The 46,990-nt window shown below is 68.6% G+C and carries 39 protein-coding genes and 1 pseudogene; 23 read left to right on the top strand and 17 right to left on the bottom strand.

The features are described 5' to 3' along the window. The coding region (locus tag K343_RS24220) for a transposase (protein WP_154662644.1) at positions 1 to 272 on the bottom strand (272 nt) is incomplete at its 3' end. A gap of 35 nt (positions 273 to 307) precedes the next feature. Beyond that, entirely contained in the window at positions 308 to 784 is a 477-nt protein-coding gene (locus K343_RS24215) for a DUF4279 domain-containing protein (protein WP_084615979.1), read from the bottom strand. Positions 785 to 932: 148 nt separating this feature from the next. On the opposite strand from K343_RS24215, the pseudogene K343_RS22770 reads away from it, so the two are divergent. After that, a pseudogene (locus K343_RS22770) lies at positions 933 to 1,976 on the top strand (IS110 family RNA-guided transposase). Between the two features lie 304 nt (positions 1,977 to 2,280). On the opposite strand, the gene K343_RS24210 reads toward K343_RS22770, so the two are convergent. Then, complete coding sequence (locus tag K343_RS24210) at positions 2,281 to 4,731, bottom strand: SIR2 family protein (protein ID WP_084615978.1); 2,451 nt, start codon at positions 4,729 to 4,731, stop codon at positions 2,281 to 2,283. Between the two features lie 196 nt (positions 4,732 to 4,927). Between K343_RS24210 and K343_RS0117755 the strand changes: the two genes are divergently transcribed. After that, positions 4,928 to 5,929 carry an integron integrase gene (locus K343_RS0117755; protein WP_028009211.1) on the top strand — a complete coding sequence of 334 codons (1,002 nt, stop codon included), beginning with the start codon at positions 4,928 to 4,930 and terminating at the stop codon, positions 5,927 to 5,929. A 9-nt stretch (positions 5,930 to 5,938) separates the two neighbouring features. Here K343_RS0117755 and K343_RS0117750 read toward each other — a convergent pair whose 3' ends face one another. Both K343_RS0117750 and K343_RS0117745 read right to left on the bottom strand, forming a co-directional pair. Continuing rightward, positions 5,939 to 7,255 carry an MFS transporter gene (locus K343_RS0117750; RefSeq protein ID WP_245585234.1) on the bottom strand — a complete coding sequence of 439 codons (1,317 nt, stop codon included), beginning with the start codon at positions 7,253 to 7,255 and terminating at the stop codon, positions 5,939 to 5,941. Between the two features lie 120 nt (positions 7,256 to 7,375). Continuing rightward, positions 7,376 to 8,668: an MFS transporter gene (locus tag K343_RS0117745; protein ID WP_028009209.1), complete on the bottom strand. Its 1,293-nt coding sequence runs from the start codon at positions 8,666 to 8,668 to the stop codon at positions 7,376 to 7,378. 144 nt (positions 8,669 to 8,812) lie between these two features. Here K343_RS0117745 and K343_RS0117740 point away from each other — a divergent pair, with 144 nt between their 5' ends. Then, entirely contained in the window at positions 8,813 to 9,058 is a 246-nt protein-coding gene (locus K343_RS0117740) for a hypothetical protein (protein WP_028009208.1), read from the top strand. 184 nt (positions 9,059 to 9,242) lie between these two features. Beyond that, positions 9,243 to 10,277 (top strand): fatty acid desaturase, encoded by a 1,035-nt coding sequence (locus K343_RS0117735; RefSeq protein ID WP_028009207.1) that lies wholly within the window; start codon positions 9,243 to 9,245, stop codon positions 10,275 to 10,277. A gap of 59 nt (positions 10,278 to 10,336) precedes the next feature. On the opposite strand, the gene K343_RS0117730 is transcribed toward K343_RS0117735, so the two are convergent. Beyond that, positions 10,337 to 11,278: a homoserine kinase gene (locus tag K343_RS0117730; RefSeq protein ID WP_028009206.1), complete on the bottom strand. Its 942-nt coding sequence runs from the start codon at positions 11,276 to 11,278 to the stop codon at positions 10,337 to 10,339. A gap of 164 nt (positions 11,279 to 11,442) precedes the next feature. On the opposite strand from K343_RS0117730, the gene K343_RS0117725 reads away from it, so the two are divergent. Together K343_RS0117725 and K343_RS0117720 are read left to right on the top strand one after the other, a co-directional pair. After that, positions 11,443 to 11,724, top strand: coding sequence for a hypothetical protein (locus K343_RS0117725; RefSeq protein WP_028009205.1), 282 nt, complete (start codon positions 11,443 to 11,445; stop codon positions 11,722 to 11,724). Between the two features lie 90 nt (positions 11,725 to 11,814). Further along, positions 11,815 to 12,708, top strand: coding sequence for a MipA/OmpV family protein (locus tag K343_RS0117720; RefSeq protein WP_028009204.1), 894 nt, complete (start codon positions 11,815 to 11,817; stop codon positions 12,706 to 12,708). A gap of 12 nt (positions 12,709 to 12,720) precedes the next feature. Here K343_RS0117720 and K343_RS0117715 read toward each other — a convergent pair whose 3' ends face one another. From K343_RS0117715 to def, 9 genes are all read right to left on the bottom strand, one after another. Next, a complete protein-coding gene (locus K343_RS0117715) occupies positions 12,721 to 14,220 on the bottom strand; it encodes a TrkH family potassium uptake protein (protein ID WP_051278692.1) in 1,500 nt (499 codons plus the stop codon). Positions 14,221 to 14,227: 7 nt separating this feature from the next. Beyond that, complete coding sequence (trkA, locus tag K343_RS0117710; protein WP_028009202.1) at positions 14,228 to 15,604, bottom strand: Trk system potassium transporter TrkA; 1,377 nt, start codon at positions 15,602 to 15,604, stop codon at positions 14,228 to 14,230. Between the two features lie 305 nt (positions 15,605 to 15,909). Beyond that, positions 15,910 to 16,413, bottom strand: a complete 504-nt coding sequence (locus K343_RS0117705) for a hypothetical protein (protein WP_028009201.1) — start codon at positions 16,411 to 16,413, stop codon at positions 15,910 to 15,912. Between the two features lie 31 nt (positions 16,414 to 16,444). Next, on the bottom strand, positions 16,445 to 17,761 hold the full coding sequence (gene rsmB, locus K343_RS0117700; RefSeq protein ID WP_051278694.1) for a 16S rRNA (cytosine(967)-C(5))-methyltransferase RsmB: 1,317 nt from the start codon (positions 17,759 to 17,761) through the stop codon (positions 16,445 to 16,447). 83 nt (positions 17,762 to 17,844) lie between these two features. After that, positions 17,845 to 18,294: a hypothetical protein gene (locus tag K343_RS0117695; protein WP_028009199.1), complete on the bottom strand. Its 450-nt coding sequence runs from the start codon at positions 18,292 to 18,294 to the stop codon at positions 17,845 to 17,847. 251 nt (positions 18,295 to 18,545) lie between these two features. Continuing rightward, positions 18,546 to 18,734 carry an oxidoreductase-like domain-containing protein gene (locus K343_RS0117690; protein WP_028009198.1) on the bottom strand — a complete coding sequence of 63 codons (189 nt, stop codon included), beginning with the start codon at positions 18,732 to 18,734 and terminating at the stop codon, positions 18,546 to 18,548. After that, on the bottom strand, positions 18,731 to 19,660 hold the full coding sequence (gene fmt, locus K343_RS0117685) for a methionyl-tRNA formyltransferase (RefSeq protein WP_028009197.1): 930 nt from the start codon (positions 19,658 to 19,660) through the stop codon (positions 18,731 to 18,733). The genes K343_RS0117690 and fmt overlap by 4 nt, the downstream gene beginning before the upstream one ends. Continuing rightward, positions 19,657 to 20,154 (bottom strand): hypothetical protein, encoded by a 498-nt coding sequence (locus tag K343_RS0117680; protein WP_028009196.1) that lies wholly within the window; start codon positions 20,152 to 20,154, stop codon positions 19,657 to 19,659. Before K343_RS0117680 ends, fmt begins: the two co-directional genes overlap by 4 nt. Then, on the bottom strand, positions 20,151 to 20,654 hold the full coding sequence (gene def / locus K343_RS22765) for a peptide deformylase (RefSeq protein ID WP_043113107.1): 504 nt from the start codon (positions 20,652 to 20,654) through the stop codon (positions 20,151 to 20,153). Before def ends, K343_RS0117680 begins: the two co-directional genes overlap by 4 nt. Positions 20,655 to 20,760: 106 nt before the next feature. Between def and K343_RS0117670 the strand changes: the two genes are divergently transcribed. The 7 genes from K343_RS0117670 to K343_RS0117640 all read left to right on the top strand — a co-directional run bounded on the left by K343_RS0117670 (position 20,761) and on the right by K343_RS0117640 (position 28,848). Further along, on the top strand, positions 20,761 to 21,906 hold the full coding sequence (locus K343_RS0117670; RefSeq protein WP_051278691.1) for a LysM peptidoglycan-binding domain-containing protein: 1,146 nt from the start codon (positions 20,761 to 20,763) through the stop codon (positions 21,904 to 21,906). 35 nt (positions 21,907 to 21,941) lie between these two features. Continuing rightward, positions 21,942 to 23,066 (top strand): DNA-processing protein DprA, encoded by a 1,125-nt coding sequence (gene dprA / locus K343_RS0117665; protein WP_028009194.1) that lies wholly within the window; start codon positions 21,942 to 21,944, stop codon positions 23,064 to 23,066. A gap of 80 nt (positions 23,067 to 23,146) precedes the next feature. After that, on the top strand, positions 23,147 to 23,614 hold the full coding sequence (locus K343_RS0117660) for a Smg family protein (RefSeq protein WP_028009193.1): 468 nt from the start codon (positions 23,147 to 23,149) through the stop codon (positions 23,612 to 23,614). A gap of 366 nt (positions 23,615 to 23,980) precedes the next feature. Then, complete coding sequence (locus K343_RS0117655) at positions 23,981 to 26,443, top strand: DNA topoisomerase I (RefSeq protein ID WP_028009192.1); 2,463 nt, start codon at positions 23,981 to 23,983, stop codon at positions 26,441 to 26,443. Then, complete coding sequence (gene tsaC, locus K343_RS0117650) at positions 26,443 to 27,003, top strand: L-threonylcarbamoyladenylate synthase type 1 TsaC (protein WP_028009191.1); 561 nt, start codon at positions 26,443 to 26,445, stop codon at positions 27,001 to 27,003. Before K343_RS0117655 ends, tsaC begins: the two co-directional genes overlap by 1 nt. Positions 27,004 to 27,005: 2 nt before the next feature. Beyond that, the gene (gene hemF / locus K343_RS0117645; RefSeq protein ID WP_020651000.1) at positions 27,006 to 27,929 is read left to right on the top strand and encodes an oxygen-dependent coproporphyrinogen oxidase; all 924 of its coding nucleotides are present in this window, start codon (positions 27,006 to 27,008) and stop codon (positions 27,927 to 27,929) included. 142 nt (positions 27,930 to 28,071) lie between these two features. Next, on the top strand, positions 28,072 to 28,848 hold the full coding sequence (locus K343_RS0117640) for a GntR family transcriptional regulator (protein ID WP_028009190.1): 777 nt from the start codon (positions 28,072 to 28,074) through the stop codon (positions 28,846 to 28,848). A gap of 42 nt (positions 28,849 to 28,890) precedes the next feature. Here the strand turns inward: K343_RS0117640 and K343_RS0117635 are convergent, their stop codons facing one another. After that, positions 28,891 to 29,880 carry a hypothetical protein gene (locus K343_RS0117635; RefSeq protein WP_051278690.1) on the bottom strand — a complete coding sequence of 330 codons (990 nt, stop codon included), beginning with the start codon at positions 29,878 to 29,880 and terminating at the stop codon, positions 28,891 to 28,893. 75 nt (positions 29,881 to 29,955) lie between these two features. Beyond that, the gene (locus tag K343_RS0117630; RefSeq protein WP_028009188.1) at positions 29,956 to 32,136 is read right to left on the bottom strand and encodes a TonB-dependent receptor; all 2,181 of its coding nucleotides are present in this window, start codon (positions 32,134 to 32,136) and stop codon (positions 29,956 to 29,958) included. 269 nt (positions 32,137 to 32,405) lie between these two features. On the opposite strand from K343_RS0117630, the gene K343_RS0117625 reads away from it, so the two are divergent. From K343_RS0117625 to K343_RS0117580, 10 genes are all read left to right on the top strand, one after another. Next, on the top strand, positions 32,406 to 33,608 hold the full coding sequence (locus tag K343_RS0117625; protein WP_051278689.1) for a serine hydrolase domain-containing protein: 1,203 nt from the start codon (positions 32,406 to 32,408) through the stop codon (positions 33,606 to 33,608). Between the two features lie 42 nt (positions 33,609 to 33,650). Continuing rightward, on the top strand, positions 33,651 to 34,325 hold the full coding sequence (locus tag K343_RS23680) for a GntR family transcriptional regulator (RefSeq protein ID WP_051278688.1): 675 nt from the start codon (positions 33,651 to 33,653) through the stop codon (positions 34,323 to 34,325). Positions 34,326 to 34,574: 249 nt separating this feature from the next. Then, on the top strand, positions 34,575 to 36,137 hold the full coding sequence (locus K343_RS22755) for a carboxylesterase/lipase family protein (protein WP_084615974.1): 1,563 nt from the start codon (positions 34,575 to 34,577) through the stop codon (positions 36,135 to 36,137). Further along, positions 36,134 to 36,724, top strand: a complete 591-nt coding sequence (locus K343_RS0117610; protein WP_043113106.1) for a DUF1214 domain-containing protein — start codon at positions 36,134 to 36,136, stop codon at positions 36,722 to 36,724. Before K343_RS22755 ends, K343_RS0117610 begins: the two co-directional genes overlap by 4 nt. After that, positions 36,721 to 37,242 carry a DUF1254 domain-containing protein gene (locus K343_RS0117605; protein ID WP_028009185.1) on the top strand — a complete coding sequence of 174 codons (522 nt, stop codon included), beginning with the start codon at positions 36,721 to 36,723 and terminating at the stop codon, positions 37,240 to 37,242. The genes K343_RS0117610 and K343_RS0117605 overlap by 4 nt, the downstream gene beginning before the upstream one ends. Before the next feature lie 121 nt (positions 37,243 to 37,363). After that, positions 37,364 to 39,868, top strand: coding sequence for a TonB-dependent receptor (locus K343_RS0117600; protein ID WP_028009184.1), 2,505 nt, complete (start codon positions 37,364 to 37,366; stop codon positions 39,866 to 39,868). Between the two features lie 128 nt (positions 39,869 to 39,996). Beyond that, positions 39,997 to 41,700, top strand: a complete 1,704-nt coding sequence (locus K343_RS0117595) for an AMP-binding protein (RefSeq protein ID WP_051278686.1) — start codon at positions 39,997 to 39,999, stop codon at positions 41,698 to 41,700. A 33-nt stretch (positions 41,701 to 41,733) separates the two neighbouring features. Next, complete coding sequence (locus K343_RS0117590; RefSeq protein WP_051278685.1) at positions 41,734 to 43,872, top strand: 3-hydroxyacyl-CoA dehydrogenase NAD-binding domain-containing protein; 2,139 nt, start codon at positions 41,734 to 41,736, stop codon at positions 43,870 to 43,872. Then, positions 43,869 to 45,050: an acetyl-CoA C-acyltransferase gene (locus tag K343_RS0117585; protein WP_028009181.1), complete on the top strand. Its 1,182-nt coding sequence runs from the start codon at positions 43,869 to 43,871 to the stop codon at positions 45,048 to 45,050. The genes K343_RS0117590 and K343_RS0117585 overlap by 4 nt, the downstream gene beginning before the upstream one ends. Continuing rightward, positions 45,047 to 46,849, top strand: coding sequence for an acyl-CoA dehydrogenase (locus K343_RS0117580; protein WP_028009180.1), 1,803 nt, complete (start codon positions 45,047 to 45,049; stop codon positions 46,847 to 46,849). Before K343_RS0117585 ends, K343_RS0117580 begins: the two co-directional genes overlap by 4 nt. The last annotated feature ends 141 nt before the right edge of the window (positions 46,850 to 46,990 follow it).

The following is a 46,990-nucleotide window of genomic DNA, read 5'->3' as shown; positions in this document are numbered from 1 at the left end:
AGGTCATGCTCAACCTTGAGTTGCTCATAGGCCTTTTTCACCTTGCGCAGCTCCTTGAGCTCTGCCGCCACATCCCGGTCCACCGATACGCCCTTGGTCACAATCAGGCCCTCTCGTGCTTGCTTGCGCCAACGAGACAGCATGAACGGATGAATGTAAAGCGATTCGGCAACATCCTTGATAGCTACGCCCGGTAGCGAACTCAACCTGACGGCGGTGGCTTTGAATTCCGGACTAAAACGATACGTCGTTCTTGGGCCTGGCATCGGCATCTGAGGACTCCTGAAGGGTTAGTTCAGGGTGTCCACTAAACCGTAGGAACCGTCACGTCGGCTGGAAGCGATGGTTGGGCCGATGCAGGCTCACACTCTCCCTTTTCATCGGGACCGTAAATGTCTAGAGACAGCTCAATACCGCGCTCTCCAAGGGCCAGCATTGTTGCGGTTGAAACAGAGACGCCTTCATTTGAGCATTCCATAAACCACCCACAGAAAAGATCTATTTCGAAGCGCTGCGCCAGCTCGGCCCATATGCCCAGATCGCTTGTGAGCTTTGCGAGCAACTCCGAGACCTGACCGTCTAGGTTCTCGGGTTCAGTGTCGCTGGCGTGCAGAAGCCAGCCACCAGACTTTTTTACGAACTCACGGCCGGACTTACTTACTTGGACGTGGCCCTTAGGCCATGCCTTTGTCGGCGCACACCCAAGCAGCCTAGTAATCTCTTCAGGTTGGAGATCGTCGCCAAAGATTCGCAGAGAGGCTACAGAGCGCGCGAGATGTGCCATTTGGTTAGGCCAAACGCCTGAATTAAGCCGCGCCGCGAGGCGGCGTCGGCTTGAATGATGGAATGGACTCCTCCCGCTGTTTTGAGCGGCATCGAAGTGCCAAGCTGGAGATGCGAATCATCAGCTATCCAACAGGAGGAGTCCGGACATGGAATCTACGCTCATCGCGGTGGATACCGCAAAGCCGGTTTTCGAGGTGGCGGAGGCCGATGGTGCAGGCAAGGTGCGGCGGCGTGTGCGCCTGAATCGCCCACAGTTCTCCGAATACCTGGCGACGCGCGAGCGAGCCTCGTTCGTGCTGGAAGCCTGTGGCGGTGCGCATCACTGGGCACGGATGATGCAGCGGCTGGGCCACTCGGTGCGGCTGCTGCCGGTGCCGCATGTTTGTGCGTATCGACGCCGCAACAAGACCGATCGCGCCGACTGTCTGGCGATGCTCGAAGCGGCGAGGAATCCCGAGATTTTGCCGGTGCCGGTGAAAACGACCGAGCATCAGGCGATTCAGGGTTTGCACCGCTGCCGCAGCGCATGGATGGAAACGCGCACAGCGCGCATCAACACGCTGCGCGGTTTGCTGCGCGAATTCGGCTTGATCCTGCCGGTCGGCGCCGCTGCGGTAATGAAGCTGATTCCGGAGGCGCTCGATGATGAAGCCCTGCCACCGATGCTGCGGCCGGCGCTGCAGACGCTGCTCGACGAGATTCACGATCTGGAGCATCGCATCGTCGCCGTGGAGCGCCAGCTCGAAGCGATCAGCCGGCAGAACCCCGTCATCGAACATCTGCGCGACATCTCCGGCATCGGTCTTCTCACTGCCACCGCGCTGTATGCAAGCGCCAACGACGCCAAGCACTATCGCGACGGCCGACACCTCGCCTAATGGCTGGGGCTGACGCCGCGCGAACACTCCAGCGGCCACATCCGAAAACTCGGCGGCATCAGCAAGCGCGGCGATCGCTACGTGCGCATGCTGCTCACGCACGGCGCCAGAGCCGTACTGCTCAGGGCCGGGCAGATGCAACGTGCCGGGCAGCCACTCAACGCGCTACAGCGATGGGCGCTCGCGCTGAAAGAGCGAACGAATCACAACAAGGCGACCTGCGCACTGGCCAACAAACTGGCGCGCATCGCCTGGGCGACTTGGCGGCACGGCACCGTGTTTGATCCGAATCAAGCTGCTGCCGCCGCCTGATCGGGAGCAGAACCAAAACCTTTCCAGCGGTTGCGCAGGAGAAGACAGCGGATCATGGCGTAGACGGTCGGACCGTCCGGGAAACAAAGCCGATAACAAGCGTGAGCGCGTAAAAGCTCGTTGCGAGCGTGTGGCTCTCCCGGCGCGGATTTCCATGAAGGCTCGGCCTGCAGCGCAGGCCCTCGACGAAGCCGAATGTACGACTGCAACCACCTTCGCACGCCGCGATCAGCGATTCACTTCACCTGCGCGCTTGCGGGAGGAGTCCATGTACCTGTTGTTGGGCCTTTGTACCCCCCAAAGGCTAAGACAGTTCAGCAATTACGTTGTTGAGCCGCTGAAGGCCGCCCACGACTGCAACTGACCGTGCAACGTGATCATCAAGCCGCTTCGCTGCATCGATTAGATATCTTGCAGCACTTGCGACGGACTGCCGTTGGCTTTCCGTCCATGATTTGCCATGCCTTTTGGCAACACCTTCGAGATTCCAGGCTGATCTATACGGATAGTGGCGATTCTCGCGAAGGACTTGCTTCTTCAGCGTCTGCAAGGCTTCGTCCACCGCTTTGAATGCTTCGTCGCTGTCGGTAGTGTTCTCTGCTTCTCGCAAGAGAAGTCTGCAGTAATGATTATCGATTTGAAATGTATCGTATCCCCGCATTTTCTCCGCTAGGGAGTAGCTTTGCTCAAAGTATTTGCGTGCTACTGACAGCTCGCCAAGGCTCATGCGCGCCATGGCGTATTGAAGCCAATAGTGTGGATTTGAGCGGATTGATGGAACAGTTTTTATGTCTTCATAGAAGTTCTGAAGCGCGACGCGCCGTCCCTTGTCTGGAAGAATTCTCTCCAAGTTGGCGAACCGCATTAACTCCTTCGATATGGTTCCTAGATATGAATCGGCACGACGGGACTGCTCCCCGCGTTTGACGCACTCGGCAACAACCTCAGTGACGCTAGTGGCTGTTGGTAGTCCGTTTAGAACAGCACTCGCCATCACAGGAGATCGGAAGGCCGCCACTCCGGACTGGACTGCTAGAATCTGCCGTGCAACTTCATCTCTCGTCAGCCTCTGAAAGCTATCGTAGGACAGTTGTAGAAGTTCAGCCGCAACGTCGGTACGTGGTTGCTCGCCGATTGCCTGAAGTAAACACAGAGTTATCAGGACACTAAGTCCTCCTTCTAGCGAGGTGAAATGACGCACTATGTCGGCGAGACGCGTCCGTATCTGTGGAGAGTTGGCAACATCGATGAGAACGGCTTGCAGTTGCCGGCCGCAGTCCTGTTTTAGATAGGCAAGCCGTTGTGCTTCGCTTAAGCCAGCACGTTCACCCCACAAGCCACGCAGGTTCAAGAGCGCTGACAGACGGGCAACTTCGTTATTTTCGAGTAGGTCTACCTCGTAGACCTTTACGTTCCTGCTCTTTGCTCTGTCGTTCAACACGGCAGACCGAAGCTCGTGCACCTCAGTACGCTCCGATAGCAGCAGTGCGCAGTCCGGCCGAGCATATCGACAGAAACACTCGACAAGTTCCAGATTTCGTGAATAGTTTTCGAGAACCAGGACAAACGCTGAATCACGCTTGCAGAGGCGTTGTAGCTCTAGAGATGCCACCTCCATCGGAGCGCCAAACTCAAATACATCTCGACCTTGAGCTGCAAGCTGCAACGCGATAGAGCGGAGAGCGACAGTCTTGCCGTTCGCAAATGAACCAACGACCGTTGCCACTGCATTCTGCTGTCCAAGATGACTAATGCACGCCGCCTCGAAATCTCTAACAACCGTGTAGGTGGCCTTTGTCGGCTCTTCGAGCTGTGACATGATCAGTTCGTCGTGGGATACGCCGCGCAAGATCAACTCGTAGAAGTCGTCGTCGGTAGCCGTCCGCAGGGGCTTCTTTGGCTCGATCGGGAACCAGCACCGATACTCCTCGATGAGCCGTGGCGGAACCCACTGAGCCCGTTCTTCCGCAACGATGTTGCGCAATGCTTCTAGCCCAATTGAGTGCACCGTTCCGAATTTCGAAAGCTTTGTCCTCAAGACCGGATCTACGCCCACTCGATCCACGAAATGCACTTTTGCGCGAAACAAGTCAGGGTTAAAGACAAGCCTGGAGATATCAATATCAGCCAATGAGTAGCCAACAAATACAATCGCCTTGGCGCGCTGCAGATCGTTGCGAAAGACCGTTGACCACTCGGTATCCATAAAGGTCTGCGTTGAGTACCCCAGTGCAGTAAGGACGAAATCTGGGGTGAGCGCCTGCGTGAGGCGCGCAAGCGCACCGTTGATGTGCAGAAGGATCAGCCTGTTCCCTTGAGCGTTTTCTACGCCCGCAGCTGTTGTCAGGGAGTAATGCGTCATTTTGCCGAGAGTCAATGCGCGCTCAAAGGCGTCGTCGTAGTTGGTCGTCCAGACTCTCGACCAAGGAACCTTAGCAAGCTCTATGAGCACGTCTCCCACGGAGGCAACGTTCAAATGTCGTCGGAGCGCGTTGATCAACGCTGTTTCGCTGCGAACTTCAAGGAAGTGCTGGGCGATGCTATCAAGTGAGTAGCCGGAACCAAGTCCGCATTCAGAGGCAAGCGCGTTTGAGAGCTCCGCTCCGGTCGGGAGAGAGTTGCCATCCTTGGTTCTTGCGTCTTTGGCTGCACCAGCGCCCAAGAAAAGAACGGCGTCGCTGTTTAATGCCTGGCGCACTGCGACGCGTAGCAGTTCGTCTTCATCTCCACCATTTGTTGACGTCGGTGCGCTCATGTCTTTCCCTCAACTTATTCCGTTATGTCGCAGCGCCAGAATACGCAAACCAAGGCAGCGGGATTCAAGAGAAAGGCCCAACGCCAATTAGGCGGACGAGGCTGTCCGCCTAATCCGTGATGCAGTCCGTATAACTCGCCCTGCTCGCTCGCAAGGCCTTGATTACGCGGCGGTCGCTTTTTTAGGGGCGGACACGATGGCGGACGCGACGGCATCGTCGGCTTCTCCTCGTCTGGTGGATCAGTTCCGAAGCAAGATGCGCACGCTGCATTACAGCCTGCGCACCGAAGAGACCTATTGGCACTGGATTAAACGCTTCATCCTGTTCAGCGGCAAGCGGCATCCGCGCGAGCTCGGGGCGGCGGAAGTGGAGGCGTTTCTGTCCGGCCTCGCCCTGGACCGCAAGGTATCGGCGAGCACGCAGAATCTCGCGCTCGCTGCCGTGCTGTTCCTCAATCGGCAGGTGTTGGAGATCGATCTGCCGCGGCTCCAGGACGTGAGCAGAGCCAAGAAGTCTGCGCGCCTTCCTACGGTGCTGTCGTCGTCCGAGGTCTTTGCCCTGCTGGATGCGGTGAGCGGGCCGGAGCCGGCGGTGCTGCTGGTGAAGCTCCTGTACGGCACCGGCATGCGCCTCATGGAAGGCCTGCGGTTGCGCGTGAAGGATGTGGATTTCGACCAGCGGCAGATCGTGGTTCGTGACGGCAAGGGCGGCAAGGACCGCGTGACGGTTCTGCCGGATTCGCTGCGCGAGCCGCTGCAGCTTCTCGTCGCGCAGCGGCGCAGCTGCTACGAGCGCGATCTCGCGGCGGGGCGCGCCACGGTCTGGCTACCCGACGCGCTGGCGACGAAGTATCCGAACGCGGCGACGGAATGGGGCTGGCAGTACGTCTTCGTGTCGGACGTCTTCTCGCGTGATCCGAGATCGGGCCGCATGCAGCGGCATCATCTCGATCCGTCCGGCATTCAGAAGCTCGTGCGCAACGCCGCGCGCCGCGCCGGCATCGCCAAGCCGGTTACGCCGCACACTTTGCGGCACTCGTTCGCGACGCATCTGCTGGAGGGCGGCGCCGATATCCGTACCGTGCAGGAGCTTCTGGGCCATGCCGACGTGGGCACGACGATGATCTACACGCATGTGCTGCATCGCGGCGGCCGCGGCACGCTGAGTCCGCTCGATCGCGCGCCGCCGCGGCGTTGAGGGGCGCCCTCAATCCGCCAGCGCGCGGCCCTTGGTCTCGACGACCAGCGGCATCAGCAGCAGGCCGGCGAGCGGCACGACGCCGATCCAGAACAGCACGCCGACCGCGCCGCTGGCGACCTTGGAGGCGTACAGGCCGACGATGAACGGCCCGCCGGCGGCGATGACGCGGCCGATGTTGTAGCAGAAGCCGGCGCCGGTCGCGCGCAGGCGCGTCGGGAACAGTTCCGGCAGGTAGTAGGTGAAGCTGCCGAAGATGCCGAACACCGACAGGCCGATCAGGAAGTAGCAGTAGAGCCGCGCCTGCGGGGTGAGGTCGGCGCCGAAGGTGAGGAAGATCGCGGCGGCGGATGCGGCGAAGTAGATGCCGAACATCGGCCGGCGGCCGAGCAGCTTGGCGGCCGGGATCGTCAGCAGCGTGCCGATCAGGCCGCCGACGTTGAAAGCCATCGTCGCCGTGAACTTCCAGTCTTCGACCAGCTTGAGCGTCATCGTGCGGTCGAGGCCACGGGCCGCGGCTTCCACCTGGGCGAGGCCGGTCGCGAAGGTCGGCAGGAAGGCGTTGCAGCTCCACCAGGTGATCAGCGCGATCAGCGCCATCAGAAAGCCGCTGAGCGTGAGGCGGCGCATTTGCGGCGAGAACAGCTCGCCGATGCGCGGCGGCGCGGCGTGCCGGGCCGCGTGCATCCAGCGTTCCGGCTCGCGCACGAACAGGCGCACGCCGAAGGCGACGGCGGCGGGAATCAGGCCGCACAGGAAGACGTAGCGCCAGGAGACTTCCGGCTGGTCGGCGAACCAGTGTCCGGCGATCTGCAGATTGAGCAGCGTGGCGAGCGTGGTGCCGAACGCCGCGGAGGTGTAGAGCAGCGCGCCGGCCTCGACGCGTTTGTTCTCGGGCATGACCTCGGCCACCATCGAGGCGCCGGCGGCCCATTCGCCGCCGATGCCGAGGCTGGCGACGAGGCGGAACACGAGCAGCACCCAGATGTTCGGCGCGAACGCGCAGGCGGCGGTGCCGAGCGCGTACATGAGGATGGTCAGCAGCATCGTGCGCGTGCGGCCGATGCGGTCGCCGATGTAGCCGAACAGCACGCCGCCGGCGGCCCAGCCGATCAGCAGCAGCGAGGTCAGGATGCCGGTCCAGTACAGCGTCGCCTGCTTGGCTTCCGGCGAGCCGATCGGCAGGCCGAGCAGCGTCGGCACGCAGTTCGGCGCGACGAAGTTGAAGAGGATGCTGTCGAAAAGGTCGAAACCCCAGCCGAGCCAGGCGGCGAACAGCACGATCCACTGGTAACGCGTCAGGCTGAGCATCTTCCACTCCTCCATGTTTTTGTTTTCCCTCTGCCCGCATGCGGGCAGAGGTTTTGGATGAGGGGTCGTGCGGCGGCGTCGACGCGGCGCGAGGATCCCTCTCCGGTCCTTCTCCCGTGCCCGGGGAAGGGAACTTCAAATCGTGAGGTTCTCTTCCTTCGTCTCGTGCGTCAGCCACAGCGCGACGAAGGTCAGCAGCGACGCGGCGGTCAGGTAGTAGCCGACGTACTGCAGCCCGTAGGTTTTGGCGAGCCAGGTGGCGATGTACGGCGCCAGCGACGCGCCGACGATGCCGGCGAGGTTGAAGGTCAGCGAGGCGCCGGTGTAGCGCACCGCGGTCGGAAACAGCTCGGAGAGAATGGTGCCGAGCGGACCGTAGGTCAGGCCCATCAGCGACAGGCCGAGCGCCAGCGTCAGCAGCACGCCAGGGAGGCCGGCGCTGAACAGCGGCGCCAGGATCAGGCCGAACGCGGCCATCGCCGCGGTGACCCAGAGCAGCGTGCGGCGGCGGCCGTGGCGGTCGGCGAACTGTGCCGAGAACGGGATCGTCAGCGCGAAGAACAGGATGCCGAACAGCTGGATCAGCAGGAACTGCTGGCGCGGGTAGCCGAGCGCCGTGGTGCCCCACGACAGCGCGAACACCGTCATCAGGTAGAACAGCACGAAGGTCGCCACCGCCAGCAGCGTGCCGAGCACGAGCGCGCGCGGATGGTGGCGGAACACGCTGAGCATCGGCACGCGCACGCGCTCCTCGCGGTCCAGCGCCTTCTGGAAGGCCGGCGTCTCGGTGATCTTGAGGCGCACGTAGAGGCCCATCAGCACCAGCAGCGCGCTGGCGATGAACGGGACGCGCCAGCCCCAGGCGAAGAACTGGTCGTCGCTGAGCAGCTCGGACAGCAGCAAAAAAATGCTGCCGGAGCAGATGAAGCCGAGCGGCGCGCCGAGCTGCGGGAACATGCCGTACCAGGCGCGCTTGCCGGGCGGCGCGTTCTCGGTGGCGAGCAGCACCGCGCCGCCCCATTCGCCGCCGAGGCCGAGGCCCTGGCCGAAGCGGCACAGCGCCAGGCCGATCGGCGCCAGCACGCCGATCGTCGCGTAGGTCGGCAACAGGCCGATGACGACGGTGGACAGGCCCATCGTCAGCAGCGCCGCGACCAGCGTCGCCTTGCGGCCGATGCGATCGCCGTAGTGGCCGAACAGCGCCGAGCCGATCGGTCGCGCGAAAAAGGCGATCGCGAAGGTCGCCAGCGACTGCAGCGTCGCCGACGCCGGATCGGACGCCGGGAAGAACAGTTTGGGGAAGACGAGAACGGCCGCGGTCGCGTAGATGTAGAAGTCGAAGAACTCGATCGTTGTGCCGATCAGGCTCGCGAACAGCACGCGGCGCGGGGAATTGAGCGCAGCCGCCGCTGCGTTCGGATCGTTCATCGCTGCTCCCTACTGGTTCGATGGTCCGGCGGCGGGCGCCGGCGCTGCAGCTCGCGGCCCGAGGCGCGGTGCAGGGCGGCCGCGATTGTGCGGCACGGAGCGCGCGGCGCGCTAGACTCGCGGCCTCAGGTCGAGGAGATCGGGATGAATCGTTCCATCGTCATGCTCGGACTGGCCGCGGCGCTGCTGGCCGCCGGCTGCCATCCGAAGGACAAGCCACCGCACGTCGACGATCCGCCGGCCGGTCGCGAGGAGACGCGCGGCATCCGCAACACCGAAAGCGTCGGCTACGCCGGCAACGCGATCGCCGACAAGGTCGACGCCGCGCTCGACGCGAACGACGCCGCCAAGCGCAAGCTCGACGCCGTCGAGGCAGAACAGACGCGATAGTGGTACGGTGCGCGCCGCTGGCGGCGCAGAGTCGCCGGACGGCGTTGGCGCCGGCGTGCGAGCGCCGCGCCTGGCGCCGGATACGCTGAAGCCGCGATACGCGGACCGGCGCGCGGCGTTCGCGCAGCCGGCCCCGCCCGTCGCGGCGGCTCCCCTTGAATGCCCGGTCGGGCAAGAGACATCGATGAGCAGTGGTACGCAGCCGGCAACCGACACTCCCCAGCACAGCGCCGCCGCCTGGCGGCAGATCGTTTCCCGCTACCAGCGGCCGTCCAACGGGCGCGCGGCGTGGCAGATCGCCAATACCTTCGGTTCGTACGCGCTGCTGTGGGCGCTGCTGTACTGGAGCCTGTCGGTGTCGTGGTGGCTGACGGTGCCGCTCGCGGTGCTGGCCGGCGCGCTGCTGGTACGCATCTTCATCATCTTTCACGACTGCGGCCACGGCTCCTATCTCAGCTCGCCGCGCGCCAACAACGTGGTCGGATTCATCTCCGGCGTGCTGACGGTGACGCCGTTCCAGCACTGGAGCTGGCAGCACGGCATTCACCACACCACCGCCGGCCACCTCGACAAGCGCGGCACCGGCGACATCTGGACGATGACGGTCCAGGAATATCTGGAGTCGTCGCGCTGGAAGCGTTTCGCGTACCGGCTCGCGCGCAACCCGATCATCCTGTTCGTGGTCGCGCCGCTGTTCGTGTTCCTCGTCATGCAGCGCTACCCGTCGCCGCGCGCCGGCGTGCGCGAGCGGCACTCGGTGTGGTGGACCAATCTGGCGATGCTGTGCGGCGCGATCGCGATGAGCGCGCTGTTCGGGTTCTGGGCGTATCTGGCGATCCAGCTGACGGTGCTGGCCGTGGCCGGCGCGATCGGCGTCTGGCTGTTCTACGTGCAGCACCAGTTCGAGGACGTCTACTGGGCGCGCGGCAGCAACTGGGACTACGTGAGCGCGGCGCTCAAGGGCAGCTCGTTCTACAAGCTGCCGCGCGTGCTGCAGTGGTTCTCCGGCAATATCGGCTTCCACCACATCCATCATCTCAGCGCGCGCATTCCGAACTACTACCTGCAGCAATGCCACGAGGCTGATCCGCTGTTCCAGCAGGTCAAGGCGATCACTTTCTTCGGCAGCTTCGGCACCATGCGCCTGGCGCTGTGGGACGAGGCCAGCCGCAGGCTGGTGAGCTTCAGGCAGATCCGGCAGATCCGCCGGGATCGCTGAGGCGGCCGGCGGCCGAAACGAAAGGGGGCGCCGCAAGGCGCCCCCTTTTTGCTGCGCGCTTACAGCGCCGGCGGCGCGTGCTCGCGGTGGTACGAGAGGATACGCCGGTACTGTTCCGGGTCCTTGATGTGCACGACGTCGCCTTCGCGCGGGAAGGTCCAGTCGTAGAGGCGCGACAGCCAGAAGCGCAGCGCCGCGGCGCGCAGCACCAGCGGCCAGGCGGCGCGCTCGGCTTCGCTCAGCTCGCGGCGCGAGCGGTAGGCGGACACCATCGCATCCCAGCGCGCCGGGTTCGGCGTGCCGTCGGGCTCGAAGCACCAGTCGTTGACGGTGACGGCGAGGTCGTAGAGCAGCGCGTCGTTGCAGGCGTAGTAGAAGTCGATGATGCCGGTCAGGCGGTCGTCGACGAACAGCACGTTGTCGCGGAACAGGTCGGCGTGGATCACGCCCTGCGGCAGCGCCGCGAGGTCGATCGACATCTGCTGCGCGAGCTCGTCGTCGATCAGCTTGCGGATGCCGGCCTCGCGCGTCTTGCGCGCCAGCAGGCGGCCGGTCTGCTCGCGCCACAGCGCGCCGCGCGAGTTGTCGCAGTGGCCGGCGTAGGACTGGCCGACGACGTGCAGTTCGCCGAGCGAGCGGCCGACCTGGCTGCACTGCTCCAGGTTCGGGAACAGCACGCTCTGGCCGACCAGGCGCCGCACCAGCGCGGCCGGCTTGCCGTTGAGCGTGACCAGATTCTTGCCGTCGTGCGTGCGCGCCGGCATCGCGCTCGGAAAGCCGCGCGACGCGAGGTGGTCCATCAGGCCGAGGAAGAACGGCAGGTCGGCGTAGTTGAGGCGCTCGAACAGCGTCAGCACCCAGCGGCCGTCCTCGGTGTCGACGAAATAGTTGGTGTTCTCGACGCCCTCGCCGATGCCCTGGAAGCCGATCAGCGGTCCGACCGGATACTGCTTCAGGAACTTGCGCAGCTGGGTGTGGCTGACCTTGGTGAAGACCGACATGGCGATGGGCAGGTGATGGAGGTGGCGCAGCGTCGCGTGCCGAAATTAGACCAGAGCGGGGCCGGGCGCGCCACGCGCGCGGCGCGCGGAAACATCGGCTTACACATTTCAGCGCGGTCGTGACCGGCGCCGGCGTAGCGTCCCGGGGCCACCCGGAGGCTGCCATGATCCTGTCCTTCAAGACCTTGCATGAACTCGCCCGGGCCGAACCGGCCGGGCCCGCCGACATCGAGGAGCGTGTGCGCGCCGAGATCGCGCAGTGGTTCGTCGCCGCCGAGCGCGAGCGCGTCTACCGATGCCTGCGCCGGGCGGTGTTCGCGGCGCCGGAGCACGCCCGCAGCGATGCCTACATCGCGATCGTGCGCCGCAGCGCCGGCTCGTACGAAGCGCTTCAGGCGGCGATCGCCGCGGCCGAGCGCGACGGATGGGCGGGCCCCGCGCGCTGAGATGGCGCGGGCGGCGTGCGAACCGCGTTCGCACGTATGACGCATGGATCGGGCACGATAAGGGCTCGTGCCCGTTTCCCGGTCTTCCGCATGAGGCTGCCCGTCCGTCGTCCCGGCTCGCGTCCGCTGCCGGCCCTGCTCGCCGTCATCGCCGCCGTCCTGACGCCGGCCGCGCATGCACAGATACAGCCCATCACGACGGAGACGCGACCGGCGTCGGCCGCGGATCTGCCGCGCTGGGAGGGCGGCGTGCTGCTGGCGGCGCTGACCATTCCGGATTACCCGGCGTCCGATGAATCCCGCCATCTGGTGCTGCCGGTGCCGTATTTCATCTACCGTGGCCGCGTGCTGCGCGCCGACGACAACGGCTCGCGCCTGCGCCGGCGCCTGGCGCCGAACCTGGAGATCGACATCAGCGGCGGCGGCTCGCTGTCGAGCGACGCCAGCGACACCGACGCGCGCCGCGGCATGCCGGATCTGGACTATCTCGTCGAACTCGGGCCCAACCTGCGCCTCAGCTATCCCGGCCCGCACCCGAAGTCGCTGATCGTCGTGAACCTGCCGGTACGCGGTGTGGTTTCGGTCGGCTCCGATCTCGGCTGGCAGGGCCTGCGCTTCGCGCCCGAGCTGGCCTACGTGAACGAGCGCTTCCTCGACGGCCGGCTGGCACTGAACGCCTCGCTGGTCAGCGAGTTCGCGAGCGAGCGCCTGCAGCGCTATTTCTACGAGGTGGAGCCGGTCTACGCGACGCCGGAGCGGCCGGCCTATCGCGCGTCGGCCGGCTATCTCGGCAGCTCGCTCGGCGCGCGCGCCTGGTACTCGTTCACGCCGAGCCTGCGCGGCCTGATCAGCGTGCGCTGGTACAACCACGACGGCGCCGCCAACGAGGACAGCCCGCTGTTCCGGCGCGCCAACGGCTATTCGGCGACGATCGGCCTGGCCTGGTCGTTCCTGCGGTCGAGCGAACGCGCCGCCGAGGACTGAGGCGACGTCGCCTCAGCGGCGCCAGAAGGCCGGGGTGAAGATCACCAGCAGCGTGAAGATTTCGAGGCGCCCCGCCAGCATCGCGACGATCAGCACCCACTTGCCGACGTCGCTGACGCCGGCGACGTTGGCGACGACACTGTTGAGGCCGGGGCCGGCATTGTTGATCGCCGCAGCGACGGCCGAGAACGCGGTCACCGAGTCGAGGCCGGTGGCGATCATCGCGAAGGTCAGCACGATCGTGAAGCCGATATAGATCGAGAAGAAGCCGCCGATCGCGTAGACCACGGTGTCCGGCACGATCTTGCTTTCGAGCTTGATCGGCACTTCCGCGTTGGGGTGGATCAGGCGCGTGATCTCGCGAGCGGCCTGCTTCATGAACAGCACCAGGCGGATCACCTTGACGCCGCCGCCGGTGCCACCGGCGCTGCAGCCGATGAAGGTCGCCAGCACCAGCAGCAGCGGCACGAAGCTCGGCCAGGCGCTGGGATCGGCGGTCGCGAAGCCGGCGTCGGTGCCGTAGGCGACGACCTGGAACAGGCCGCGGCGGATCGCGGTGCCGATGCTGTCGTAGGTGCCGTGCAAATACAGCGCCGAGCAGACGATCAGGCCGAGGATCACGTAGGTAAGGAGAAAGGCGCCGAACTCGGTGTTGTGGAAGTAGCCGCGCAGCGAGCGGTTTTCCCAGGCCAGATAGTGCAGCGCGAAGTTCGAGGCGCCGGCCAGCATGAAGAACATCGCGGCGATTTCGAGACCGGCCCGGTTGTAGTAGGCGAAGCTGGCGTCGTGCGTCGAGAATCCGCCGGTCGACAGCGTCGACATCGCGTGACAGATCGCATCGAACGGCGTCATGCCGAGCAGCCAGTAGACCAGCGTGCAGGCCAGCGTCAGCACCACGTACACCGTCCACAGCGCGCGCGCGCTGCTGGTGATGCGCGGCGTCAGCTTGGTGTCTTTCATCGGGCCGGGCGTTTCGGCCTTGTACAGCTGCATGCCGCCGACGCCGAGCATCGGCAGTACCGCAACCGCCAGCACGATGATGCCCATGCCGCCGAGCCAGTGCAGCTGCGAGCGGTAGTAGAGGATCGCGCGCGGCATCTGGTCGAGGCCGCTGGCGATGGTGGTCGAGCCGGTCGTCGTCAGGCCGGAGACCGATTCGAACAGTGCCTCGGTGTAGGAGTGCCAGCCGGCGTGCGTTTCCAGGAACGGCACCGCACCGAACGCCGACAGCACCGCCCAGAACAGCACCACGACGAGGAAGCCGTCGCGGACCTTGAGCTCGCTGCGGTGGCGCCGCACCGGCCACCAGACCAGCGCGCCGACGGCGAGCGCGATCCACAGGCCTTCGAGGAACGCGCGCCAGGCGCCGTCACCGTACCAGAGGTCGACGGCGACCGGCGGCAGCATGGTGGTCGAGAAGCCCATCAGCAGCAGGCCGGTGATGCGCTGCACGGCGGCAAACCGGCGGCGTGGCGGCGCGACAGACGACGAACTCGTGAGCGCCAGACGCATCCGCGGCCTACAGCAGCGAGAAGCCGACCTGGAACAGCTTCTCCACTTCGGCGACGCGCTTCTTGTCGACGATGAAGAGGATGACGTGGTCCTCGGCCTCGATCACGGTGTCGTGGTGGGCGATGATGACCTCGTCGCCGCGCACGATCGCGCCGATCGTCGAGCCGGCCGGCAGCTTGATCTCCTCGAGGCGGCGGCCGACGACCTTGGAGTTGTTGCGGTCGCCGTGCGCGACGGCCTCGATCGCCTCGGCGGCGCCGCGGCGCAGCGAGTGCACGCGCACCACATCGCCGCGGCGCACGCGCGACAGCAGCGCCGAGACGGTCGACTGCTGCGGCGAGATGGCGACGTCGATGCTGCCGCCTTCGACCAGTTCGACGTACGAGAGGCGGTTGATCAGGCACAGCGCCTTGCGCGCGCCGAGGCGCTTGGCGAGCATCGCCGAGAGGATGTTGGCCTCGTCGTCGTTGGTGATCGCGCAGAAGACGTCGATGTCCTCGATGTTCTCCTCGCGCAGCAAGGCCTCGTTGGCGCCGTCGCCGGCGAGCACGACGGTGTTGCGCAGGTTCTCGGACAGGTAGCGCGCGCGGTCGCGCGAGCGCTCGATGATCTTGACCTGGATGCGGCTGTCTTCGAGCGCCCGCGCGAGGCGGAAGCCGATGTTGCCGCCGCCGGCCAGCATCACGCGGCGTACCGGTTTGTCGATGCGGCGCAGCTCGGCGATGATCTTCGGCGCGTGGTGCGCGGCGGAGACGAAGAACACCTCGTCCTCGGCCTCGATCACGGTGTCGCCTTCGGGAATGATCGGCCGGCCGCGGCGGTAGATCGCGGCGACGCGCGCATCGGCCCCCGGCAGATGCTGCGGCAGTTCCTTGAGCTGGCGCGAAACGAGCGGGCCGCCGTAGTAGGCGCGCACGCCGACCAGACGGACCTTGCCGTCGGCGAAGTCGACGACCTGCAGCGCACCCGGATACTCGATCAGGCGGCGGATCTGGTCGGTGACCAGCTGCTCCGGCGAGATGTGCATATCCACCGGCAGCGCCTCGGCGCCGAACAGCTTTTCCTCGCGCAGGTAGTCGGTGGCGCGGATGCGGGCGATCTTGGTCGGCGTCTTGAACAGCGTGTCGGCGATCTTGCACGCCAGCATGTTGGTCTCGTCGCTGTCGGTGACGGCGATGACCATGTCGGCGTCGTCGAGACCGGCCTGGCGCAGCGTGCTCGGATGGGAGGCATGACCGTGGATCGTCCGCAGGTCGAGACGCTCCTGCAGATCCTCGAGCGCGGCCGCGTCGGTGTCGACGACGGTCACATCATTGCGCTCGCTGGTGAGGTTCTCGGCGAGGGTCGAACCGACCTGACCGGCGCCGAGGATGACGATTTTCATGGGGGGCGCACCTTACGCCGGCTTCATGCTGCGCTGCAAGATTGCGGTCCGACGGGCCTGCGGCCGCCCCGGACGGGCGGCAGCGGGAACTCGATGAGGAGTTTGTAGGAAGTTCCCCATAAGTGAATTTTTACTATGCCGACCGCCGGAAACGCGGCCGTATAGTCCGCCCACATCGACAGCGGCCACGCCGCTGAATCGGGGGGAGTGGTTTCGTGGTTCTGGGGAGTTCGGCGGGCGGTCATGGCTTCGGGGGAGGCACTGACCGGCCGCCACTCTCCCCGCTTTATTTCGAACAGCCTCGCTCATGCGGGGCTTTTTTGTGCCGGCGGCGCGGCCGGTCCCGCTTCTTCGCGGGCGAAGCGCTCGATCAGGCGGCGGAAGGCCTCGTCCTCGCCGCGCAACAGGCCGGGCAGGGCCGCCCGGAAGTCGCTGCGCCGGCACCATTCGCGCATGTAGTCCTCCCACGACGACCACTGGCGCCGCATGCCCGGGGCCATGCGCTCTTCGTAGAGCAGCAGGAAAGCGCGTTCGAACAGCGACACCAGCAATCCGAACAGCACCTGCTTGCGCTCGTTCTGCTCGCTGTCGAGCGGCGGCGACGGCTGGCGGAACAGATGCAGGTCGCTGTGTTCGAGGGCGAGCCGCAGGAAGTTGGCGTACTCGTCGGACAGCTGGCGATAGATCTCGTCGCGCTCGTTGCGCCGCTCTTTGCGCTGTTCGAGCTGGAAGGCCACGATCGCGAACGGCAGGCCGATCACCGTGACCAGATAGCTCAGCAGTTCGAGCCAGTCCTTGAGGCTTTCCATGGCGGCAGTGTAAGTCCGACGCCGCGGCGCTCTAGCCGGTTTTGCGCAGCACGGCGTAGTAGAAGCCGTCGTGGCTGCCGCCCGGCGGCAGGCGGCGGCCGAACTCGGTCGCCTCGCCCCAGTCGGCATTGATGCGCACCAGCTCGAGCTTGTCCTGCAGCAGGCGGAAGCGCTGCAGGATCTCGTCGCCTTCGGCGCGCAGCAGCGAGCAGGTCGCGTAGACCAGACGGCCGCCCGGCTTGAGCAGGCCCCACGCGCTCTTCAGCAGGCGCAGCTGCTGGGCCTGCAGGCCGGCGATGTCGGAGTCGCGGCGCAGCCACTTGATGTCCGGGTGGCGCCGGATGACGCCGGTGCCCGAGCACGGCGCGTCGAGCAGGATGCGGTGGAACGGCTTGCCGTCCCACCAGCGCAGCGGCTCGCCGCCGTCGCCGGCGATCAGTTTCGCGCCGAGCTTGAGGCGGCGCAGGTTCTCGTCGACGCGGATCAGGCGCTGCGGATCGCGATCCAGCGCGGTCACGTCGACGTCCGCGCGTTCTAGCATGTGCGCGGTCTTGCCGCCGGGCGCCGCGCAGGCGTCGAGCACGCGCAGGCCGTCGGCGAGATCGAGCAGCTCGACCGCGAGCTGGGCGGAGGCGTCCTGCACCGAGACTTGGCCGCCGTTGAAGCCGGGAATCTTCTCGACCGGGCGCGCCTCGGCCAGCGTCACGGCGTCCGGCGCCGCCGCGACCGGCAGGGCCGCGATGTTCATTTCGCCGAGCCGCTTCAGGTACTCGTCGCGCTGCAGGCGGCGGCGGTTGACGCGCAGCGTCAGCGGGCCTTGCGCGTTGTTGGCGGCGAGGATCGCTTCCCAGTGCTGCGGCCAGTCGTTGCGGATCTGCTGCACCAGCCAGGCCGGGTGCGAGTAGCGCACCGCCGGATCGGCCGGCAGCGCGGCTTCCAGCGCCGCCTGCTCGCGCGTGTAGCGGCGCAATACCGCGTTGAGGAAGGCCTGGGCCTGCGGGCGCCTGAGGACTTCGGCGGCGGCGACGGTTTCGTTGATCGCCGCGTGCGGCGGCGTCGCGAGGTTGCGCAGCTGATAGAGGCCGACCAGCAGCAGGCCGTGGACTTCATCGTCCTGCGCCAGCGGCTTGTCGACCAGCTGGGCGGCCAGGGCCTGCAGCAGGCTCAGTTCGCGCAGCACGCCGTAGGCGAGCATGCGCGTCATCGCCGCGTCGGCCGGCATCCGGAAGCGCGCCGCCGGCAGCAGCGCATCGTCGAGGCTGGTGCCGCGCAGCACGCGGCTGACCGCCCGGGCGCTGCTGGCGCGCACGTTGGCGTGATGGCGGGACGGCGGGGCGGCGGGCTTCATGGCGTCGGACAGCGGCAGCGGGCGCACATGATAGTCGCGCGCGGCGAGGAAGCGCGTCGCGCCGTGGCGCCGCGCCCTGCGGCTCAGAAATGGCGGCGCGGGGCCGCGTCGCCGGGGCGGGACTCGTAGCGTGCCGCCGGCACGCCGCGCCACTGGCGCTCGTCATGCTCGACGAGTTCCCAGAACTCTTCCTCGTGGCGCTTCACGGTGGCGCGCGCCCACAGTTGCAGGCTGCGCACCGCGAACCAGATCGCCACGGCCAGCAGCGCGTTGCCGAGCAGGATGTAGGCGATGTCGCCGCTGCCGGCGTGCTGCTGCGCGCTAGCGAGCAGGCTGCCCGGGTTCTCGGCGGCCCGCACGCCCAGATGCTGCGCCTGGGCCCAGAGATGCGGCAGCGAGATCTCGCCGGCACTGACGCCGATCACGCCGAGCACGAACCACTTGCGGACGGCGATCCATGCGAGATTGAAGAACAGCAGGCCGGCGATCACCAGCTTCAACGGACCGAACACCACGACGAATTCATTCAGCACAGCACGCTCCGGCTTTTGCGGTCTCTGCGGCCGAAACGGCCGGACCTGAAGGCCGTTCGTGCGATCCGGATGACCGCCCGTCGGCGCCGTTCAAGCGAGCGCTGGCCGGATGCCCGATCTCCTCCCGGTACCGCACGGGCGCCGCATTGAATGAACGCCAGCATAGGGGCGTCGCCGGCCGCGACGCGGGCACGGCGGATGCACGGCAGTGTTTTGACCGCCGAACTGCGTAAAGCCGTGGCGGCGCGCGGCTAGCCGCGCCGTTCGTCGGCGCGACGCTGCCGGATGGCCTCGACTTCCGCTCGCCAGCGCCGCATCGCCTCGGTGTAATCGTCGAGCACACATTGCGCGCAGCCGCTGAAGCAGCAGTCCGGATGATCGGGCGGCGGCGGCAGATCGTCGTCGTCGGCCGGCGGCGGATTCGGGGTGTCGGGATTCATGTGAAACGCCGTCCGGCCAGCGTGCGGCCGCTGGCGATCTGGGCGGCCGACAGTGGCTTGCCGCCGGGCCATTGCAGGGTTTCGGCGCGCAGCAGGCCGTCGCCGGTGGCGATCGCGATGCCGTGCGCATCCGCGCGGACGATGCGGCCCGGCTCGGCGCCGGCGGTGTCGCCGCGCTCCGCGCTGGCGGCATAGAAGCGCACGCGTTCGCCGTCGAGTTCGCTCCAGGCGACCGGCACCGGATTGAAGGCGCGGATGCGGCGCGCGATCTGCGCCGCCGGTTCGTGCCAGGCGATGCGTGCTTCGTCCTTGTCGAGCTTGCGCGCGTAGGTGACGCCGTCGGCCGGCTGCACCTGTTCGGCCAGCGTGCCGTCGGCGAGGCGGCGCAGGGCCTCGACGATCAGGCGCGCGCCGACTGCGGCGAGCGCGTCGTGCAGCGTCGCCGCGGTGGTCTGCGCGTCGATCGGCACCGCTTCGCGCAGCAGCATCGGGCCGGTGTCGAGGCCGGCGTCCATGCGCATGATCGTCACGCCGCTCTCGGCGTCGCCGGCCTCGATCGCGCGCTGGATCGGCGCCGCGCCGCGCCAGCGCGGCAGCAGCGAGGCGTGGATGTTGAGGCAGCCCAGGCGCGGGATGTCGAGCACCGCCTGCGGCAGGATCAGGCCGTAGGCGACCACCACCATCACCTCGGGCGCCAGCGTGCGCAGTTGCTGCTGCTCGGCTTCGCCCTTCAGGCGTTCGGGTTTGAACAGGGGCAGGCCCAGCGCCGCCGCACGCTGCGCGACCGGCGACGGCGTCAGCTTGCGGCCGCGGCCGGCCGGGCGGTCGGGCTGCGTGTAGACGCCGACGATCTCATGCCCGGCGGCGTGCAGCGCGTCGAGCGCCGCGACCGCGAAGTCCGGCGTGCCGGCGAACACGAGCCTCATGGCGCGAGCGCCTGCCGGAGCTCGGCTTCGAGGGGCGCGCTCCAGGCGCCGTGGCCGCGCCATTTCACGCTGCCGTCGGCGGCGAGCACGACCAGGTAGGCGTCGTCGCCCGGCTCGTCCGGCGCACCGGCAAGCTGCCGCCAATCCGCGGTGCCGGTTTTCGCCAGCAGGAAGTACGGCTGGCGGGCCGCTGCGACCTTGTCGCGCATCCGGCCGATCGCGAAGCCGCGCACGAAGCCTGGCATCTTTTCGATGATGGCCACGTCGTAGCAGCTCGGCGCAGGGCCGGCGCACAGCGCCGCCAGCCGCTGGTCCCACTGCTCGGTGAGCTTGCGCGCGTCGTGCGTGAAGGCGACGACCAGCAGGCGCGGATCGCCGGCGAGTCCGTCGGGAACCGTGAGGCTGCGGCCGGCCAGGGTCTCGACCGGCAGCGGCGCACCCGTCGCGCCGCCCGCGACGGCGGCGAGCGCGAGTGCGGCAAGAACGCGCCTCATGCGCGGCGCGCCTTGGCCAGCTTCTTGGTGATGCGCTCGCGCTTGAGTGCCGACAGGTAGTCGATGTAGAGCTTGCCGTCGAGGTGGTCGATCTCGTGCTGGATCGCCTGCGCGAGCAGGCCCTCGGCCGCCAGCTCGAACGGCTGGCCGCTGCGGTCGAGCGCACGCAGCGTCAGGCGGTTGTAGCGCTGCACCTTGTCGGCGATGCCGGGCACCGACAGGCACCCTTCCTCCATCTCGACGCGATCGTCCGGATTGAGGATTTCCGGATTGATGATGACCATCGGCAGCGGCTGGTCCTTGTCTTCGCTGCAGTCCATCACCGCCAGGCGCAGCGCGAGGCCGACCTGCGTGGCCGCGAGGCCGACGCCGGGGGCGTCGTACATGGTCTCGAACATATCGTCGATCAGCGTCTGCAGCGCCGCATCGAAGACGGTCACCGGCTGGGCCTTCTGGCGCAGGCGCGGATCGGGGTGGTGGAGGATGGTCAGCAGCGACATGAACGGCCTTGAGAAACAACCAGCGAAGTTGACGGCAAACGATTGAGCCGTCTAGAGTTTGCCAGAGTTGTCTGGTACTGGCAGAGCCTCCGGGGGAAGCGCCGCCATGCGCAAGTATAACGGCTTGACGATCATTCACGGCGCGCTGTTCGCCGCGCTGCTGACTGCCTGCGCGAGCCGGCCCGCCGAGCATACCGAGGCGGCGCCCGCCGAGGCGCCGCAGGTGCCGCCGAGCGCGGTGCCGGAAGCCGTCGCCGCGGCGCCGTCCGCTCCGGTCGCGCTGCGCAGCGACGCGCCGCTGCGCTATGTCGTCAAGAAGGGCGACACGCTGTGGGGCATCGCCGGGCACTTCCTCGAACAGCCCTGGCAGTGGCCGGAGATCTGGTACGTCAACGACCAGGTCAAGAACCCGCATCTGATCTATCCGGGCGACGTGCTGACGCTGGTCTGGCGCGACGGCCGGCCGATGATCGTCGCCGCCGACGGCGTGTCGGCCGACGTCGATTACCTTTCGCCGCGCGTGCGCGAGCTGCCGCTCGATCAGGCGATTCCGACGATCCCGCTCGAGGCGATCCGCGACTTTCTCAAGAATCCGCGCCTGGTCGACGCCGACGAGCTGCGTCGCGCGCCGTACGTGCTCAGCTTCGTCGATCCGCACGTGGTCGAAGGGACCGGCAGCCTCGTCTATCTGCAGAACGTGCCCACCGGCGGCGATACGCGCTGGGACACGGTCCGTCTCGGCCAGAAGTTCGTCGATCCGGACAGCGGTGAAGTGCTGGGCTGGGAGGGCACGCCGGTCGGCGGCATCGAGATCCGCCAGTTCGGTTCGCCGGCGACCGGTCTCATCACCGACAGCGAGCGCGAGGTTCGCGCCGGCGATCGCCTGATCAAGCCGCAGCTCGAGACGCTGGCCGCCAACTTCTATCCGCACGCGCCGGCGAGCAAGGTCGGCGGGCGCATCCTGTCGGTCTATGACGGCGTTTCGCAGATCGGCCAGTATCAGGTCGTGACGCTGAACCGCGGCGCGCGCAACGGCGTCGAGCCCGGCCATGTGCTGAGCATCCTGCAGGCCAACCGCAGCACGCGCGATCCGTACACCGGCAAGCTGGTCCGGCTGCCGGAGCTGTACGCCGGCACGCTGATGGTGTTCAAGGTGGAATCGCGCGTCTCCTACGCGCTGGTGCTCAGCGCGACGCGCGAGATCCACACGCTCGATCGCGTCGAGAAGCCGCAGGACGGCGAGCGCCTGTAGATGGCGCGCGCCGACAGCACGATCGTCGTCGAGGCGTGGACGCCGCCGCGCTGAACGCCTGGCTGGTCCTGTGCCGCGCCCCCGGCGTCGGCAGCGCCGCCGTCGCCAGACTGCTTCAAGCCTTCGGCAGCGCCGAGGCGGCCTGCGCCGCTTCGGCCGCGGCTCTGCGCGGCGCCGGATTGTCGGCGGCGCAGGCCGAGGCGCTGCGCAAGCCGGATGACGAAGCGATCGCCCGGGATCTGGACTGGCTGGCGGGACCGCGCCGCGGCCTGCTGACGCTCGCCGATGCCACCTATCCGCGCGCGCTGCGCGACATTGCGCAGGCGCCGCCGGTGCTGTTCTGGCAGGGCGACGCCGAACTCCTCGGCCTGCCGCAGATCGCCATCGTCGGCAGCCGCACGGCGACGCCGCAGGGGCTGGAGAATGCGCAGGCTTTCGCCGCCGAGCTCGCGCGTCGCGGCTTCGTCGTCACTTCCGGGCTTGCGCTCGGCATCGACGGCGCCGCGCATCGCGGCGCGCTCGCGGCCGACGGCTACACGGTCGCGGTCTGCGCCACCGGTCTCGATCGCGTCTATCCGGCACGGCACAAGGTGCTCGCGCACGAGATCGTCGAGCGCGGCGTGCTGGTCTCGGAATTCCCGGTCGGGGTGCAGGCCCTGGCCGAGAACTTCCCGCGGCGCAATCGCATCATTTCCGGGCTGTCGCTCGGCACGCTGGTCGTCGAGGCGGCGCGCGAGTCCGGCTCGCTGATCACCGCCCGCTACGCGCTCGAACAGAGCCGCGAGGTGTTCGCGATCCCGGGCTCGATCCACAATCCGCAGGCGCGCGGCTGCCACGCGCTGATCCGCCAGGGCGCCAAGCTGGTCGAGACGGTCGACGACATCTTCGAGGAGCTCGGTCCGCTGCTGGGGCCGCTGCTCGGCACGCGAGTTGCGAAGGATTCATCGCCGGCGGCGGAAGCGGCGCCGGCAGGTCGGGACCCGCAGATGGAGGCGGTGCTCGCCGCGCTCGGCGACGACCTGCTCGACCTCGATGCGCTGCTGGCGCGTACCGCCCAGCCGCTGGCCGCCGTGCAATCGGCGCTGACGCGGCTCGAACTCGAAGGTCTCGTCGCGCTGGCGCCGGGAGGACGCTACCAGCGGCTATACAGGGAAGTCTGAGCGGCTGCCGTCACGGTCCGGACGGACCGACACGCACCGCGAAAGGCATTACACTGCGTTCACAGCACTGGAGACTCGACATGAAAGAAACGGTCCTGGATGTGCTGATGTACCTGTTCGAAAACTATCAGGAAGGCGAATTTTCCGACGCCGAGAATCAGGACACGCTGCGCGAGGAACTGATCGCGGCGGGGTTCCCCGGTGAAGAGGTCGGCCATGCCTTCACCTGGCTCGACGGTCTCGCCCAGCAGCGGCAGCTGCCGCTGGTCTTCGGGCCCGGCCGGGCGATGCGCCTCTACACGCGGGAAGAGACCGCGCGCATTTCGACGGAATGCCGTGGTTTCATCATGTATCTTGAGCAGCTGGGCATCATCACGCAGGAGATGCGCGAGCTGATCATCGACCGCCTGATGGCGCTGACCGAGGAAATCGACCTCGAGCGCGTCAAGTGGGTCTGCCTGCTCGTGCTGATGAACCAGCCGGACGCCGAGGAAGCCTTCGGCCATCTCGAAGAGATGGTCTACTACCACGGCGAGTTCAAGCACTAGCGCCAGCGACCGAGTTGCTGCGCGGGCCGATCTCGCGACCTCCGTGCTCGCAGTGCTTCAGCACCGCTGCGCGCGGGAGCCGCGATCTCGGCCCTGCTCACAACGCTCGCTCGCCGGCGCTTCGTCCTTGGCGTAGCAGCCGCTCGTTGAATTCGGCCACCCTCTCGCTGTGCATGGAGGGCCGCAGGCGACGGTCCCGTGAGCGGCCGCTGAGTCGGTCCCGGCGGTTTTCCGCTTTGCGCATTTCATGACCGCCGTCTCGCGCGCGCACGCGAGCGCGCGCGGTTGGCTGGACAGTGGTAGACCCTTCCGCTTATAAGGCGCCGAACTGCGGCCGAGCGGCCGTCACCCCCAACCTGGGCGTCAATGAGCAAGCATCTGGTCATCGTCGAGTCGCCGGCCAAGGCGAAGACGATCAAGAAGTATCTGGGCAAGGACTTCGAAGTCCTGGCCTCCTATGGCCATGTTCGCGACTTGGTGCCCAAGGACGGCGCCGTCGATGTCGCGCACGGCTTCGACATGAAGTACCAGATCATCGATCGCAATGAAAAGCATGTGAAGGCGATCGTTTCCGCGCTCAAGGATGCCGACGACCTCTGGCTCGCGACCGACCCCGACCGCGAGGGCGAGGCGATCTCCTGGCATCTGGCCGAGCTGCTGCGCGAGAAGAACGCGCTGAAGGGCAAGCCGGTCAAGCGCGTGGTCTTCTACGAGATCACGCAGCGCGAGGTGCAGAACGCGATCCAGCATCCGCGCGACATTTCCGAGGATCTCGTCAACGCCCAGCAGGCGCGCCGCGCGCTCGACTATCTGGTCGGCTTCAATCTGTCGCCGCTGTTGTGGCGCAAGGTCCAGCCGGGCCTGTCGGCCGGCCGCGTGCAGTCGCCGGCGCTGCGCCTGATCTGCGAGCGCGAGGAAGAGATCAAGGCCTTCGTGCCGCGCGAGTACTGGACGCTCGAAGCGCAGGTCGAGAAGACGACGCAGGCTTTCGGCGCCAAGCTCGTCGAGTTCGACGGCCGCAAGGTCGAGCAGTTCACGCTGAACACCGTGGTCGGTGCGATGGCGGCGAAGTCGGCGGTGCAGAAGGCCGCGAACGGCGTGCTGCGCGTCGCCAGCGTCGACAAGAAGCAGCGCCGCCGCAATCCGGCGCCGCCGTTCACGACGTCGACGCTGCAGCAGGAGGCCAACCGCAAGCTCGGCTTCTCGGCGAGCCGCACGATGCGCGCCGCGCAGCAGCTGTACGAAGGCGTCGACATCGGCGGCGAGACGGTCGGTCTGATCACCTACATGCGTACCGACTCGGTGAACCTCGCGCAGGACGCGCTCGCCGACATCCGCACGGTGATCCCGCAGCAGTTCGGCGCCAAGGCCCTGCCGCCGGAACCGCGCTTCTACAAGACCAAGAGCAAGAACGCCCAGGAAGCGCACGAAGCCGTACGCCCGACCTCGGCCGGACGCCTGCCGAAGGAAGTCGCCAAGTACCTCGCGCCCGACCAGGCCAAGCTCTACGAGCTGATCTGGCGGCGCACGATCGCCAGCCAGATGGAGCAGGCCGTCTACGACACCGTCACCGCCGAGCTGCGTGCCGGCGACGCGCCGGCCGGCAGCCGCGGCGCGCATGCGTTCCGCGCCTCCGGTTCGACGCTGGTCGAGCCGGGCTTCATCGCCGCCTATCTGCAGGGTGTCGACACGCCGAGCGGCAAGGAAGACGAGGACGACGACAAGCGCCTGCCGGCGCTGGCGGTCGGCGACCTGGTCAAGCTCCTCGACCTGATCGCCGATCAGCACTTCACCGAGCCGCCGCCGCGCTACACCGAAGCGAGCCTGGTCAAGACGCTCGAGGAATACGACATCGGCCGCCCGTCGACGTACGCGTCGATCATCTCGACGCTGCTGGCGCGCGACTATGTACGCCTCGACGGCAAGGCCTTCATCCCGACCGACGTCGGCATGATCGTCAACAAGTTCCTGACCGATCACTTCACGCAGTACGTCGACTACGAATTCACCGCGCATCTCGAGGACCAGCTCGACGCCGTGTCGCGCGGCGAGAAGCAGTGGAAGCCCTTGCTCGCCGACTTCTGGAGCGGCTTCAAGCCGCGCGTCGACGAGAAGATGGAACTGTCGCGCGCCGAAGTCTCGGAAGCGCGGCAGATCGGCATCGATCCGGCGAGCGGCAAGCCGGTGTCGGCGCGCCTCGGCCGCTACGGGCCGTTCGTGCAGATCGGCACCAAGGAAGACAGCGACAAGCCACGTTTCGCGTCGCTGCGCGCCAACCAGCGCATCGACACGATCACGCTCGACGACGCGCTGGCGCTGTTCCAGCTGCCGCGCAAGCTCGGCACGCTGCCGAACGGCGAGGAGGTCGAGGTCAACATCGGCCGCTTCGGCCCGTACGTGCGCCACGGCAAGAGTTTCGTGTCGCTGAAGAAGGACGACGATCCGTACACCGTCGAGCTGCCGCGCGCGATCGAGCTGATCGAGCAGAAGGCGGCCGCGCTCGAAGCGGCGACCATCAGGAGCTTCGACGGCACCGGCATCCGCATCATCAAGGGCCGTTTCGGTCCGTACATCAGCGACGGCGCGCGCCGTGCGCCGGTGCCGCGCGGCCGCGATGCCGAATCGCTGAGCGTGTTCGAGTGCGAGGCCTATCTCGCCGAAGCGGCGGCGGCGCCGAAGAAGGGCGCGAAGAAGGCCGCGACCAAGAAGGCCGCGGCCAGGACCGCGGCGGCGGACACCGGCGCGCCGGCCAAGAAGGCGGCGGCCAGGAAGGTGGTCAAGAAGGCCGCGAAGAAAGCCACCAAGAAAGCCGCGGCGAAGAAAGCCTGATGGACGTTGCACCCTGGCATTTGCGCGCGGCGATTGCCGCGCTCGACCGCGGCGGCATCATCGCCTGTCCGACCGAGGCGGTCTGGGGACTGTCCTGCGATCCGCTCGACGAGCGCGCGGTGATGCGCCTGCTTGATCTCAAGGACCGGCCCTGGGAAAAAGGCCTGATCCTGGTCGCTGCCGATTTTGCGCAGCTCGAACCGTACGTGATCGCGCCGTCGAACAACGCGATGAAGCGCGCGACGGCGACCTGGCCCGGCCCGGCGACGTGGATCTTCCCGGCCAGCGACGAGACGCCGATGTGGATCAGCGGCGATCACGACGGCGTCGCCGTGCGCGTCACCGCGCATCCGGTGCTGCGCGCGCTGTGCAAGCGTTTCGGTGGCCCGCTGGTATCGACCAGCGCCAATCCGGCCGGGCGCGAACCGGCGCGCAGCGCGTTCGACGTGCGCCGCTATTTCCGCGACGAGCTCGACGCCATCGTGCCGGGACTGCTCGGCGGACTGGCCAAGCCGACCACGATCCGCGACGTCGCCACCGGCCACATCCTGCGCCGCTAGCCATGAACACCGAAGCCGTCGATTCCGTCGCCGTCGAACGTTTCCTGCGCGGCCTGCAGGACCAGATCTGCGCGGCGCTCGAAGGCGTCGACGGCGGGCGCTTCCAGCGCGACGTCTGGACCAAGCCGGCCGACAGTCCGCTGCAGGGCGGCGGCGATACGCGCGTGCTGAGCGGCGGCGTCGTGTTCGAACGCGCCGGCGTGGCGTTTTCCGAGGTGCGCGGCGCGCGCCTGCCGCCGTCGGCGAGCGCCGGCCGGCCCGAGCTCGCCGGGCGCGGCTTTCGCGCGATGGGCGTGTCGCTGGTCATCCATCCGCGCAATCCCTACGTGCCGACCTCGCATGCCAACGTGCGCTTCTTCGTCGCCGACAAGGCCGGCGAAGCGCCAGTCTGGTGGTTCGGCGGCGGCTTCGACCTGACGCCGTACTACGGCTTCGAGGACGATGCGCGGCACTGGCACGCGACCGCGCGCGCCGCCTGCGCGCCGTTCGGCGACGACGTGCATCCGCAGCTGAAGCGCTGGTGCGACGATTACTTCTTCCTCAAGCACCGCGACGAGCCGCGCGGCATCGGCGGCCTGTTCTTCGACGACTGGGATCGCGGCGGCTTCGCGCAGAGCTTCGCGCTGCTGCGCAGCGTCGGCGAGCATTTCGTGCCCGCCTACCTGCCGATCGTCGAGCGTCGCAAGGACATGGCCTGGGGCGAACGCGAGCGCGACTGGCAGCTCTACCGGCGCGGTCGCTACGTCGAATTCAATCTGGTCTGGGATCGCGGCACGCTGTTCGGCCTGCAGGCCGGCGGCCGCACCGAGTCGATCCTGATGTCGATGCCGCCGCTCGCGGCCTGGCAGTACGACCGCCGCCCCGAACCCGGTACGCCGGAAGCCGAGCTCTACGAGCGCTACCTGCGTCCCCGCGACTGGCTCTGAAACAGGCGCGCTCGCGCACGCCGGCGCCGGAGTCCGGAACCGCCGCAGGCGTCGCCGCGCGGTTTCCGCCAGCGGCATGCGGATCTGTCATGCGGCCGTAATTTGCGGCAAGATTGTGCACAATGCCATTGTTGCCGCCTTCATGGACGAACTTGCCCCCGAGAATCCCGCCGAGCCCGCCGTCGAAGGCCTTGGCAAGCTGCACGACCTGCCGCTCGATGCCGCCATCGCCCGGCGCCTGATTCGCGACATCGTCCAGGGCCATTACGAGCCGGGGCAGTGGATTCGCGAGCAGGAAGTCGCCTCGCGCTTCGGCGTCAGCCGCACGCCGGTGCGCAACGCCTTCCGCCAGGTCGCGCGCGCCGGCTTCATCGACGTGCGGCCGTGGCGCGGTGCGCAGGTGCTGGAGCTGTCGCCGGAGGACACGCGGCATGTGCTCGACATGCTCGAAGTCGTCTACGGCGTCGCCATGCGCATCGCCGCCGAGAGCGTGCCGGAACGCTACTTTCCGGCGCTCGACAAGATGATGCGCGCCGGCGAGGACGCCGCCGCACGCAATTCGATGCGCGATCGCATTCAGGTCGCGTTCGAGATCGGCCGGCGGCTCGCGCGCTGGAGCGGCAGCCAGCTGGCGTACGACATGGTCGAGCGCGTCGCCAGCCTCGCGCAGTGGCAGCACCGCTTCTTCGACTTCGACGTGCCGGCCGCCGCGCAGCGCTCGCTGCAGCTGCACCGCGAGCTGATCGAAGCGGTCAAGGCGCGCCGGCCGGAAGCCGCCGAGCGCGCCGCGCGCGAGATCGTCGCGCTGTCGCGCAGCTTCCTGGTGCCGCGCATCCGTCTGGCGGCTGCCGAGCGCGCCGCCGCCGACGGCAAGCCGGCGCGCAAGGCCAAGGCGCCGCGCAAGCCGCGCGAAGCCTGAAGCGGTCCGGGCGCCGCCGCGGCGCCCGGACCGCGATCCCGCTCAGGTGCCGAGGAAGGCTTTGCGGATGGCCTGGCCGCACGGAATGCTGTCGCCGGGCGCACCGGACGAGGCTTCGCGCGAGAGGATGCCGTAGTACTGCTTGTCGGCGGTGATCCACGGATAGAAGCCGAACGCGCCGGGGCTCGAATGCGCGCCGTCGCCGGGGCCGAGCGTCTTGCCGTTCGACAGCGTGCCGCCGGTGTTGTCCTCGATCCAGTGATGCAGCGAGTAGTGGAAGTCGACGCTGCCGAGCGGCGTGCAGCCGCTGAGTCCGCTCGCGCACGGGTAGGTGACGACCGGCGAGTAGTTCAGGTAGCTGGAGATGACGTAGTAGCCGGTCATGATCCGCTGCAGGAAGGTCGCGTAGTCGGCGGCATTGCCTTCCATGCCGCTCGACAGCGGCAGGTTGGCGTAGCCGAAGCTGGAGCCGAGGTTGAGATAGCTGTTCACTTCGGTGAACAGGGTGTTGCGCGTCTTGTTGCCGAGGTTGAGCAGTGAAGCCTGCGAGGCGACGTACTGGCCGTGGCCGCTGTTGTAGAAGAAGTGGCCGTCCGCGGCGCTGTCGTGATTGTCGTTCGACCCCACGGTGAAGCAGCCCGACACCGTCAGCGTGAGCTGGCACAGGTAGTCGTTCAGCGAGGTGTAGCCGAGCTTCATGTTCAGCGCGTCGACGATCTGGGCGCCGCCGCTGCCGGTGGGAATGCCGCTGTAGCGCTGCAGCACATAGGCGGCGAACACCCACTTCGATGCCGACGCCAGCGTCACCGTGGTGCTGCGCGCGAAGTCGGTGCCGCCGACCTGGCCGGACGCGATCGGGGCGCCGCTGGAGCCGCCGATCTCCCAGTAGAACGGCCGCGCGTCGGTGCAGGCCGCGCCTTCGGCGGCGGCGGTCGCTGCGGCGATGTCGTACGCGAACGCCGCGGTCGGCGCCGCCAGCAATGCGAGTGTGGCGCCGCCGAGCATCCGCGAAGCCTTCGATTTCTTCAGCATGTTCTCTCCTCCATGGTTTTGGGACAGCGGTGATGCAGCGGAGCCCGGACGGCATGCCGCCCGGGCGCCGGATCGCTAGAAATCGATCTTCAGGTTCAGCTTCCAGGTCCGCGGCGTGCTCGCGCGCGACACCGTCGGCGTGACGATCTGCGTGACGTAGAAGTAGTTGTAGAGGTTGTCGACGGTGCCGGTCAGGCTCCAGCGGCCCTGCTCGATGCCCAGGCCGAGGTCGTGCAGCAGCACGTTGTCGAGCGCGCGATTGAATACTTCGTCCTGGTAGCCGCCCCAGGCGCCGCGGAAGCCGTAGTGCAGGAAGCCGATCGTGCCGCGTACGCCGAACGGGCGCCGGTAGGTCGCCGAGGCCGCTGTCTTCCAGTGATAGACGTACGGTACCTCGGTGCCGTCGTAGGGGCCGTTGCTGTCGATCTCGCTGTGCGCCCAGCTGCCGCTCAGATCCAGGCTCAGGCGTCCGCCGCCGACGCGGAACGCGGCGGAGCCGTCGAGCTCGATGCCCCACTGCGTCGCGTCGCCGGCGTTGGACAGGTAGTTGAGGTTGGTGCCGGGCGCGGTCGCCGACGGCGCCTGGTTGACGATCAGCAGGTCGTTCGTCAGCGAGCGGAACGCGGCGAGGTTGAGCACGACGCGGCGGTCGAGGAAGCTGGTCTTGGCGCCGAGTTCGTAGGAGCTGATGGTTTCGCTGTCGTAGGGCAGGTCGAAGCGCGGCGCGGCCGGCGCGTTGTCGTCCGGCACGCTGTTGAAGCCACCGGCGCGATAGGCCGTCGCGTAGCGCGCGTACAGGTTCAGCGCTTCGTTCGGACGGTAGCTCAGCGTCGCCACCGGCGAGAGCTTGTTGAAGCTCACGTCGTCGCTCTGGCTGACCGAGGGCGAGGTCGCCGTCAGCCGCGACAGCAGGTCCTGCGCCTTGTGTTCGCGCGTGTAGCGCAGCTCGCCGGTGGCGTTGAGCTGCGACGTCAGGTCGTAACCGAGCGAGCCGAACACCGCCGCCGACCAGTTGTCGGTCTCGGTACGCGACAGGTTCGAGTTGTTGGTGACGACCTCGAAAGTGCCGTCGGTCTTCGCGTACGAGCCGCCGAGCAGCCAGGTCAGGCGCTGCGTGCCGCTCGACGCGAGCCGCACTTCCTGGCCGATGCGACGGTAGTCCTCGTCGGACACGCGCGTGAAGCCGGTGACCGGCAGATTGAAGAAGGCGTCGAGGTCGTCGCGCGTGGTGGCCGAGCGCTTGCGCAGCAGCGTCACCGCGCTGAGCTGCGCGAAGCCCAGCTCATATTCGACTTCGAGAATCGAGCTGAGCTCGTGGCGGTCGTAACGGCTCGGGTAGTCCTGGTAGGAGTGGTACGGGTTCTCGTGCGCGAGCGGGTTGAAGGTGCCGACCGCGTAGCTCGGGCCGTCGTCCTTGTAGTAGTCGTTGGTCAGCACCAGGTTCAGGCGCTCGGCGGGCCGCCACTGCGCGGCGACGCGGCCGCCGAGGAAGTTCTCCTGGTCGAGCGACTCGCCGTCGCGCGTGTTGGTGAAGAAGCCGTCCGAGCGATCGACGAAGCGGTAGCCGGCGCGCACGCCGAAGTCCGACGACACCGGCACGTTGACGATGCCGGTGTTGAGCAGATAGTCCTTGTTGCCGTAAGTCGCGTTCAGTGCCGCGCCGAGTTCCGCGAGCGGCCGCCGCGAAATCACGTTGATGGCGCCGCCGACGGCGTTCTGGCCGTACAGCGCGCCCTGCGGGCCGCGCAGCACTTCGACGCGCTCGACGTCGAACATGTCCATGTCGCTGAAGTTGCGGCCGCCGGTGTTGCCGCCGGCGATGAAGATGCCGTTGCGGTAAAGGCCGGTCGCGGTGTCGGCGTTGATGTGTCGGCCGGTGCCCTGGCCGCGCATGATGATCTCGTCGCTGTGGCTGGCGCCGAGGTCGGCGGTGGTCGCGTTCGGCACCAGCTGCACGAGTTCCTTGATGTTGTCGATGCCGCGGTCCTCGAGCGAGCCGGCGCCAAGCACCGTCGCCGCGACCGGTACATCCTGCAGGCGTTCCTCGCGCTTGCGCGCGGTGACGACGATCTCCTCGACGTGCACGGCGCCATCGGCCGTGTTGTCGACGCTGGCCGCGCCGGCGTTGCCGGCCGGCGCCGGCCCGGTCTCGGCGGGAGCCTCGGCCGGGGCTTCGGGCGGCGGCGCGGTCTGCGCCAGGGCGGGGGCGCTGCTGCCGAGCACGGCATACAGCGCCAGACGGGCGAATCTGGACATGGGTCTCTCTCCTCCACGCTTTGAGTATTTATTTTGCGGCGATATTGTGCACAATGTTTTTCATTGTCAACAAAACGCCGGAGCGCTGACAAAGTCACCCGGCGACTATCGAGGAGATGCCCATGTGCCCCCAGTCGAAGTCGTTTGCGTCGCTACGCGAGACGCCGGATCTGCGTCGCCGCGAAGCTCTGACGCTGTTGTCCGGAGCTGCACTTTCCTTCGCAATTTCGCCGGGAAATGCCTGGTCAGCGGCGGCCGACAGCAGCGCGTTGCGCCTGCGCGCGGCGCTCGACAACTGGCTCGCCGGGATTGTCGACAAGGGCTGGGTGGTCGGCGCCGCAGCGCGCGTCTTCAGGCGCGACGGGCTCGACGTCGAGGCCTCACAGGGCTGGGCGGATCGCGAAGAGAAGCGAAAAATTGAACACAATACGATCTACCGCATCTACTCGATGACCAAGCCGCTGACGGCCGTCGTCGTGATGCAGCTGGTCGAGCGCGGCAAGCTGTCGCTCGATCAGCCGATCGCCGATTTCCTGCCGGAGTTCGCCGCGCCACGCGTCTTCGTGCGTTTCGATGGCGAGACGCCGGTAACCGAGGCGGCGCAGCGTCCGATCACGGTGCGGCATCTGTTGACGCACACCTCCGGGCTCAGCCACAGCTTCAACGACGGCATCGAGCCGACCGGCGCGCTCTACAAGCGGGCCGGCCTCGTCGCCGGCCACGAGTGCGCCGACGGCACGGTCGACAGCCTCGCCGCGCTGTCGCGACGCATCGCGCAGATTCCGCTCGCGGCACAGCCCGGCACGCGCTGGATCTACGGCACGTCGCTCGACATCGCCGGTCGCGTCGCCGAGGTCGCGTCCGGCGTCGAATTCGCGCAGCTGATGCGCGAGCAACTGCTGGCGCCGCTGCGGCTGGCGGACACCACGTTCCAGCTGCAGGCCGCGCAGAAGCCGCGACTGGCCGCGCTCTACATCGCCGCGCCGGACGCCGAGACGCGCCGCGTGCCGCCCGAGCAGATTCCGTCCTGGGGCGACGAACACGTCGTGCCGACCGGCGGCATGGGCCTGTTTTCGACGCTCGCGGACTACACGCGCTTCGTGCGCATGCTGATGAACGGCGGCGAACTCGACGGCGTGCGCGTGCTCGCCGAATCCGGCGTGCGGCAGATGATGACGGACCAGCTCGGACCGTCGTTCGGCACCGAGCCGCTGTCGGGCGCGGCGCGCTTCGGCCTCGGTGGCGAAGTGAAGGGTCTGGGCTTCGGGCTCGGCGGCTCGGTGCTGCGCGACGCGGCGCTGGCCGGCGGCATCGGCTCGGCGGGGGAGTACAGCTGGGGCGGCGCGGCGAGCACGACCTTCTGGGTCAATCGCCGCGAAGGACTCGGCGCCGTGCTGATGACGCAGAAGCTGCCGTCCGGCGTGCGCCCGTTGCGCGACGAGTTCCGGCGTCTGGTCTACCGCTCGCTTTGAGCGCGCGTTAAGGTCGTGCGTCATCTCCGGGGCCCGAGGACGATGTCGACTCCGCTCGAAATGCCGCCGTCGGAACGTATTGCCGCCGAACTCGTGCAGCGCATCAATGACGGTCGCCTGCGGCCCGGCGAGCGCATCGTCGAGCAGGCGCTGGCCGACGAGTTCGGCACCAGCCGCGGGCCGGTGCGCGATGCGCTGAAGGTGCTCGCCGCGCGCAACTGGATCGACCTGCTGCCGCGCCACGGCGCGCGCGTCGCGCACCGCGAGCGCGCGCCGGCCCTGGAGACCGCGCTGATCGGCGCGGCGATGCTCGGGCTGGCCTGCCGTTTCGCCGTCACCAAGGCGCGCGACGCCGAGGTGGAAGCGTTCTTCGCGCGCGTGCGCCGTGTCGTGCAGCTCGGCCGCGACGAGGCGGCGAGCGCCGAGGCTTTTGCCGCGGCCGCGCGCGAGGCGGGCTACTACGTCATCGCGCTGGCCGATAACCGCTGTATCGACGACATCATCGGCCCGGTGCCGCGCGGCGCACTGTCGGGCTATGCCGCGCCGGCGGTGGCGAGTGTCGAGGCGCGGCTCGAAGCGGCGCAGCGCTGGGAGGCGCTGGCGGTCGCGTTCCGCCTGCGCGATCCGGTGCGCGCCGAAGCGGCCGGCCGCGCCATCGTCGAGGCCGCGCTGCAGCGCATGCTGCTCGCGCAATTGCAGGCCGCCGGCGGCGCCTGACGCAGATTTTGCCGGTGGCCTGCCGCGATCCGCTGCGGGGCCGGGCGTCGCCGCCGTCCGCCCCGGTGCGCGCGTCGCGGGCCATTCCTGAAAATTGTGCTCAATAATCAAGACTCCGGTAAGCGCTCTGACCGGGCCGCAGGGAATATCAATATGAAAGTTTGACTTCCGTGCAGTGCGCTGATAAAAATTGTGCACAATAAACGCGAAGGCCCATGGAGGCCGACGCATCTGCAGGAGGAGAACGGCATGCGGCGAACGGCAGTCGGCATCGGCGGGTGGATGGTCTGGGCGGCGGCTTGCGCCTGGGCGACGGTGGCCGGCGCGGCCGAACCCTCGGTGCGTCTCGACAGCGGCGTCGTGCAGGGCGTCGCCGACGGCGATGTGGCGGTGTTCCGCGGCATTCCGTACGCGCAGCCGCCGCTCGGCGCGCTGCGCTGGCAGCCGCCGCAGCCGGTCGAACCGTGGACCGCGCCGCGTGCGGCGCGCGCGTTCGGTCCGGCCTGTCCGCAGCCGCCGCGCGGCAAGGGCGGGCAGCGCGGCGACGGTCTCGGTGGTGCGCCGGAGCGGCAGTCCGAGGACTGCCTCAGCGTCAACGTCTGGAGTCCTTCGCTCGCCGGCAAGGCGCCGGTGATGGTCTGGATCCATGGCGGCGCGCATCGTTACGGCGCCGCCTCGCAGCCGTTCTATGACGGCGCCGCGCTGGCGCGGCAGGGCGTGGTGCTCGTCAGCCTCAACTACCGGCTCGGCCTGTTCGGCTACTTCGCGCATCCGGCGCTGACGGCGGAAGCCGGTGCCGAGCGCGCGTTCGGCAACTACGGCCTGCTCGACCAGCTCGCGGCGCTGCGCTGGGTGCAGCGCAATATCGCGCAATTCGGCGGCGATCCGGCGCGCGTCACGGTGTTCGGCGAGTCCGCCGGCGGCGCGAGCATTCTCTATCTGCTGACGACGCCGGCCGCGAGCGGCCTGTTCGCGCAGGCGATCGTCGAATCCGGCGGCGGCTGGCAGCGCTCGCTGTCGCTGGCCGACAAGGAAGCCGAGGGCGTGCGCGCCGCGAGCGCGGCCGGCCTCGACGGCGCCAAGGCCAGTGCCGCCGAGCTGCGCGCGCTGCCGGTCGAGGCGCTGAACCGTGCGATCTCGGTGGCGCCGGTGCTGACCTTCGGCCCGTTCGTCGACGGGCGCACGGTGACGGCGTCGCCGGCGCGGCGCTTTGCCGCCGGCCAGGCCCTCGACGTACCGCTGATCATCGGCAGCAACAGCTACGAAGCCTCGCTGCTCGACACGGTCGGCGTGCCGCCGGCGACGCTGCTGCAGCGCCTGTCGGCGGAGGACCTCAAGGCCCTGCGCGCGGTCTATCCGGAACTGGCCGGCGACGACGATGCGCTGGCGCGCGCCTATTTCGCCGACGCCTCCTTCGCGGCGCCCGCGCGCTGGATTGCGGCGCACGCGCATGACGGCGCGCCGTCCTGGCTGTACCGCTTCTCGTACACGCTGCGCCCCGGCGCCCCGGGCGCCAGTCATGGCGCCGAGATTCCGTACGTGTTCAAGACGCTCGGCGTGCTGCCGGCGCTGCGTCTGTTCCTGCGCGACCGCGATCGCGCGATGAGCGACACGATCAGCGCCTGCTGGGTGGCGTTCGCGCGCAGCGGCGTACCGGCCTGCGCGGGCGCGCCGGCCTGGCCGGCCTATCAGCCGAAGACCGATACCTTGCTGGAGTTCGGCGCGCCGAGCGCGCTGCGCGAGCGCTTCCGCGCGGCGGCGCTGGACTTCCAGCAACAACGATTCGAACAGGAAACAGGAGGTGCACGATGAGATCTGCGTTTGCGGTATTCGCTGCCGTGCTGGTCGGCATCGCCGCCGGCTTCGGCTCGGCCTGGCTGGTGCTCGACAACGGCCAGCTGCTCAGCCGCACCGAGTACGACTACTGGTTCGGCAATGAGAAGGCCGGCTCGACCGCGGCCGATCCGTACACGCGCGGCATCATCGCCAAGATCGGTCTGCTCGCGCTGAACCGTTCGGAGACGATCTACTTCCACCGCTACAAGGATCAGGACGGCCGTCAGCTGCGCGAAGGCTGTGTCTACGAGATGAGCGGCGGCAACCTGCCGGCGCGCTGGTGGTCGATCACGGCCTACGCCGGCGACGACTTTCTGCCGGTCAACGGCGACGGCGCCTACTCGGTCGACGCCACGCAGCTGCAGCGTGATGCCGACGGCCGCTGGCGCGTGCGCATCGCCGCCACGCGCGGCGACGCGGCCAACTGGATCTCCACGCGCCACGCCGGCTCGTTCAATCTCGCCTTGCGCATGTACAACCCGGATGCGGGTGCGCGCGACGACGTCTCGACGATTCCGTATCCGACGATTACCCGCCTGAACTGCTCGGAGGGCCACGCATGAAGCGCCTGATCAAGTACGCGGTCCTCGCGTTCGCCGTCGCCGTGGTGACGCACCTGGCGACGGTGCTGGCCGCACCCTATGTGCTGATGGACGTGGCGATGGCCCGCGTCAGCAAGGCCGACGGCATCAACCACTGGACGCATCCGCCGCGCACCACCGAAACCTCGCGCAAGGTCGTGCGGCCGTCGCCGGACCTGGCCTATTCGGCCTGCGTCTACGACCTCGACGGCGGCCCGGTCCATGTCACCGCTTCGGCCTGGGACGACTACATGTCGGTGTCGGTGTTTGCGCACAACAGCGACAACATCTTCGTCATCAACGACCGCCAGGCGCCGCAGGGCGTCGACATGATCATCGTGCGCAAGGGCGAGCCGCATCCGCCCGGCGCGGCGCTGGTCGTCGAATCGCCGAGCCGACGCGGCATCGTCCTGCAGCGGCGCGTGGCGCCGACCCAGGAACGCTGGGAGGCGGCCAATGCCGCGCGCCGGCACGACATCTGTGAACAGCTGAAATCCTGAGCGCGGCCGTTCGCTCCCCGGTGCCGCCATCGGCGGCGCCGCGGGCGGACTGCGGCCCGCGACGGCCGGACGCATGCACATCACCCAGTTGCACAAGACAAGAATCATTCGAGGAGAACCCATGAAGAACTGGCTGCGAATCGGAGGCGGCGCGATGGCCGGCCTGCTGTGCAGTTTCCCGGTGCTGGCGCAGGAGGCCGATCCGGCCGCCGCGCAAACCGCGGCGGCGGACCAGCCGCAGCCGGCGACGGTGGCGAGCGCCGGCGACGACGACGCGAACAGCATGGCCGAGGTCATCGTCACCGCGCGCAAGCGCGAGGAACGCCTGCGCGACGTGCCGCTGGCGGCGAGCGCGATCACCGAGGCGATGCGCGAGTCGCTGGCGCTCGACAACATGGACGACTACTTGCGTCAGGTGCCCGGTACGACACTGGTGACGTCCGGCCCCGAATACCTCAACGACGTTTCGATCCGCGGCCAGGGCAGCGGCCGCCTCGGTTTCTCCGAGACCGCGACCGGCATCTATCGCGACGGCATGTACGCCGCCGGCGGCGGTTACGGCGGCCGCTCGCTGAGCCGCATGGACCTGTTCGATCTCGATCGCATGGAAGTGCTGCGCGGCCCGCAGGGCGCGCTGTTCGGCCGCAACTCGGTCGGCGGCGCGATCAACGTCGTCTCCAAGCGGCCGGAAGCCGAATCCGGCGGCCAGCTCACCGTGCGCGCCGCCAGCCGCGAGCGCCGCGACGTCGAGGCGGTGGTCAACGCGCCGCTCAGCGACAGTGTCGGCCTGCGCGTCGGCGCCCTCGTCAACGATCAGAACGACGGCTACGTCATCAACGACACCACCGGCCACGCCATCGACGACCAGCGCTACACCGGCCTGCGCACGCAGCTCGACTACACGCCGGTCGAGGCGCTGCGCCTCGGCGCCATGTACGAGTACTACAAGTCCGACGGCCCGGCGTTCTCCAATCTCGGCCAGCGGCCGCTGCGTGTCGACGGCACGCCGCTCGACACCGACCGCGATCACCGCGCCGAACTGAGCCGCGAAGGCCGCACGAAGGTCGATCAGAACTACGGCCTGCTCAGTGCCGACTACTCGCTGCCGTGGGCGGCGCTGGCGGTCAAGCTCAGCCATGCGGTCCGCGACGGCGGCCGCCACAACGAGGACAACGCCCACTATGCCGGCCAGTCCGGCATCGACGTGACGCCGGGCGCCGACACCCCCGGGCCTGACTACACGGTCGCCCAGGACGAAACCTATCGCCGCACCGGCCTGCAGGCCTTCCTGTCGTCGACCGGCGACGGGCCGTGGAGCTGGCTCGGCGGCATCGAGGGCCTGTGGTCGCGCAGCGACGTGGCCAACGGCCCGAACCTGTGCCCGGACTACACCGGCACCGCGCACGCGGCGACGCCGGGCTGCTATCCGGGCCTCGCCGGCACGCTGAGCGCGACCGGCGCGCAGGTGCGTTCGGCGGTACGCCTCGGCCTCAACCATGACGACTTCGCCGAGGACCTCAACTCCTACTCGCTGTACGGCTCGCTCGACCGCAAGCTGACCGAAAAGCTCAAGCTCGGCCTCGAACTGCGCGTGCAGCGCGACAGCAAGGAATTCAACTTCGCTCGTTACGCCGACGATCCGCTGGTCTACTTCGGCGGCGGCACGCCGCCGGCCGGCATGATGGCGCCGATCAGCATCGATCCGGACGGCGCCGCCGGTCCGCGCACCGCCGCACCGGTGCAGTTCTGCCCGCCGACGATCGATCCCGCGCAGTGCCCGGCCGGCTACGAGGCCGTGCACCTGAAGCAGTCGCGCGACTGGACCTTCTGGACCCCGGCGGCGACGCTCCACTACAGCTTCACGCCGAAGCAGGCGGTCTATGTGCGCTTCGCGACCGGCTACCGTCCGGGCGGCTTCAACACGCAGCCGCCGCCGACCACGGTGCGCGACGATCTGCAGGCGATGCTGGTCTACAAGCCGGAGAAGGCGAACTCCTACGAGCTCGGCTGGAAGGGCAGCCTGTTCGGCGGCATCGAGGGCGAGGCGGCGGTGTTCTACACCGACACGCGCGACGTGCAGGTGGTCACCGTGCCGTCGACCACGTCGCGCAGCTTCGTGCTGCAGACCGCCGGCGACGCCTACGTTTACGGTGCCGAACTCGAGCTGCGCAAGAACCTGCGCCTCGGCCCCGGCCGCCTGATGAGCTCGCTGGCGGTGTCGACGCAGGATGGCGAGTTCCGCGACGGCGCCACCGCGCTGCTCGACACCAACGGCGACGGCACGCCCGATCAGGCCGATCTCGGCGGCAAGCAGGTGCCGCGTCTGCGCGACTACCAGCTGACCGTCAATCTCGCCTACACGGCGCCGCTCAGCGAGCGTCTGACCGGCATCGCCGGACTCAGCTTCCAGGCCGCCAACGGCGGTTACGAGACGCCGGAGAATACCGCCCGCTACGAAGGCTACACGCTGCTCGACGCGCGCCTCGGCGTGCAGGGCGAGCGCTGGAAGCTGTCGGCCTTCGGCCGCAACCTCGGCAACCAGCGCTACGTGCTCGACATCGTCGGCGCCGACTACTTCTGGAACGAACCGCGCAGCTTCGGCGTGGAGCTGACCGTGAACTACTGACCGTGACGCCCGCCGCCGGCACCCGATGCCGGCGGCGGCTCTCCTCTCGCCCTGTCCTTTTTCTGCGTGCGCCGCCGGCGCGCGAAGGAGCCGTCTTGCCCACGCTCGCCTGTCCCGGAAAACCGATCATGCTGCCGCCGCGCGCCGAGCTGCGCGCCGACGGCGAGGCGATCCTGCGCCTGCGCCATCCCGAGCCGCTGCAGGCCGCCGACGACAATCTGGTGGCGCTGCTCGAGCGTTGCTGCGCGCGTTACGCGGCGCGCCGCTTCCTGTCCGAGCGCGACGGCGAGGGCTGGCGCAGCCTGAGCTTCGCGGCCTTCGCGACCGCGGTCGAGCAGGCGGCGGCGGTGCTCGCCGCCGAGGGCATCGCGGCCGGCAGCCGCGTCGGCATCCTGGCGCCGAACGGCATCGCCCACGCCGTCGCCAGCTTCGCCGTGCTGGCGCTCGGCGCGGTCGCCGTGCCGCTGTCGCCGGCCTATCTCGCGCATCCGCGCGGCGCGGCGCTGCTCGGCCAGCTGGCGCGCAGCGCCGGCGTCGAGGTCCTGCTGCACGACGAGGCGCTGCCGGTCTGGGACGACGCGCCGCGCCGCGTCGGGCTCGGCGCGCTGATGCGCCGGCTCGGCGGCGGCGACGCGGTGCCGACGCTGCGCGAGCGCGCCGCCACGATCGCCTCGCGGCAGCCGGCGAAGATCTTCTTCACCTCGGGTTCGACCGGCACGCCGAAAGCCGTGGTCAACACGCACGGCGCGCTCGCCGCGGCGGCGGCGATGCTCGATCAGGTCGGGCCGCGGCTGCCCGACGACGAGTCGCCGGTCGTGCTCGACTGGCTGCCGTGGACGCACGCCTTCGGCGGCAACGCCAATCTGCACTGGGCGCTGCTGCGCGGCGCCAGCTTTCACATTGACGCCGGCGCGCCGGTCGCCGGCCGCTTCGAGCAGACGCTGCGCAATCTCGCCGACGTCTGCCCGACCAGCTTCACGACGGTGCCGACCGGCTACCCGCTGCTGCTCGACGCGCTCGAACGCGACGCGGCGCTGGCGGCGCGCTTCTTCAGCCGCCTGCGCGTCTGCAGCTTCGGCGGCGCGGCGCTGAGCGCGGCGGTGATCGAGCGCTTCCAGGCGCTGTCGCTGCGCGTGCGCGGCACGCGCATGCCGTTCGGCGGCGGCTACGGCATGACCGAGACCTGCGGCGTGATCGCGCTGGTCTGGTGGGATACCGAGCGCGGCGACCTGCTCGGCCTGCCGCTGCCCGGCATCGAACTCAAGCTGGTGCGCGGCGACGGCGGCCGCTGGGAGTGCCGCGTGCGTGGCGCCAACGTGTTCGACGGCTATCTCGGCGGCGACGACGGCGCGGCATTCGACGACGAAGGTTTCTTCGTCACCGGCGACGCCGTCGAGCTCGCCGACCGCGAACGCCCCGAGCAGGGCCTGATCTACGCCGGCCGCCTGCGCGAGGACTTCAAGCTCGCCAACGGCAGCTGGGTGCGCGTCGGGCCGCTGCGCGCGGCGCTGCTCGATCACCTGCGGCCGCTGGCCGCCGATCTGGTCGTGCTCGGCGAGAACCGCGACGAGCCGGCGGCGCTGGTCTGGCTTGCCGAGCCGGGCGTCGCGCACGAGGCCGCGCAGGCGCAGTTGCTTGCCGCCTGCCGCGACTTCAACCGTGCCCGCCGCGGCGCGACCGAGCGCATCGGTCGCGTGCTCGTCGCCGCGCGGCCGCCGGACGCGGCGGCCGGCGAGCTCACTGCCAAGGGCACGCTCAACGCGCGCCGTATCGCCGAGCAGCGCGGCGACGAGCTCGCGCGCCTCTACACCGATCCCGCCTTCCGCGTCTGACGACGCTTTCTTCCACGACGGATTTCTTCACCCATGTCACACGCCGCTTCCACTGCCCTCGTGTCGTATCGCCGGCTCGGCGATATCGGCTTCATCGACATCGACAGCCCGCCGGTCAACGCCCTGTCGGCGGCCGTGCGCGCGGGCCTTGCCGCGGCGCTCGACGCCGCCGAGGCCGACCCCGGCGTGCGCGCGCTGCTGCTGCGCTGCCGCGGCCGCACCTTCCTCGCCGGCGCCGACATCGCCGAGTTCGGCGGCGAGATTCCCGGCCCGCAGCTGCCGGGTCTGGTCGACCGCATCGAGGCGTTTCCGCACCCGGTGATCGCCGCGCTGCACGGCACCGCGCTCGGCGGCGGCCTCGAAGTGGCGATGGGTTGCCACTACCGTATCGCCGCGCCGGGCACCCGGCTCGGCCTGCCCGAGGTGCGCCTCGGCCTGATTCCGGGCGCCGGCGGCACGCAGCGCCTGCCGCGCCTGGTCGGGCTCGGCGTGGCGATGGACATGATCGGCTCGGGCCGGCCGGTCGACGCGGCGCGCGCGCTGGCGATCGGCCTCGTCGACCGTCTCGCCGACGGCGAGCTCGACGCCGCGGCGCTGGCCTACGCCGAAGAACTGGTGGCGGCCGGCGCGCCGCCGCGGCGTACCGGCGAGCGCAGCGTCGACATGGGCGGCTTCGGCGCCGCCGATTTCGAACGCGGCCGCGCCGAGGCGCGGCGCAGCGCACGCGGCCAGCTGGCGCCGCTCGCCTGCATCGACGCCCTGGAGGCGGCGTGCACGCTGCCGCTCGCCGACGGCCTGCGCCGCGAGAACGCGCTGTTCATCGACTGCTACCGCTCGCCGCAGGCACAGGCGCTGTGGCATGTGTTCTTCGCCGAGCGTGCCGCCGGCGTGGTGCCGGGCATCGACGCGGCGACGCCGGAACTGCCGATCGCGCGCGCCGCGGTGATCGGCGCCGGCACGATGGGCGCCGGCATCGCCGTCTGCCTCGCCGACGCCGGCCTGCCGGTGCGCCTGCTCGACGGCTCGCCGCAGGCGCTGGCGCGCGGTCTGAAGACGATCGAGTCGGTCTACCGCGGCGCGCTCGTCAAGGGCCGCATCGACGAGGCGACGCTGCAGCGCCGTCTGGCGCAGATCCAGCCGACCGAGCGCTACGAGGATCTCGCCGACGCCGATCTGGTCGTCGAGGCGGTGTTCGAGTCGATGGACGTCAAGCGCGGCGTGTTTGCCGAACTCGACCGCGTCTGCCGCCAGGACGCGATTCTGGCGACCAATACCTCGACGCTCGACGTCGACGTGCTGGCCGCCTCGACGATCAATCCGCTGCGCGTGCTCGGTCTGCATTTCTTCAGCCCGGCGAATGTCATGCGCCTGCTCGAGATCGTGCGCGGCGCGGCGACCGCACCGGCGGTGCTGAAGACGGCGCTGAAGCTGTCGAAGCGGCTCGGCAAGCTCGGCATCGTCTCCGGCGTCTGCTACGGCTTCATCGGCAACCGCATGGTCGACGGCTATCTGCGCGAGGCCGGCGCGCTGCTGCTCGAAGGCGCGACGCCGGAGGCGGTGGACCGCGCGATGACCGATTTCGGCCTGGCGATGGGCCCGTTCGCGATGCAGGACCTCGCCGGGATCGACGTCGGCTGGCGCGTGCGCCAGGAATATCCGCCGGCGCCCGGCCTCGAAGCCTGCTACGTGATTGCCGACCGCCTCTACGCGCTCGGCCGCTACGGCCAGAAGAGCGGCGCCGGCTACTACCGCTACGGCGAGGACCGTCGCCGCCCGCAGCCCGATGCGGAGGTCGAGGCGCTGATCGTGGAAGAGGCGCAGCGGCTCGGCATCGCGCGCCGCGCGCTGGGCGCCGACGAAATCGTCGAGCGCCTGGTGCTGCCGCTGATCAACGAAGGCGCGCGCATCCTCGAGGAAGGCATCGCGCTGCGTTCGAGCGATATCGACCTGGTCTGGATCAACGGCTACGGCTTCCCGGCCTGGCGCGGCGGTCCGATGTTCTACGCCGACCGCCTCGGCCTGGCCCAGGTCGTCGAGCGGCTCGCGCACTACGCCGGGCGCTTCGGCCCGCAGTGGACGCCGGCGCCGCTGCTGCGCGAGCTGGCGGCGGCCGGCCGCAGGCTCGATTCCTACACCCCATCCCCCCGTTCTTCGCAGAAGGATCATTCATGAAGGAAGCAGTCATCGTGTCGACGGCGCGCACGCCGATCGGCCGCGCCTATCGCGGCGCCTACAACGATACCCAGGGCACGGCGCTGGCCGCGCACGCTATCCGCCACGCCGTCGCGCGCGCCGCGCTGGCGCCGGACGAGGTCGAGGACGTGATGCTCGGCTGCGCGCTGCAGCAGGGCGCGACCGGCTTCAACATCGCACGTCAGGCGGCGCTGCGCGCCGGGCTCGGCGTCGGCTGCGCCGGCACCACGCTCGACCGCCAGTGCGGCTCGGGCTTGCAGGCCATCGCGCTCGCCGCGCAGCGCATCATCGTCGACGGCGTGCCGGTCTGCGTCGCCGGCGGCGTCGAGTCGATCAGCCTCGTGCAGAACGAGCACCAGAACCACTACCGCGAGCACGACGAGGTGCTGGCGCGCGAATTCCCCGGCCTGTACCTGCCGATGCTCGACACCGCCGAAGTGGTCGCGCGCCGCTACGGCATCGACCGCGAGACGCAGGACGCCTACGCGCTGCAGAGCCAGCGCCGCACCGCCGAAGCGCAGGCGCAGGGCCGCTTCGACGCCGAGATCGTGCCGCTCGAAACGCGCACGCTGGTCAAGGGCGCCGACGGCGCGCCGCAAGCGCGCACGACCTGTCTCACGCGCGACGAAGGCAATCGTCCGGAGACGACGGCGCAGGGTCTGGCCGCGCTCAAGCCGGTGCGCGAGGGCGGCAGCGTCACCGCCGGCAACGCCAGCCAGCTGTCCGACGGCGCCAGCGCCTGCGTGCTGATGGAGCGCGCCGACGCCGAACGCCGCGGCCTGACGCCGCTCGGCGTCTTCCGCGGCCTGGCGGTCGCCGGCTGCGAGCCGGACGAGATGGGCATCGGCCCGGTCTACGCGATCCCGCGCCTGCTGCAGCGTCACGGGCTGAAGGTCGACGACATCGGCCTGTGGGAGATCAACGAGGCCTTCGCCGTGCAGGTCGTCTACTGCCGCGGCCGACTCGGCATTGCCGACGAGCGCCTCAACGTCAGCGGCGGCGCGATCGCGATCGGCCATCCGTACGGCATGAGCGGCGCGCGCATGACGGGTCATGCGCTGATCGAGGGCCGCCGGCGTGGCGTGCGCTACGTCGTCGTCAGCATGTGCATCGGTGGCGGCATGGGTGCCGCCGGACTCTTCGAGGTGATGAAATGACGCAGGAAAAAAGCCCGGGCGAGCTGCTGATCGATCGCCGCGATCTCGACTTCCAGCTGTACCAGATGCTCGGCCTGGAGGCGTTGCTGCAGGCGCCGCGCTACGCCGGCGTCGGCCGCGACACGGTCGACAGCATCATCGACACCGCCTATCGCCTGGCGCAGGACAAGTTCGCGCCGAGCGCCGGCAAGCTCGATGCCAACGAGCCGCACTTCGACGGCGAGCGCGTGCACGTGATCCCCGAAGTCGCCGAGGCGCTGCGCGCCTACATCGACGCCGGCTTCATGGGCCTGAGCTTCGATCACGAGGACGGCGGCCTGCAGCTGCCGTTCACGATCGCGACCGCGGTCAGCATGGTGTTCTGCGCCGCCAACCAGGCCATCAACGGCTACGGGTTCCTGACGATTGCCGCGGCGCATCTGCTGGCCACGCACGGCAGCGCCGAGCAGAAGCAGCGCTTCATGCAGCCGATGGTCGAAGGCCGCTACTTCGGCACGATGTGCCTGTCCGAGCCGCACGCCGGCTCCTCGCTCGCCGACATCCGCACGCGCGCGGTGCCGGCCGCCGACGGCAGCTACTGCATCAAGGGCACCAAGATGTGGATCTCCGGCGGCGATCACGAGCTGTCGGACAACATCGTGCACCTGGTCCTCGCCAAGATTCCCGGCGGTCCGGCCGGCGTGAAGGGCATTTCGCTGTTCATCGTGCCCAAGCACCGCATCGAGGCCGACGGCACGCGCGGCGCGCGCAACGACGTGCGCCTGGTCGGCCTCAATCACAAGATGGGCCAGCGCGGCCTGACCAACTGCCTGCTCAACTTCGGCGAGCACGACGACTGCGTCGGCTACCTCGTCGGCGAGCCGCACACCGGTCTGGCGCTGATGTTCCACATGATGAACGAGGCGCGCATCGGCGTCGGTTCCGGCGCCACCAGCGCCGGCTACACCGGCTACCTGAATGCGCTGCAGTACGCGCGCAACCGTCCGCAGGGCCGGCGCCCGGACTGCCGCGATCCGTCGACACCGCCGGTGCCGATCATCGAGCACGCCGACGTGCGCCGCATGCTGCTGCAGCAGAAGGCCTACGTCGAAGGCTGCCTGACGCTGTCGCTCGAATGCGCGATGCTGGTCGACCGCCAGCGCGTCGAAGAGGACCCGCGCGCGCGTCGCGAGATCGACCTGCTGCTGGAAATGCTGACGCCGATCGCCAAGACCTTTCCGTCGGAATACTGCCTGGAGGCCAACAAGCTGGCGATCCAGGTACTCGGCGGCGCCGGCTACACGCGCGATTTCCCGGTCGAGCGCCTGTATCGCGACAACCGCCTCAACCCGATCCACGAAGGCACGACCGGCATCCAGGGCCTCGATCTGCTCGGTCGCAAGGTGCGCATGCACGACGGCGAGGGCCTGCGCCTGCTGCTGTCGCGGATCGAAGCGGCGATCGCCGAGGCGGCGACGGTGCCGCGGCTGCGTGAGGAAGCCGAGGCGCTGACGCGCGCGCTCGACGCGTTCCGCCGCACGACCGGCGAGCTCACCGCGGCGCTCGCCGCAGGGCGCGTGCTGCCGGCGCTGGCCAACGCCACGCTTTACCTCGATGCGATGGGCCTGCTCGTGCTCGGCTGGATCTGGCTGCGCCAGGCGCTGGTCGCCGCGGCGCTGCCGGAGTCGGCGTTCACGCGCGGCAAGCTGCGCGCGTGTCGCTACTTCTTCCGCTACGACGTGCCGCGCATCGTGCCGCTGTGCGCGATGTTGTCCTCGTTCGACGACACCTGCCTGAATGCGGTCGACGACGAGTTCTGAGCCCGTGGCCGCGGGCCGGGAGCGTCGCGCCACCGGCGCGGCGTTCCCGGCGCAGCGCATGCAGTCAGCGCGGAGGGATGCGCATGGAATTCGGTAACACGCAGGGCGCCGGCAACCGCCGCCTGATCGGCATCGGCGGGG

The sequence above is a fragment of the Solimonas flava DSM 18980 genome, assembly GCF_000426685.1.
Taxonomy (GTDB): Bacteria; Pseudomonadota; Gammaproteobacteria; order Nevskiales; family Nevskiaceae; genus Solimonas; species Solimonas flava.
The sequence above is the reverse complement of the archived record's forward strand: the minus strand, read 5'-3'. Positions and strand labels throughout refer to the sequence as shown.

Coding starts and splice junctions, on each gene's coding strand:
- K343_RS0117745 (WP_028009209.1), bottom strand. CDS start 8,668: ATGAACGATCCGAACGCAGCGGCGGCTGCGCTCAATTCCCCGCGCCGC.
- K343_RS0117585 (WP_028009181.1), top strand. CDS start 43,869: ATGAAGGAAGCAGTCATCGTGTCGACGGCGCGCACGCCGATCGGCCGC.
- K343_RS0117735 (WP_028009207.1), top strand. CDS start 9,243: ATGAGCAGTGGTACGCAGCCGGCAACCGACACTCCCCAGCACAGCGCC.
- K343_RS0117600 (WP_028009184.1), top strand. CDS start 37,364: ATGAAGAACTGGCTGCGAATCGGAGGCGGCGCGATGGCCGGCCTGCTG.
- K343_RS0117660 (WP_028009193.1), top strand. CDS start 23,147: ATGAAAGAAACGGTCCTGGATGTGCTGATGTACCTGTTCGAAAACTAT.
- K343_RS0117640 (WP_028009190.1), top strand. CDS start 28,072: ATGGACGAACTTGCCCCCGAGAATCCCGCCGAGCCCGCCGTCGAAGGC.
- fmt (WP_028009197.1), bottom strand. CDS start 19,660: ATGAGGCTCGTGTTCGCCGGCACGCCGGACTTCGCGGTCGCGGCGCTC.
- K343_RS24215 (WP_084615979.1), bottom strand. CDS start 784: ATGGCACATCTCGCGCGCTCTGTAGCCTCTCTGCGAATCTTTGGCGAC.
- K343_RS0117635 (WP_051278690.1), bottom strand. CDS start 29,880: ATGCTGAAGAAATCGAAGGCTTCGCGGATGCTCGGCGGCGCCACACTC.
- K343_RS0117630 (WP_028009188.1), bottom strand. CDS start 32,136: ATGTCCAGATTCGCCCGTCTGGCGCTGTATGCCGTGCTCGGCAGCAGC.
- def (WP_043113107.1), bottom strand. CDS start 20,654: ATGTCGCTGCTGACCATCCTCCACCACCCCGATCCGCGCCTGCGCCAG.
- K343_RS0117680 (WP_028009196.1), bottom strand. CDS start 20,154: ATGAGGCGCGTTCTTGCCGCACTCGCGCTCGCCGCCGTCGCGGGCGGC.
- K343_RS0117715 (WP_051278692.1), bottom strand. CDS start 14,220: ATGCGTCTGGCGCTCACGAGTTCGTCGTCTGTCGCGCCGCCACGCCGC.
- K343_RS0117720 (WP_028009204.1), top strand. CDS start 11,815: ATGAGGCTGCCCGTCCGTCGTCCCGGCTCGCGTCCGCTGCCGGCCCTG.
- K343_RS0117730 (WP_028009206.1), bottom strand. CDS start 11,278: ATGTCGGTCTTCACCAAGGTCAGCCACACCCAGCTGCGCAAGTTCCTG.
- K343_RS0117580 (WP_028009180.1), top strand. CDS start 45,047: ATGACGCAGGAAAAAAGCCCGGGCGAGCTGCTGATCGATCGCCGCGAT.
- K343_RS0117655 (WP_028009192.1), top strand. CDS start 23,981: ATGAGCAAGCATCTGGTCATCGTCGAGTCGCCGGCCAAGGCGAAGACG.
- K343_RS0117740 (WP_028009208.1), top strand. CDS start 8,813: ATGAATCGTTCCATCGTCATGCTCGGACTGGCCGCGGCGCTGCTGGCC.
- K343_RS0117605 (WP_028009185.1), top strand. CDS start 36,721: ATGAAGCGCCTGATCAAGTACGCGGTCCTCGCGTTCGCCGTCGCCGTG.
- K343_RS0117670 (WP_051278691.1), top strand. CDS start 20,761: ATGCGCAAGTATAACGGCTTGACGATCATTCACGGCGCGCTGTTCGCC.
- rsmB (WP_051278694.1), bottom strand. CDS start 17,761: ATGAAGCCCGCCGCCCCGCCGTCCCGCCATCACGCCAACGTGCGCGCC.
- K343_RS0117755 (WP_028009211.1), top strand. CDS start 4,928: ATGGCGGACGCGACGGCATCGTCGGCTTCTCCTCGTCTGGTGGATCAG.
- K343_RS24210 (WP_084615978.1), bottom strand. CDS start 4,731: ATGAGCGCACCGACGTCAACAAATGGTGGAGATGAAGACGAACTGCTA.
- trkA (WP_028009202.1), bottom strand. CDS start 15,604: ATGAAAATCGTCATCCTCGGCGCCGGTCAGGTCGGTTCGACCCTCGCC.
- K343_RS0117610 (WP_043113106.1), top strand. CDS start 36,134: ATGAGATCTGCGTTTGCGGTATTCGCTGCCGTGCTGGTCGGCATCGCC.
- K343_RS0117595 (WP_051278686.1), top strand. CDS start 39,997: ATGCTGCCGCCGCGCGCCGAGCTGCGCGCCGACGGCGAGGCGATCCTG.
- K343_RS22755 (WP_084615974.1), top strand. CDS start 34,575: ATGCGGCGAACGGCAGTCGGCATCGGCGGGTGGATGGTCTGGGCGGCG.
- K343_RS0117705 (WP_028009201.1), bottom strand. CDS start 16,413: ATGGAAAGCCTCAAGGACTGGCTCGAACTGCTGAGCTATCTGGTCACG.
- tsaC (WP_028009191.1), top strand. CDS start 26,443: ATGGACGTTGCACCCTGGCATTTGCGCGCGGCGATTGCCGCGCTCGAC.
- K343_RS0117590 (WP_051278685.1), top strand. CDS start 41,734: ATGTCACACGCCGCTTCCACTGCCCTCGTGTCGTATCGCCGGCTCGGC.
- K343_RS0117750 (WP_245585234.1), bottom strand. CDS start 7,255: ATGGAGGAGTGGAAGATGCTCAGCCTGACGCGTTACCAGTGGATCGTG.
- K343_RS23680 (WP_051278688.1), top strand. CDS start 33,651: ATGTCGACTCCGCTCGAAATGCCGCCGTCGGAACGTATTGCCGCCGAA.
- K343_RS0117690 (WP_028009198.1), bottom strand. CDS start 18,734: ATGAATCCCGACACCCCGAATCCGCCGCCGGCCGACGACGACGATCTG.
- K343_RS0117725 (WP_028009205.1), top strand. CDS start 11,443: ATGATCCTGTCCTTCAAGACCTTGCATGAACTCGCCCGGGCCGAACCG.
- hemF (WP_020651000.1), top strand. CDS start 27,006: ATGAACACCGAAGCCGTCGATTCCGTCGCCGTCGAACGTTTCCTGCGC.